This is a genomic window from Burkholderia sp. Bp9012 (assembly GCF_003853825.1).
GTDB classification, from domain to species: Bacteria; Pseudomonadota; Gammaproteobacteria; order Burkholderiales; family Burkholderiaceae; genus Burkholderia; species Burkholderia diffusa.
Genome location: NZ_QTQA01000029.1, coordinates 1 through 55,819, shown reverse-complemented (window position 1 = coordinate 55,819; position 55,819 = coordinate 1). Strand labels below are relative to the sequence as shown.

Below are 55,819 nucleotides of genomic sequence, written 5' to 3'. Positions count from 1 at the left end.
ATGCCGCCCTCATTATTTCTTGTCCGGCAGCCCTGACTAGCTGCCGCGTCCCAGTTTAAAACCGGGTTTATGGTATTCCACGTGCCCGAGATCCATCATTTTCCATCGGCCTCCCCAGGTCAGGCCGACCTGTTCGGCAACCTGTCCGTACAACTGGTAGCCGCGCATCGCCCAGGGATCTTTCTCGGAAATGACCAGCTTGCCGTCGCGCAGAAACGCGTTGTCGCTCGCGAGCCCGAATTGGTGATAACTCTGGAAGGCCGCCGCATTGGTCACGTTGGTGCCCATTTGCGCGAGCCGGTTCTGTCGTTCCGGGCTCCGATAACCTTCCAGCAGCGCCATCTCGTAACCATATTGTTCGTGCATGATCTTGTAGACCAGCAGCAAACGCGTACGGAAATCGGGATCCAGCAGGTTCCAGTCGCGGCTCGCGTCCTTCAGTGCCGGCCGCACCTGTTCGACTTCCTTCGTGGCAAAGACTTCCGGCGGCAACGGCGGGGGCGGCACGAGCTGTTCGCCCTGCAGCAGCGCGGCGATCTTCTCGTCCGGCACGCGCGCCGTGTCGTCGTACTGAAACAATTGCCGACCGCGTAACGCAATGGCCACCAATGGCGGCGTCGCAAGAATACCTGCCGACACCATAATCATCAAGCGTCGCCGAATCAGTAAATTTTGCACATCGCTTAATGCGCCGCGCGTAACGGTTGCCGATTTAACAATCTGACTTCGCGTGCGTGCGGCGCGAGCGTTCGCGCGGCGCGTCAGGCGGCCGTGAAACTGGGCGACGGATTCGAAAACCGCCGTGCGGATACCCGGTAAAAGCAACAGTGCCGCGACCGCGACGGCAAGGGCGAAATAGGCGACGAGTGCGACGGCAATCAACGAAATCCCCGGAAATTGGAATTGATTGTGTTTTGCAATGCTTGCTCTTAGAATCAGGCTGCTTTGAGAGGCCGGGCTATATTATCGCGGTGAATTAAACCAGGATTCAATGAGACGCTGAATGAGTGCGCCGGAAAATTCAAATTCGAAAACCCCGCCGAGCCTGCTGTCCGATACCAAACCGGCAGGTGAGGGTGGACCGCAGCAGTCGCGCATTCTCGCGAATCTGGAAGGACGTGTCACGCCGCCGGCCGAAGCGCCGCGCCGCTCGCTGAAGGGGCCGATCGCGGCTGTCGTCGCGCTCGTGGTCGCCGTCGGCGGCTGGGGGGCATGGCGCTGGCAGCAGCAATCCGGCGAACAGGCTGTCGTGGCCGCCGCGCCCGCGCAGGCAGCGGCGAAGGCCGAGGCAGCCAGCGACGGCGCCGTGCAGGTCGCGCAGAATGCCGCGTCGGCCGCTCCTGCCGCGCAACCGGCCACGATCGTCAATGACGATGCGGCGTCCCAGACCGTTGCGTCCGCATCGGGCGCGTCGGGCGCGGACAACAGCCGCTTGTCGCGCGCGCTCGCGAACGGTGCCGACGATGCATCGGGCGCGGCCACGGCTGGCGCCGTCGCCGCGACGGCCGCCGCCGCGGCTGCGACGGCGAAAACCGCGAAGGCCGACGCCGCGCAGAGCGGCAAGGTCGCCGCACGCAGCAAGGCCGATGCGAAGGCCGACGCGAAGGCGGAGGCCCGCAAGCACCACAAGGAACAGCAGGCGGAGCTCGCGCAGGCGAAGAAGCGTCGCGACGCGACGACCCGTACCGCGAGCGCAAAGGCCGCCGGGAAGGACGACCCGGATGCGGACCTGCTCGCCGCGCTCGTCGCACGCACGAAGCCGGCGGACAAGAAGGTCGCCGCGCAGAAGGGGCAGGTCGTGCCGACCAAGACGGCCGCCACGACGGGCGGTTCGCTCGCAGCGCGCGTGAAGGAGTGCTCGGAGCGCGGCTTCTTCGAGGATCAGCTGTGCCGGTGGCGCGTCTGCGACGGCCATTGGGGCAAGGATCCCGCCTGCCCGACCGCCGCGCAGTCGGAGACGCGGCAGTAGCGAGGCGTCACGCCGGCCTGCTCATCGCACATGCGCCGCCCAATGGGCGGCGCATTGCTTTTTGGGGCTGTCCGACGCCGGACGTCCGTATGTGACCCCGTCACGAAAATGTCGCATACGTCGGGCATACGTTTCCTTTCATTTCCCGGCGTGGCGCCGCAATGCGCGATGCGCGGCGCGGCCGCGCCGCACGACCTTCGACACGATGGATCTGATCGTACAGACTTACGGCGCCGATACGTCCGGCATGGTGTGCGGATTCCGCTTCGTCCCGGGCGGATCGGGTGCGATGCTCGATGCCGACGCGGCCGCCGCATGGCTGCGCACGTGCCGCGCGCGCGAGGCAGCTACTTCGGACGATTTCGTCTGGCTGCACTTCAATCTCGCGCACGGCGCGAGCGAGCGCTGGATGCGCACGCACCTCGGATTGCCCGACAGCTTCTTCGAATTCCTTCACGAAGGATCGCGCTCGACGCGCATCGAGCAGGAGGACGGCGCGTTGCGCGCGATCGTGAACGACGTGATGTTCAACCTCGAGCTGACGCCGTCGGAAATCGCGACGCTGTTCGTCCACGTCGAGCGGCGCATCATGGTCACCGCGCGGCTCAAGCCGCTGCGCTCGGTCGACACGCTGCGCGCCTGCGTGCGCGACGGCGAACGGTTCCGGTCGCCGGCCGAACTGCTCGTGCACCTGCTGCGCGACCAGGCCGACCTGCTGATCCAGATCATGCGGCGCACGAGCATCGACGTCGACCGCATCGAGGATCGCTTCCTGTCGCAACGGCTCACGTCGAATCGCGTCGAACTCGGCGCGATGCGCCGTACGCTGACGCGGCTGCAGCGCATGCTCGCGCCCGAGCCGGGGTCGATCTTCCGGCTGCTCGCGAAACCGCCCGCGTGGCTGCATGCCGAAGACGTGCAGGAACTGCGCGAGTCGACCGAGGAGTTCTCGCTGGTGCTCGCCGACCTGTCGGGGCTCAACGAGCGGATCAAGCTGTTGCAGGAAGAGATCGGTTCGCGGCTCGACGAGCAGAACAACCGGACGCTGTTCACGCTGACGCTGGTGACCGTGATCGCACTGCCGATCAACATCGTCGCGGGCTTCTTCGGGATGAACGTCGGCGGCGTGCCGTTCTCGGAGAACAAGCACGGGTTCTGGCTGATGGTGCTGCTGGTCGCGGGCTTTACCGCGCTCGCCGCGTGGTGGGCGTTTCGCCGGCGCGATGATCGCTAGCGGCGGCCGCAAAAAAACAGGCCCCGCATCCGGAGCCTGTCGAAGGACGTGAAAGATTGAACGCCGGCCGGCGCCGCAAACTCCGCGGCACCGGCCGGCCGGACCACGACGTTACTGAACCAGCGTCTTGCGCGGCTTGAACATGCCCTGGTAGCGCAGCGACGGACGTTCCTTCACCGTCGGCGCGATGCCGCCGAAGCTCGGCGTCTGGCGCAGCTTCATCGCGGCCGGCGAGGCGACCGAGCCGATCGACGTCGAACGCGAAGCCGGCGCGAGGTTGTTCGCGACGAGCAGCGCGGCCTCGCTCTTCAGGTTCGCGAGCAGCACCGGATCGGTCGAGCCGTTGACCTGCGTGAGCAGGCCGCTCCACGCGGCGTCGCTGTAGTTCACGACGTAGTAGTCGAGACCACTCGGATCCGCGACCACGCCCGTGCAGCCGTCGATCCGCGTCTGCGTCTGCGTATCCTTCAGCGCGAGCGTCGTGTGTTTCGCGAGCCCCTGGCCGTACGCGAGCGTGATCGGTACCGTCCACTGCAGGCCCGGATACGCGTTCTTGTTCGGGAAGGGCTGCTGTTTCAGCGTGACGACCGTCTGGTTCTTCGTCATGTCGCACTGCGTGTCGAGCGAGATCAGCGGCACGCCCGTCTGGCGCACGTAGCTGTCGCCGATCGGGCCGACCGGCTGGCCGCTCGCCTTCGACAGCGCATCCCACAGGCGCTTCGGTGTGCCGTTGCCGAACGAGTAATCGACCAAGTATTGCTGCAAGCCCTTGCGCAAGGTTTGCTCGCCGAGATAGTTCTCGAGCGTCTTCAGCACGTGGCCGCCCTTGTCGTAGGTGAACGCGCTCGCGCTCAGCACGAAGTCGTTCGACGCCCAGTCATTGAAGTTCGGCGCGACCGGGAATGCGTTCGGGCCGATGTCGCGATTGATCACGCGATACTTGTTCTTTACCTGATCGAGCCAGCTGAACTCGTCGGGGAAGAACTGGATCGTCGTCTTCGTCTCGAAGAACGTCGCGAACGATTCATTGAGCCAGACGTTGTCCCACCAGTCGGTCGTGACGAGGTCGCCGAACCACTGGTGCGCGACTTCGTGCGTCAGCACCTCGTTACCGTAGTGCGACATCGGCTGGCCCGGTTGCGGCAGGATGTCGTCGGCGAACTCGAGGATCGACCCCCAGTTCTCCATCCCGCCGAAGTTCAGGTCCTTCTGCTCCTTGAACGCATCGTTCGCGGCGACCGTGTCGAACTTCGTCAGCGGCAGCGGGATGCCCGTATAGCGGTAGTAGAAGTCGAGCGCCTGCTTGGTGCGGTCCATCGCCGGCTTCGCCCAGTCGCTCATGCCCGGCGGCGTGAACACGCGCAGGTGCAGACCGCCCTTGCCGCCCGGCAGGGGGCTCGAGAAATCGTCCTCGTAGGTGTCGAACATGCCGCCGCCGAAGAACAGCAGGTACGACGGCATCGGCGGCGTCTTCTCGAACTGCACGAGCTTGTAGCCGCCGCCGACGTTGGTCGACGGTTTCTCGGCCGCGTTCGACACGACGCGCCAGTTCTGCGGCACTTCGGCCGTCACTTCATAAGTCGGCCGGAATGCCGGCTCGTCCCAACCCGGGAACCACTGGCGCGACAGGTTGGTTTCGCCCTGCGTGAGGATCGCGCCGCTCGTCGTGCCGTCGGTGCTCTTCAGGTCGACACGGAACACGCCTTCCGCGGCCGAGCAGCCCGGATACGGATCGTCGCCGCAACTGCCGCCCGTCTGCGTGGCCGGATCGTCGTACGACTTGAAGTTGATGATGCCCGACCACTCCATGTGGAGCGAATAGTTGCCCGGCGAGATCGTGCCGGCGACGGGACGCAGCTGGTAGAAGTCGCCCTTGTCCTGCGGCGTCGCGATCAGCTGGATGTTGCCCGGCTGCAGCGTGATGCGGCCGTTCGTGAACTTGATCCGGTGACCGGCGATGACGATGTTGTTGACCGGCTTCAGCACCTTGATCTCGACGTCGGCGCGCCCGTCGAACGCGTTCAGCGCATCGTTCGGTCGGAACCACAGCCGGTAGTTGACGGGTACCACGGTGTCCGGCAGTTCGACAGGCGACACGCTCTTGTCGACATTGGACGCGCTCGGCGGCGTGTTGGCGGCGGGCGACGAGCTCGAGTGCGGCGCGCCGGCGGAGCTGAGCGCGGAAGCCGAGCCGACACCGCTGTCGTCGCCGCCGCACCCGGCGAGCGCGAGTGCGGCGACCAGCGGCAGGTAACGCATCTTGTGAATGTTGATCGACATGACTGAAACCTCGATTGTTGAAAGAATCGTTCAGTGCTGCGAAAACGCCGGCAAAGGAAATCCCTCGCCGTTAATCAACAGCGACGAGAAATGCCAATGACGGATTATTCGAAAAGACGGCCGGCCGACTACGTGAAGGTAATCATGGTTTACTGCCCCCTCTGTGTTTCCGGATGTCGGTTAACTTGCCGGTTCAAAATGGCCGGGCGCGTGTTGTACTGAATTGATTTCGCGCGCACGACACGGGGCCGCCCGCCCTGCGCGGGCGTGCATTCCCTTTGAACCGACGACCCACGGGGCTGGCCGTGCAAGGCCGCAGGACGGAAGGACGGCGTGTCGCCGTTCCGTAAAATCGCCGTCATGCGGCTTGAAGGTTTGTCGGCCTGCTCGAAGGATGCGTAAATATACTTGATGGTTTTGGGTAAAGGAAACGAAAAAATTAGAAAGTGATTCGATTGAATCTTTTGCGCACCATTGAATGCTGGAAGGCATTAATTCGCTTTCCATTCGACTACTTGTTTTCGTAGTTTTAATCTATTAACGATCTCGGCGGTGCGCGGAAACTACGAATCAGGGTGGAGCGTGGCGCGCTCGGTACAATGCAGCGACGATCCGTCAAATCGATTGCCGCAAGGAGGCCAGCCCATGCCACGAGCCCTGTTCCATATCGCGCCGCTGCGCGCCATGCTGCTGCTGTTCGCCGCCGTCTTCGTGCTCGGCGGTTGCGCGGGTCTGACGCGCGAGCCGGTGAGCGTGACCGTCGCCGGGCTCGATCCGCTCGTCGGCCAGGGCCTCGAGATGCGCTTCAGCCTGAAACTGCGCGTGCAGAACCCGAATGACACGCCGATCGAATACGACGGCATTTCGGTCGCACTCGAACTGAACGGCACGCCGTTCGCGAGCGGCGTGAGCGATCGCGCGGGTGTCGTGCCGCGCTTCGGCGAGGCCGTGATCGACGTGCCCGTTTCGGTGTCGGCGTTCGCCGCCGCGCGGCAGGCGTGGAACCTGCCCGGCGCGGCGGCCAACGGCGAGTTGCCGTACGCGCTGCGCGGCCGGCTCGCGGGCGGCGTGCTCGGCAGCGTGCATTTCCGCGATGCGGGCACGTTGCGCATGCCGGCGATGCCGGGGTGGGGCGGGTAGGCTGCCTGCGCAATGCCAGGGCGGTCGCCCGCGCTTTGCCGCGCGGGCAAAGCGCGGTATGGTGTGGTCCGCGCGGCGCGCTCCTGTAGCGCCGCCTGTCTGAAGCCAACCGTAGCCGAGCTCGCGTGACCGATTTCTCCGTTTTCCACTGGACCGACGCCGACGGCGCCGAACATGCCGTGCGCTGGCGCTCCGAAGCCGGCGTGCAGCCGCCCAGGCGCGCCGTGCCCGCCGACGACCGCCTCACCGCCGACGCCGCGTACCGCCTCGCGTGCGAGGGCACCGCGCTCGTCTGGCAGGGCGACTTCCAGAACGCGCGCCAGCTCGTGCAGGCGATGGCGCGCCGCGTCGAACGCAAGCCGAAGAAGGCGAAGGCCGCGGTGGGCGTCGACGCATTCAACCTGCATCGCCTCGCGCAATCGCAGCGTGCCCGCACGCTCGGGATGCTGCTGATCCCGCTCGACGCCGACTATACGATCCCGCTGCGCCGCGCGCCCGACGTGCGTGCAGCGTGCGAGGAAGCATACGGCCCGGGCGGCGCGCCGTCGGTCGTGTCGCTGCGCGAGCTGCTCGGCCTCGTCGGCGCGCACGAATGGCGCAAGAAGGGCGTGCCGATTCCGGCGCTCGGCGGCGCGCTGATCCATCCGCATTACGGTGTGTTTTCGCCGGTGCGCGGCGAATACGTCGAACTCGTCGCGCGCACGCCGCTGCCCGCGACGTCGCTCGCGTTCGACATCGGCACGGGCACCGGCGTGCTCGCGGCCGTGCTGGCGTCGCGCGGTGTCGAGCGCATCGTCGCGACCGATCAGGATCCGCGCGCGCTCGCGTGCGCTCGCGAGAACGTCGCGCGGCTCGGTCATGCCGAGCGCGTCGAGGTCGTCGAAGCCGACCTGTTTCCGGCCGGCCGCGCGCCGCTCGTCGTCTGCAACCCGCCGTGGGTGCCGGCCCGTCCGAGCGCGCCGATCGAATACGCGGTCTACGATCCCGACAGCCGCATGCTGCGCGGTTTCCTCGCGGGGCTCGCCGACCATCTGGAACCGGGCGGCGAAGGCTGGCTGATCCTGTCCGATTTCGCCGAACATCTCGGCCTGCGGCCGCGGGACACGCTGCTGCAATGGATCGACGAAGCCGGGCTCGTCGTGCTCGGCCGTGAAGACATCCGCCCCGCGCACCCCAAGTCGGCCGACGCGGACGACCCGCTGCACGCGGCACGCCGCGCCGAGGTCACGTCGCTCTGGCGGCTCGGCGCGCGAGCCTGATCGCGTATTTTCGGTAAACTGTCGCCATTCCTCACGAATTCCCGCCGCCGGGCCGTGGTCGACCGACCGTGGCCCGGCGACGCTTCACGATGTCGAACAAGACCTACGAAATCCGTCCGGAGCAGTCCATCGAGCTGCTGAAGGAGCTGCACATCCTCACCCGCGACGGCAAGCTGAACCAGGACAGCCGCCGCAAGCTGAAGCAGGTCTATCACCTGTTCCAGTTCATCGAGCCGCTACTCGCGAGCGTGCAGGCCGACAAGGGCAGCGTGACGCTCGTCGATCACGGCGCCGGCAAGTCGTATCTCGGCTTCATCCTGTACGACCTGTTCTTCAAGCAGCAGCCGGGGCACGGCACACCGGCGTTCGCGTCGCACGTGTACGGGATCGAGACGCGCGAGGAGCTCGTCGCGCGTTCCACCGAACTCGCCGCGCGACTCGGATTCGGCGGCATGTCGTTCCTGAACCTGTCGGTCGCCGATTCGATCACGTCGCCGAAGCTGCCCGAAACGGTCGATGTCGTCACCGCGCTGCATGCATGCGACACGGCAACCGACGATGCGATCCGTTTCGCGCTCGCGAAGCGCGCGCAGCACATCGTGCTGGTGCCGTGCTGCCAGGCGGAAGTCGCGGGCGTGCTGCGCAGGAACAAGGGCAAGTCGCTCGCGAACGCGCTGACCGAAGTGTGGCGGCATCCGCTGCATACGCGCGAATTCGGCAGCCAGATCACCAACGTGCTGCGCTGCCTGCAGCTCGAGGCGCACGGCTATCAGGTCAGCGTGACCGAGCTGGTCGGCTGGGAACACTCGATGAAGAACGAGCTGATCATCGCGCAGTACAAGAACCTGCCGCGCCGCAAGCCCGGCGAGCGGCTGAACGAGATCCTCGGCATGTTCGGGCTCGCCGAACTGAACGAGCGCTTCTTCGCGCCGGCGCCCGCGGCGGCGGCGGGCGAGGCCGTCGAGCAGGCCCCGGACTGAGGCAGGCCGACTCGCGGCCCGTTTGCCGCGCGGCGGACGGCCGTTGCGCGACGCGTCAGACGTCGTCGCCCGGCCGGCGCATCCATTCACGCCAGCCGTCGTGGCCGAGGCGGCGCAGCGTTTCCTGGTTTTTCTCGTAGATCGCGGACGCGTCCGGGAACGCGTCGACCGCGCGTGCGATGCTGTCCTCGCGCAGCAGGTGCAGGATCGGATACGGCGCGCGGTTCGTGTAGTTCTCGATGTCGTCGGCTTCGCTGCCTTCGAACCGGTACTCGGGATGGAAGCTCGCGATCTGCAGCACGCCGTCGAGCCGCAGTTGCCGCACGAGCCGGTCGGCGAAGAACAGCGCGTCGTTGTAGTCGACGAAATCAGCGAACGCGCGCGGATAGATCACGAGCGTCGTGTCGACCTGCTGCGGATCCGCCGCTTCGAGCGCGCGCAACTCGGTTTCGAGGTCGGCGAGCGCGTCCTCGAGCGTCGTCGCTTCGCTGATCGCATAGCGCACCTGCTCCTTCACATAGACGCTCTTCGCGAACGGGCACAGATTGAGCCCGATCACCGCGCGCGCGAGCCAGTGCCGCGTGGCGGCGAGGATGTCGTCGTGCGAATCGGGGCGGGTATCGGTCATGGCGAGGGCAGTCGGGCAAGGCGGAAGCGAGGGCCGCATTGTAGCGGGAGCGAGCACGCGGGGTTCGGGCGTGCGCCGCCTGTCACGCGCAGGCGGCTTCGATCAGTTGCGTGACCAGCGCGGGCGCGGTGCCGATCGGCGTTTCGCCGTGCCGGTAGGTCTGGCTGGCCGCGTAGATGCCCTCGACCACGAGCGCGAGCGCATCGGCCAGCGCTTTCGGCTGCCGGGCGCCTGCGCCTTCGCATAGCTCGACGAATCGCTTCATCAGCCGCTCCTTGTTTTGCGCGACGCGTTCGCGCGCCGGATGCGACGCATCGGGGAATTCGGCCGCGACGTTGACGAACGGGCAGCCGCGATAGTCCTTCTGCGTCGCGCGCTCCGCGAGATCGACGAAATACTGGATCAACTGCGCCTTCGGCTGGCCGGGATGCTTCGCGACGCTCGAATCGAGGCGCTCGAAGAAGCACGCATCCATCCGTTCGAGATACGCGAGGATCAGCTCGTCCTTCGACGAGAACTGGCGGTACAGGCTCATCTTGTTGACGCCCGCGCGTTCCACGACCGCTTCGACGCCGACCGCGCGCACCCCTTCCTTGTAAAACAGCTCCTCGGCGGCGCGCAGCAGGTGTTCCTGCGCGGCGGCCGCGGCGATCGGCTGGCGCGTGCGACGTGCCGGCGGCTTGTTGGCGGCCTCGATGCCCGACATGATGACCCTCGACTGCGTGATGAATTGCTTGACATGTTACCGACTGGTCACTACGATCGCAACACACTTGTGACCGAGCGGTAACAATGCCGGCCGGATCGACAGACAGATGCCAGGTATCGGCCCCGGTCAGCCGATGCAGCATGCGGCGGAGGTGGCCTGGTGGTGACGCGGGGCCGGCGCGCGGGTGCCGGCCCGCCAATTGGAGAGCGACGACATGAACTGGGCAGTGACACGAATCGGCGGGCGTTTCCACTATGGATGGCTCGCGGCGGCGGTGGTTTTCCTGATCCTGCTGGCCGCGGCCGGGACGCGTGCGACACCGAGCGTGCTGATGGTGCCGCTCGAGCGCGAACTCGGCTGGAGCCGCGCGGCGATTTCGCTGGCGATTTCGGTGAACATTGCGCTGTACGGCCTGACGGGCCCGTTCGCGGCCGCCGCGATGCAGCGCTTCGGGCTGCGGCCGACGATCCTGACCGCGCTGGTGACCATGAGCGCGGGCGTCGCGCTGTCGTCGATGATGACGCAGAGCTGGCAGATGGTCGTGATCTGGGGCCTGATGGTCGGCTGCTCGACCGGCGTCGTCGCGCTGACGCTGTCGGCGACCTTCGTCACGCGCTGGTTCCATGCGCGGCGCGGCCTGGTGATGGGCATCCTCACGGCGAGCACGGCCACCGGTCAGCTCGTGTTCCTGCCGATGCTCGCGGCGATCGCGCAGCGTCATGGCTGGCGGCCGGTCGTGCTGGTCGTCGCGGTGGCGGCCGCGATCGTGATTCCGCTGGTCGCGTTCCTGCTGCCCGAGCGGCCGGCCGACGTGAAGCTGCGCCCCTACGGCGAGCCGGCCGACGCGCCGGCCGCGCCCGACGCGACGAAGGAGAACCCGCTCGCGGTCGCGTTCCGCACGCTGCTGACGGCGAGCCGCTCGCGCGACTTCTGGCTCCTGTTCTTCAGCTTCTTCATTTGCGGCGCGAGCACCAACGGCTATGTCGGCACGCACCTGATCGCGATGTGCAGCGACTACGGGATGACCGAAGTGCAGGGTGCATCGCTGCTCGCCGCGATGGGCGTATTCGACCTGTTCGGCACGACGCTGTCGGGCTGGCTGTCCGACCGCTACGACAACCGCGTGCTGCTGTTCTGGTACTACGGGCTGCGCGGGCTGTCGCTGATCTACCTGCCGCATGCGTTCGGCATCGATTTCTTCGGGCTGCCGCTGTTCGCGATGTTCTACGGGCTCGACTGGATCGCGACCGTGCCGCCGACGGTGCGGCTCGCCACCGACGTGTTCGGCAAGGCCGCGGCGCCGGTCGTGTTCGGCTGGATCGTCGCCGGCCACCAGCTCGGCGCGGCATTCGCGGCGCTCGGCGCGGGGCTGCTGCGTGCGAGCCTCGGCACCTATACGATCGCGTCGATGATCTCGGGCGGGCTCTGCATCATCGGCGCGCTGATCGTGCTGCGGATCAACCGCGGCCCGTCCCGCGCGGCCGCGCAGGCCGCCTGAGCGCGGCGCTTCGGCCGGCCCATGCACGGGTGCGGCCGGTCAATGCGGGATCCGTGATTTGCATTGCGCGGGATGATCGGGCGCGTGACGCCTCGAGCGGTTATGCTTTCGGTTCGCCGGGCGTTCGCGCCCCTTCATCGATGTCAGCGAGGAACCGCATGTCCGTCAAACCTGCTCCCACCACTGTTTCGATTCACGACCTGATCGCCGGCCGCTGGAGCCCGCGCGCGTACTCGGACGAGCCGATCAGCGCCGCCGATCTGCACGCGGTGCTCGAAGCCGCTCGCTGGGCGCCGTCCGCGTACAACGCCCAACCGTGGCGCTTCATCGTGTTCGATCGCACGCAGGACGAAGCGGCGTTCAAGCGCGCATTCGCGACGCTGGTGCCGTTCAACCAGGGCTGGAACGCGCCGGCGCCGGTGCTCATCGCCGTGACCGCGCACACGCTCACGCCGAAGGGCGAGCCGGCGCCGACCGCGCTGTACGACGCGGGCGCGGCCGCGATGTCGCTGGTGCTGCAGGCGCACGCGCTGGGTCTTGCTGCACACCAGATGAGCGGCTTCGACGCGAAGGCGTTCCGCGACGCATTCGAGATTCCGGCCGACGTCGCGATTCCGGCGATCATCTCGCTCGGCCACTACGGCAACGTAGACAAACTCGATCCGGTTCTGCGCGATCGCGAAAAGGCGCCGCGCACGCGTCATGCGATCGGCGAAGTCGTCTATGCGGGCGCCTGGAAGAAGGGTTTCGACGCCGCAGCCTGATCCGCAATCGGGCAGGCGCTCGTCGAGCACGCTGTCCGCGGCAGTTGCGCGCGCGCAGCACGCGGGCGGCGTGGTGGCGCTGGATGACCCGTCCGCACCCGTCGCCGGTGCGCCGCGGGTGCGCCTGATCGCGACCCCGGGCCGGTTGCGCCGGCATCGGTGGGCGATCCGGTTGTGATCCGGCGGGCTTCATGATAAAAAGCCCGTCCTTTCCGTTTTCGCGCCGGCCCTGCTGCGGCACCTTCCCATGACTTACTGCGCGATCGATTTCGGCACGTCCAATTCCGCCGTGGCGCTGCCCGACGGCGATGGCATGCGCCTCGCGCCCGTCGAGGGCGACCACCTGACGCTGCCCACCGCGATCTTCTTCAACAACGACGAGCAGACGGTCGAGTACGGCCGCGCGGCGCTGGCCTCCTATATCGACGGTTTCGACGGCCGCCTGATGCGCTCGATGAAGAGCATCCTCGGCTCGCCGCTCGCGGAAACCACGACCGATCTCGGCGACGGCAGCGCGATGGCGTACACGGAGATCATCGCGCGTTTCCTGACGCACCTGAAGCGCAAGGCCGAAGCGCGCGCCGGCGCGCCGATCGGGCGCGCGGTGCTCGGCCGGCCGGTGTTCTTCGTTGACGACGATGCGCGCGCCGACCGCCTCGCGCAGGACCAGCTCGAAGCGGCCGCGCAGTCGGTCGGTTTCACGGACGTGCATTTCCAGTACGAGCCGATCGCGGCCGCGTTCGACTACGAGTCGCGCCAGCAGGCCGAGCGGCTCGTGCTGGTCGCCGACATCGGCGGCGGCACGTCCGACTTCTCGCTGGTGCGCGTCGGGCCGGAGCGGATGGCGCGCCTCGAGCGCAAGGACGACGTGCTTGCTCACCACGGCGTGCACGTCGCGGGCACCGATTACGACCGCCGCGTCGAGCTGGCGGCGATCCTGCCCGCGTTCGGCTACCGCGCGCTCGATCCCGAGGGGCGCGAGCTGCCGAACCGGATCTACTTCGACCTTGCGACCTGGCACCTGATCAACACGGTCTACACGCCGAAGCGGCTGGGCGAGCTGAAGCTGATGAAGCATCTGTACCAGGACGTACGGCAGTACGACCGGCTCACGCGCGTGGTCGAGCAACGGCTCGGGCATGCGCTGATGGCGCGCGCGGAAGAAGCGAAGATCGGCGTGGCGGCGGGCGGGGAGACGATGATCGACCTGAACGACGTGGAAGAGGATCTGCAGATCGCGTTCGACGCCGAACGCCTCGTCGATGCGAGCGTCGACGACACCGCGCGCATCGTCGACGCCGCGCGCGAAACGGTACGGCTTGCGGGCGTCGCGCCGCGCGATGTCGGCGCGCTGTATTTCACCGGCGGCTCGACCGGGCTCGCGTTCCTGTCGGGTGCGCTCGCCGGCGCATTCCCGGACGCGCAGCCGGTATTCGGCGATCGCCTCGCGAGCGTCGCGACCGGGCTCGGCATTCACGCGCAGCGGCTGTTCGGCTGAGCGAAGGCCATGCGGGTCGGCGGTGGCCGCAAGGCGGCCCGCGCCGGAAAACAAAAAGCCCCGCCGAAGCGGGGCTTTTTTACACGAAATATCGCGCCGAACTTAGACCGGACGGATGTTCGCAGCTTGCAGACCCTTCGGGCCCGTCTTCACTTCGAATTCAACCTTCTGGTTTTCTTGCAGCGTCTTGAAGCCTTCGACGCGGATTTCCGAGAAGTGCGCGAACAGATCGTCGCCGCCGCCTTCCGGGGTGATGAAGCCGAAGCCCTTTGCGTCATTGAACCACTTGACGGTACCGGTTGCCATGTTACTTGTTCCTAAAAAGATAAAACGGGGCCGAGGCCCATGGGTGCGGAAAATCAAGGAAGGGGGTAATAGGACCAACCGGAGTACCGTTGATGGGCGAACTACGAAAGAACCAATTCACTCGCCGCTTGAAATCCTGCAACGTCGTTTATACGGCTATTCGGTCGCGCGGTCAACCGTATTTCCATGCACTCAGGGTTATTGCGGGGTTCAGGTTTACAAACCTTGCAAACGATGCGAATTTTTTGTAGGGGCCGAACGATTTTGGCGCCAACTTGCAGGTGCAACCGTTAAACTACGCGCCGCGCGGAAGGGTTGCCCCGATCGGGTGATCCTTCCCCCCAAAATTGCATGCGCGGTGCTATCCGAGCCGATCCCGGACAGCAGGCCGACCATGCTTTTTGAGACATAGGAGAGGATGTGAAGAGTTCTATTCAACGGAACATCGGCCCGTTTGCACTGATGCTGACGGGGCTGGGTTCGATTATCGGCTCGGGCTGGCTGTTCGGCGCCTGGAAGGCTGCGAAGATTGCCGGCCCGGCAGCGATTTGCGCATGGATCATCGGCGCGGTCGTGATTCTCGCGATTGCACTGACGTATGCCGAACTGGGCGCGATGTTCCCCGAGTCGGGCGGCATGGTGCGCTACGCGCGCTACTCGCACGGTTCGCTGGTGGGCTTCATCAGCGCGTGGGCGAACTGGATCGCGATCGTATCGGTGATTCCGATCGAAGCGGAAGCATCGATCCAGTACATGAGCACGTGGCCGTATCCGTGGGCGCACGCGTTGTTCGTGAACGGCGAGCTGACGACACCCGGCCTGCTGCTATCCGCCGTGCTGGTCGTCATCTACTTCATGTTGAACTACTGGGGCGTCAAGGCGTTCGCGCGTGCGAACACCGCGATCACGATCTTCAAGTTCCTGATCCCCGGCCTCACGATCCTTGGCCTGATGCTGTCGAGCTTCCACCCGGAAAACCTCGGCACCGCGTCGAATGCGAGCTTCGCGCCGTATGGCTGGTCGGCCGTGCTGACCGCGGTCGCGACGAGCGGCATCGTGTTCGCGTTCAACGGCTTCCAGAGCCCGGTGAACCTGGCCGGTGAAGCGCGCAATCCGTCGCGCAGCGTGCCGTTCGCGGTGATCTCCTCGATCCTGATCGCACTCGTGATCTACGTGCTGCTGCAGATGGCGTACATCGGCTCGGTGAATCCGGCCGACGTCGCAAAGGGCTGGTCGCACTTCAACTTCTCGTCGCCGTTCGCGGAACTCGCGATCGCGCTGAACCTGAACTGGCTCGCGATCCTGCTGTATGTCGACGCGTTCATCAGCCCGAGCGGCACCGGTACGACCTATATGGCGACGACCACCCGCATGATCTACGCGATGGAGCGCAACAACACGATGCCGAAGATGTTCGGCAACGTGCATCCGATCTACGGTGTGCCGCGCCAGGCGATGTGGTTCAACCTGCTCGTGTCGTTCATCTTCCTGTTCTTCTTCCGCGGTTGGAGCTCGCTCGCGGCGGTGATCTCGGTCGCGACGGTGATCTCGTACCTGACCGGCCCGATCAGCCTGATGGCGCTGCGCCGCGCGGCGACCGACATCGAGCGTCCGCTGTCGATCCCGCTGATGAAGCTGATTGCACCGTTCGCGTTCGTCTGCGCGTCGCTGATCCTGTACTGGGCGAAGTGGCCGCTGACGGGCGAAATCATCCTGCTGATGATCGTCGCGCTGCCGGTGTATTTCTACTTCCAGGCGAAGTCGGGCTGGACCGGCTGGGGCGCCGACCTGAAGGCCGCGTGGTGGCTGGTCGCGTACCTGCCGACGATGGCCGTGCTGTCGCTGATCGGCAGCAAGGAGTTCGGCGGTCACGGCGTGCTGCCGTACGGCTGGGACATGCTGATCGTCGCGGCCATCTCGCTGGTGTTCTACTTCTGGGGCGTGAATACGGGCTACCGGACGCAGTATCTCGACGAGCGCGAGTCGCATGACGAGATCCTCGAAGGGGTCGGTGCCTGACGCGTGACTCGCCACCGGAATCGGCGGTGGCGGAAAGCGTAAAAAAGCCCGTCCGAGCGCTGCTCGGGCGGGCTTTTTGTTTGCGGCCGCCGGCTATGTCGCCGGATTCAGGCGGCTGCGCTCGCGAACACGTAGTTCGTCATCGCGAGCACGCGTTGATACGTGCCGAGCGACTGGATGCCGAGCTGATAGTCGTCGTCGGCCGCGCCGAGCGCGGTGAACACCGGCAGCAGGTGTTCGTCGGTCGGATGCATCAGCGCCGCGTGCGGCGCCTGCCGGCGATAGTCGAGCAGCGCGTCGACATCGCGCGCGGCGAGCTTCGCCTCGAACCAGTCGGTGAATTCCGCGACGCGCGGGTCCGCATCCTCGGGCGCCGCGCTGAAATCGGCCGCGCGCAGGTTGTGCGTGATCTGGCCCGAGCCGATCACCATCACGCCTTCGTCGCGCAGCGGCCGCAGCGCGCGGCCGAGCGCGAAGTGATGGGCTGCGTCCGCGCGGGGCTGGATCGACAACTGCGCGACGGGCACGTCAGCCTCCGGGAACATCAGCAGCATCGGCACCCACGCGCCGTGGTCGAGGCCGTGCTCGGTCGTCGCGGTCGCGATGCCGGCCGCGTTCAGCAGCGCGGCCGCCCGTTCGGCGACCTCGGGCGCGCCGGGTGCCGGGTACCGGATTTCGTACAGCGCGCGCGGGAAGCCGTAGAAGTCGTGGATCGTTTCAGGATGCGCGGCCACGCTCGCGACCGGCTGTTGCGTGCCCCAGTGCGCGGACAACATCAGCACCGCGCGCGGGCGAGGCAATTCGGCGCCGAGGTGCGTGAACGCACCGGACGGCAGTGTCGGGTCGATCGGCAGGGTAGGGGCGCCGTGGGACAGGTAAAGCGAGGGCAAGCGGTTCATGGTGGGGAGCCTGCAAAAGGGATTTGCCTGTGACTATAGACGCACACCAATTATTGATAAATCGGCTTAGCGGAATTTGATTGAATCGTGTGAGTTGATAATTCGGCCGGCTTCGGGCGTTCGACGGCAGGCGCGGGCTCGAGGTTGCCGGATCGAGCGGGAAGACGGTCGAATCAGCGAAGATGCGTGAAGAACGACGCCGGAGCGCCGTGTCGAGCGGCTTACCCTGCCGGCCTGATGCCGGCCCACGGCGCCGTCATCGGTGCACTGAGTGCGAACAGGTCGAGCACGCGGGTGACGGTCTGGTCGACGAGTTCCTCGATCGTCTTCGGCATCGCGTAGAACGCGGGTAGCGGCGGAAACACGATGCCGCCCATTTCGGTCACGGCGGTCATGTTGCGCAGATGCGCGAGGTTGAACGGCGTTTCGCGCACCATCAGCACGAGACGGCGGCGTTCCTTCAGCGTGACGTCGGCCGCACGCGTGATCAGGTTGTCCGACAGGCCGTGCGCGACGCTCGCGAGCGTCTTCATCGAGCAGGGCGCGATCACCATGCCATCGGTCGCGAACGAACCGGATGCGATCGTCGCGCCGACATCGCGCACCGAATGCACGACATCCGCCCGGCTTTCGACCTCGGCCTTGGGCAGCTTCAGTTCATGCTGGATATTGAGCCAGCCGGCGTTCGAAACGAGCAGATGCGTTTCGACGCCGCCGGCGGCGCGCAGCAATTCGAGCAGCCGCACGCCATAGACTGCACCGGTGGCGCCGGTGATCGCGACGATCAGCCGGCGTGGCGGCGCACTGGGAGATGCCATCGGGAAGGGAGTGTTACGCGGCGGCGAACAGTTGCTGCAGTTCGCCGGACTGGTACATCTCCATCATGATGTCCGACCCGCCGATGAATTCGCCCTTCACGTACAGCTGCGGGATGGTCGGCCAGTTCGAGAATTCCTTGATGCCCTGGCGGATTTCGTCGTCCTCCAGCACGTTGACCGTCTTGAACTGGTCGACGCCGCAGGCCTTCAGCACCTGCACGGCGCGGCCCGAGAAGCCGCACATCGGGAATTGCGCGTTGCCCTTCATGAAGAGCACGACCTGGTTTTCGTCGACGATTTGCTTGATACGTTGTTGGGTGTCCATGACTGACCTTGCGTTTGCGGGGCGTTAGAACGAAATGATAGCGGATTTCAACCGGGCGGGCCGGCCATCAGCCGGGCAGGCGGCCACCCGTCGTGCGTTCGATCGCGGCCAGATCGGCGAGCGACTGGACCGAAATGAAGCCGCGTGACACGAGCAAGGTGCGCACGGCTTCGGCCTGGTCGTAGCCGTGCTCGATCCATAGCGTGCCGCCGGGTCTCAGGTAGGCGCCGGCGCCCGCGACGATCGTGCGGATCGCGCTGAGACCGTCGGCATCGTCGGTGAGCGCGCCGCGCGGCTCGAACCGCAGGTCGCCCTGCGCGAGGTGCGGATCGTGCTGCGCGATGTACGGCGGGTTGCTGACGATCGTGTCGAACGCGAGTGCCGGATCGAGCGCGGCGTACCAGTCGCTCTGCAGCCAGTGCAGCGGGCCGCCGGGGCGGCGCGCGTCGAGCAGCTTGTTCGCGTTGCGTTGCGCGACTGCGAGCGCGGCCGGCGAACGGTCGAGCGCCCACACGCGCGCATCGGGCCGTTCGGCCGCGATCGACACGGCGATCGCGCCGCTGCCGGTGCCCAGATCGAGCACCGTCGGATGCGGTCGTCCGTCGATCGCGTCGAGCGCGGCTTCGACGAGCAGTTCGGTTTCGGGGCGCGGGATCAGCACGTCGGGCGTCACGTCGAACGGCCGGCCGAAGAACTCGCGCATCCCGACGAGCTGCGCGACCGGCTCGCCGGCCACGCGGCGCGCTTCGAGCGCGCGATAGCGTTTGACCGCGGCAGCGTCGAGCGGCACGTCGCCGCGCGTGATCAGTTGCGTGCGGGTCCAGCCGAGCGCGTGCGCGAGCAGCACGCGCGCATCGACCGCGTCGAGCGGCGACGCGCGCAGCAGATCGTCGGCGGTGGTGTCGGGCATCGCGATCTCAGTCGGCGTCGCCGAGCGACGCGAGCAGTTCGGCCTGATGCTCGCTGACGAGCGCGCTGATCAGTTCGTCGAGATCGCCGTCCATCAGCGCCTCGAGCCGGTACAGCGTCAGGTTGATCCGGTGGTCGGTCATCCGGCCCTGCGGGAAGTTGTAAGTGCGGATCCGCTCCGAGCGGTCGCCGGAGCCGATCAGGCTCTTGCGCGTCGCGGCTTCCTTCGCGTGCTGCTCGTGATACTGCTTGTCCTTGATGCGTGCGGCAAGCACCTTCAGCGCGCGATCCTTGTTCTTGTGCTGCGAACGGTCGTCCTGGCATTCGACGACGATTCCGGTCGGGATGTGCGTGACGCGCACCGCCGAATCGGTCTTGTTGATGTGCTGGCCGCCCGCGCCGGATGCGCGGAACGTGTCGATCCGCAGGTCGGCCGGATTGATCTCGACCTCGCCGATCTCGTCGGCTTCCGGCATCACCGCGACCGTGCACGCGGACGTATGGATGCGCCCCTGCGTCTCGGTCGCCGGCACGCGCTGCACGCGATGGCCGCCCGACTCGAACTTCAGGCGCGAATACGCGCCCTGGCCCGCGATCCGCACGATCACTTCCTTGTAGCCGCCAAGATCCGACGCGCTCTCCGACATCATCTCGACCTGCCAGCGCTGGCGTTCCGCGAAGCGCAGGTACATGCGCAGCAGGTCGCCCGCGAACAGCGCCGATTCGTCGCCGCCCGTGCCCGCGCGGATTTCGAGGAAGATGTTGCGGTCATCGTTCGGATCCTTCGGCAGCAGCATTTTCTGCAGCTCGACCTCGAGGCGGGCCATGCTCTCTCGCGCGCTGCGGATCTCGTCTTCGGCGAAATCGCGCATCGACGGATCGGCGAGCAGCTCCTGCGCGGCGGTTTCGTCGTTGCGCGACTGGCGCCACAGCGCGTACTGCTCGACGACCGGGCCGAGTTCCGCATGTTCGCGTGTCAGCTTGCGGTACTGGTCGAGATCGGCCGTGACGTTTTCGCGGCTCAGCAGGTCGTTCAGTTCGGCCAGCCGTGTGGACAGCTGGTCGAGCTTGCGTTGCATGCTCGTCTTCATGGTGTGGAGCGGCGCTCCCGGGGCAAGGGTATTCGGAAAGGATAGGCCGGCGGCAGGACAACGACCGGCCGGCGGCAGAGCAACCGGCCGGCGCTAGTGGCCAGACTGGTCGTTCGAGCGCGGCGCGTGCTGGTAGAAGCCGCGCATCAGGTCGATCAGCGAATCGCGGTCGGCGCCGTTCACGCGGTTGAGCGCGCTCGTCGGGCCGTGGATCAGCTTGTTGGTGAGCGCCTGCGACAGCGCTTCGAGGACTGCCGCCGGATCGTCGCCGCGCGCGAGCAGCTTTTGCGCCTTCTCGACTTCCGCGCGGCGCAGCGCGTCGGCCTGCGTATGCATGTGACGAATCACCGGCACGACGCTACGCGTGTCGAGCCACTGCATGAAATTCTGCACACGCGTCTCGATGATCGTCTCGGCTTGCGCAACCGCGGCCTGGCGCGATGCGTTGCCTTCGCGCACGATCGCGCCGAGATCGTCGACGGTGTAGAGGAACACGTCCTTCAGCTTGCCGACTTCCGGCTCGATGTCGCGCGGCACCGCGAGGTCGACCATGAAGATCGGCCGATGGCGGCGTGCCTTCACCGCGCGTTCGACCGCGCCGAGGCCGATGATCGGCAGCGTCGACGCGGTGCACGACACGATGATGTCGAATTCGTGCATGCGGGCGGGCAGATCCGACAGCGGCATCGCGCGGCCGTTGAAGCGTTCGGCGAGCCGCTGGCCGCGTTCGGCCGTGCGGTTCGCGACGACGAGCTCGCGCGGGCTCTGCGCGGCGAAGTGCGTCGCGCACAGCTCGATCATCTCGCCGGCGCCGATGAACAGCACGCGCTGATCCGATACCTTTTCGAAGATGCGCTGCGCGAGGCGGACGGCCGCGGCGGCCATCGACACCGATTGCGCGCCGATCTCGGTCGTGCCGCGCACTTCCTTCGCGACGGCGAACGTCCGCTGGAACAGCTGGTTCAGGTAGGTGCCGAGCGCGCCGGCTTCGGTCGCCGTGCGCACCGCGTCCTTCATCTGGCCCAGAATCTGCGTTTCGCCGAGCACCATCGAGTCGAGGCCCGACGCGACGCGGAATGCGTGCCGGACGGCTTCCGACTGTGGCAGCGCGTAGACGTGCGGTGCGAGCTCGTCGACCGGAATCCGGTGGTACTCCGACAGCCAGCGAATCGCCCCCTCGCGTGCGGCCCGATCATCGGTCGCGCAATAGAGTTCGGTGCGGTTGCAGGTGGAAAGAATCGCCGCTTCGGGCGAATTGGGCGCCTGGGGGCCGAGGAACACGTTCTTGAACGTGACGAGAGCCGGCTTGATTTGCTCGAGCGGAAACGCCACGCGTTCGCGCAGGGCGACAGGCGCAGTGTGGTGATTGATTCCGATCGTGAGGAGTTGCATATCGAGGGCTATCGTTTAGCGCCATATTATAGCGTTTCGGTGATTTCCTCACTCGCGGCATACCGGGCATCAGCGTGGCGCGGCCTCGAATTTGGGGGCTCGATCGGCACGCGGTCGAGCTGATAGCCGTAGCCGTAGAGCGGCAGAAGCCGGTAGCCATGCTCGGGAAGCAACTGCAGCTTGCTGCGCAGCCGGGACGCGTGCGTGTCGAGCGTGCGCGACTTCATGTCGCGGCGGCGGGCCCACACGGTTTCGAGGATATGGGCGCGCGACACGGGCCGGGACAGGTTCGCGAACAGCAGTTGCGCGAAGCGGAACTCCTTCGGCGTCAGCGAGACGACCACGTCGCCGAAGCGCACGAGGCCGTGGGTCGCATCGAATGCGTATTCCCCATACATTTCGCGGGAGCGATTCGGCGGCCGCCGGACGCCAGCGCGCCGGCTCAGCGCATTCACCCGTGCGAGCAGCTCGGGCCCGCTCACCGGGCGCACGAGGCAGTCGTCGGCGCCCGCGTGCAGGCATGACACGACTTCGCTTTCGCGCGGCAGCTGCATCACGGCGATGGCCGGCAGGCCGGGCAGGATCGCTTGCGCACGCGGAATGACCTCCTCGGCCGGCTGATCGCCGGCCCAATTGCAGGTGATCAGCATGTCGCAGGTGTCGGTAGCGAGCCACTCGAAGAACGCGGTGCTGGACGGAAACGTGTGGCACACGTGACCGCCGGCGAAGAGGAGGCGGTTCAGGAGCGCAGCATGACGTGCTTCCGGATCGATCAGGGCAATTCGCATGAGGATTTCTTCAATACGGCTGCCGGAGCGCGCTTGCCATAACGTCGGGTCGGCCCCTACACTCGAATGTTCGCGGCGCCCGGCTGGTCTCGGGTTCGATGGATGAATCGATGCTAGTCGCTGGCAACGTTCACGCCTATGGGACGAATCTGAATTTATAGAAGGCGTCGAATGAACTGGTTTGGAATCCTTGTCCTGGGAGCGGCCGTCGGGCTGTTCGGCCGGTGGCTGCATCCGATGCGGCGCACGGGCCGGCCGGCATGGTGGATCGCGGTGCTGGTCGGCATCGCAGGCGCCGCCGCCGCGCGCATGGCCGGCAATCTCTCTGGACTGTTTTACGATGGCGAAACGCTCGAATGGCCGGTCTGCACCGGTGTCGCGTTCCTCGCCGTAGCCGTGACGGTCGCGGTGTCTGCCCGTCGCTGAAAGCTCTCAGGTGAAATCATGAATGCCCGTCTCCCCGAAGTCTCGTCGGTGCCGGCCCGCCTCGCGCTGCTGCGCGGTGCGATGGTCCGCGAGGACCTGGCCGCCTATCTCGTGCCGTCCGCCGATCCTCACCTGTCCGAGTACCTGCCCGAACGCTGGCAGGCGCGCCGCTGGCTGTCCGGTTTCACGGGCTCGGTCGGCACGCTGGTCGTGACCGCGGATTTCGCGGGCTTGTGGGTCGACAGCCGTTACTGGGTGCAGGCCGAAGCGGAACTCGCCGGCACGGGCGTCCAGCTGATGAAGATGACGGGCGGCCAGCAAAGCGCGCCGCATGTCGACTGGCTCGCTCAGAACGTGCCGGCCGGGGCGACGGTCGGTGTCGACGGTGCCGTGCTCGGCGTCGCGGCGGCACGCGCGCTGACGGCCGCGCTGAACGCGCGCGGCATCGCGCTGCGCACCGATCTCGACCTGCTCGACGCGATCTGGCCGGAGCGCCCGGGGCTGCCGGGCGACGCGGTGTTCGAGCACGTGGCGCCGCAGGCCGACACGACGCGCGCAAGCAAGCTCGCCGAAGTGCGCCGCGCGATGCACGCGCAGGGCGCGCAATGGCATTTCGTGTCGACGCTCGACGATCTCGCGTGGCTGTTCAACCTGCGCGGCGCCGACGTCAACTTCAACCCGGTGTTCGTCGCGCACGCGATGATCGGCGCCGATCGCGCGACGCTGTTCGTCGCCGACGGCAAGGTGTCGCCGGCGCTGGCCGCGTCGCTCGCGCGGGACGGCGTCGAGGTTCGCGCGTATGACGCCGCGCGCGCGGCGCTCGCGGCGCTGCCCGACGGCGCGACGCTGCTGATCGACCCGCGCCGCGTGACGTTCGGCACGCTCGAGGCCGTGCCGGCCGGCGTGAAGCTGGTCGAGGCCGTGAACCCGTCGACGTTCGCGAAGTCGCGCAAGACGTCCGCCGAGATCGAGCACGTGCGCGTGACGATGGAGCACGACGGCGCCGCGCTCGCCGAATTCTTCGCGTGGTTCGAGCAGGCGGTGAGCCGCGAGACGATCACCGAGCTGACGATCGACGAGCAGCTCACTGCCGCGCGCGCACGGCGCCCCGGCTACGTGTCGCCGAGCTTCGCGACGATCGCCGGCTTCAACGCGAACGGTGCGATGCCGCACTATCGCGCGACGCCCGAGTCGCACGCGACGATCGCGGGCGACGGCCTGCTGCTCGTCGATTCGGGCGGCCAGTACGTGACCGGCACGACCGACATCACGCGCGTCGTGCCGGTCGGCACCGTCAGCGATCTGCAGCGCCGCGATTTCACGATCGTGCTGAAGTCGATGATGGCGCTGTCGCGTGCGCGCTTCCCGCGCGGCATCCGCTCGCCGATGCTCGACGCGATCGCGCGCGCGCCGATGTGGGCGGCCGGGCTCGACTACGGTCACGGCACCGGCCACGGCGTCGGCTACTTCCTGAACGTGCACGAGGGCCCGCAGGTCATCTCGCACTACGCGCCGGCCGAGCCGTACACCGCGATGGAAGAGGGGATGATCACGTCGATCGAGCCGGGCGTGTACCGGCCCGGCAAATGGGGCATCCGGATCGAGAACCTGGTCGTGAACCGCGCGGGCGGGCAGACCGAGTTCGGCGACTTCCTCGCGTTCGAGACGCTGACGCTCTGTCCGATCGACACGCGCTGCGTGCTGGTCGAGATGCTGCATGAAGAGGAGCGCGCGTGGCTGAACACATATCACGCGACCGTGCGTGAGCGCGTCGGCCGGCACGTGAGCGGCGATGCGAAGGCGTGGCTCGACGCGCGCACGCAGCCGATCTGACGCCAGGCGCAACGAGCGACAACGGCCGCGCGACGGCCGGACCATGATCGAGAGGGCAACCGATGGCAGACACCGCAGTGATCGTGATCGACATGCAGCGCGGGCTGGTGCAGCGGGCGCGGCCCGCGTACCGGCTCGACGACGTCGTGTCGGGCATCAACCGGCTGACGGCGGCGGCGCGCGCGGCGAACGCGCCCGTGTGCTTCGTGCAGCACGACGGCGACGCGGACGACGATATCGTTCCCGGCACGCCCGGCTGGGAAATGCACGAGGAACTGATCGTCGGTCGTGCCGACTGGCGCATCCGCAAGCAGATGAGCGATTCGTTCCACGACACGCCGCTCGCCGCGCAGCTCGACGGCCACGGCATCCGCTCGGTGCTGATCTGCGGCTATGCGACCGAGTTCTGTGTCGATTCGGCTGCACGCCGCGCGGCACTGCTCGGCTATCGGACGACCGTCGTGTCCGACCTGCACACGACGAACGAGCGCACGCACCTGTCGGCCGCACAGATCGTCGCGCATCACCACTTCGTGTGGGAAAACAATACGCTGTCGGGCAATTCGGTGACGCCGCGTCCGCTTGCCGACGTGCTCGCCGCGGAGTTCGCATGACGATCAAGGCGGTGGTGTTCGATTTCGGCGGCGTGCTGATCGACTGGAGCCCCGAGTATCTGTACCGGCAACTGATTCCGGACGAAGCCGAGCGCCGGTGGTTCCTCACGCATGTGTGCGCGATGGAGTGGGTGATCCGCCAGGACGGCGGGCAGACGATCGACGAAGGGACGAGCGAGCTCGTCGCGAAGTTTCCGGCGCACGAGGCGCTGATCCGCGCGTTCTACGCGCGCTGGCACGAGATGATCGGCGGCGTGCTCGACGAAGGCGCCGCGCTCGTCGACCGGCTCGACGCGCAGGGAATGCCGCTCTTCGGGCTGACCAACTGGTCCGCGCAGACGTTTCCGTATGCGTGGGACAACTTCCCGGTGCTGCGGCGCTTCAAGGACATCGTCGTGTCGGGCCGCGTGAAACTCGTGAAACCCGATCCGGCGATCTACCGCGAAATGCATGCGCGGATCGATCCGCTCCTGCCGGGCATCGCGCCGCACGAACTCGTGTTCATCGACGACAATGCGAAGAACGCGGCGGCCGCGACGGCGCTCGGCTGGCACGGCATTCATCACACGAGCGCGGCCGCGACCGAGGCGCGTTTGCGCGAGCTGGGCGCGCTCGCGTAGTCTTCCGGCAGACGACGGCAGACGAATGCAAAAAAGCGGGCCACGAGCCCGCTTTTTCGTTTTGCGGAGCCGGCAGCGGCCGCTTTCTGCATCCGGCTCCGCGTGGCCGGGTGCACGGGCCGCTCCGTTTAGCGGCTGATCGGCTTGTAGCGCAGACGCTTCGGCTTCGCGGCTTCCTCGCCGAGACGCGCACGCTTGTCGGCTTCGTATTCCTGGTAGTTGCCGTCGAAGAACGTGACCTGCGAATCGCCTTCGAACGCAAGGATGTGCGTCGCGATCCGGTCGAGGAACCAGCGATCGTGCGAGATCACCATCACGGAGCCCGCGAATTCGAGCAGCGCGTCTTCCAGCGCGCGCAGCGTTTCGACGTCGAGGTCGTTCGACGGTTCGTCGAGCAGCAGCACGTTGCCGCCGGAGATCAGCGTCTTCGCCAGGTGCAGGCGGCCGCGTTCGCCGCCGGACAGGTTGCCGACGATCTTCTGCTGGTCGCCACCCTTGAAGTTGAAGCGGCCGATGTACGCCCGCGACGGCGTTTCGTACTTGCCGACCGTCAGCACGTCGGCGCCGCCCGAGATTTCTTCGAACACCGTCTTCGAGCCGTCGAGCGCGTCGCGGCTCTGGTCGACATACGCGAGCTTCACGGTCGGGCCAAGCACGACTTCGCCCGAATCCGGTTGTTCCTTGCCGGTCAGCATCTTGAACAGCGTCGACTTGCCGGCGCCGTTCGGGCCGATGATGCCGACGATCGCGCCGGCCGGAATCTTGAAGTTCAGGTTGTCGATCAGCAGGCGGTCGCCGAACGACTTGCTGACGTTCTTGAACTCGATCACTTCATTGCCGAGGCGGTCGCCGACCGGAATGAAGATTTCCTGCGTTTCGTTGCGCTTCTGGTATTCCTGGCTGTTCAGCTCCTCGAAGCGCGCGATACGCGCCTTCGATTTCGCCTGGCGACCCTTCGGGTTCTGGCGCACCCACTCCAGTTCCTTCTTGATCGCCTTCTGGCGCGCCGATTCCGACGCTTCTTCCTGCTTCAGGCGCTCTTCCTTCTGGTCGAGCCAGCTGCTGTAGTTGCCCTTCCACGGAATGCCGTGGCCGCGGTCGAGTTCGAGAATCCACTCGGCCGCGTTGTCGAGGAAGTAGCGATCGTGGGTGACGGCGACGACCGTGCCCGGGAAACGCACCAGGAACTGCTCGAGCCAGTCGACCGATTCGGCGTCGAGGTGGTTGGTCGGTTCGTCGAGCAGCAGCATGTCCGGCTTCTCGAGCAGCAGCTTGCACAGCGCGACGCGGCGCCTTTCGCCGCCCGACAGGTGCTCGATCTTCGCGTCCCACGCCGGCAGGCGCAGCGCGTCGGCGGCCACTTCGAGCTGCTGCTCGGGGCTGCCGCCGTCGCTCGACGCGAGGATCGCTTCGTACTTCGCCTGCTCGGCCGCGAGTGCGTCGAAGTCGGCGTCCGGTTCCGCATACGCGGCGTAGATTTCCTCGAGCTTCTTGTTCGCCTGGAACAGGTCGCCAAGGCCTTCCTCGACGGCTTCGCGCACCGTCTTCGTCGGGTCGAGCTGCGGTTCCTGCGGCAGGTAGCCGATGTTCAGGTTCGGCATCGGCGTCGCTTCGCCTTCGATGTCCTTGTCGACGCCCGCCATGATGCGGATCAGCGTCGACTTGCCCGAGCCGTTCAGGCCGAGCACGCCGATCTTCGCGCCGGGAAAGAACGACAGCGAGATGTCCTTCAGGATCTGGCGCTTGGGCGGCACGATCTTGCCGACCCGGTTCATCGTGAAAACGTATTGGGCCATTCGGGTGTGAAAGTCAGAAAAGGTTAAGACGGCCGCGCAGCTCGCGGGCGTGCGTGGCGTCGGGAAATTCGGTACGGAGCGTGCCGCGCGGGGCGCGGCGGTGTCGCCGCGGGTTGGCGGCGCGAGCGCGTATTGTACTTCGCCGCCGGCTGCCGCTGGCACCGCGCAGGCCATCCGGCCGACCCGCGTTCACAGCCACGCGGCGACGCCGCCGTGCCCCGAGCAGGTGCCGCGCCGATGGCGGCTGAAACTGTACGTGCCGTCGCGACAGCGCGCGCTCGCGCCCTCGGGCACGCGGCCCGATTTCGAGTGGGCCGGCGCATGGACGGTGTCGCCGTCGCGATTGCGGTACGTGTCGTGCCGGTCGAGGTCGGCTTCGTTAGCGTAGCCGGGCGACGCGCGATACGCGTGCGCCGCGGGCGGCAGGGCGGCACACGCGACGAACAGCGCGGCCGACAGGGTCGCGATGCGCGTCATGCGGCGGAGCAGGGCAGGCATGGTCGCTCTCCGGATGTCGTTGTCGGGTGCGGGCCGCATGTTAGCCGATCGGCCGAAGATCGTTGCCGCAGCCTTGAGGGGCAGCGACGCTACGCCGCGCCGGTCATCGATGCCGCGCCGTCGGCCTGTGCGGCCTCGAGAATCCATCGGCGGAACGCGGCGACTTTCGTGCGTTCCGCATGATGCGGCGGATAGACGAGGTAGTACGCGAAATCGTCGAGCCAGGCGACGTCGGCAAGCTGCACGAGCCGGCCGCTCGCGAGCTCGTCGCGCACCATCGCCGCCGGCAGCAGGCCGGCGCCCTGGCCGGCGAGGATCGCCTGCAGCAACAGGCCGGAATCGTCGAACGCGGGGCCGCGCGGCGGGCCGAAATCAGCGATTCGCTGCGCGTCGAACCAGATGTGCCAGCCCTTGCGCTCGGCGTCGTGCAGATGCGGCCATCCGGCCAGGTCGGCGGGTGTGGCCGGAAGGCCCAGCCGCGCGACGAGTGGCGGCGCCGCCAGCGCGACGATCTCCACGGTGAGCAACCGTTCGCTGCATAGCCCGATGTAGCGGCCGAGACCGTGGCGGATCGCGACGTCGACGCCGTCGCGCGAGAAATCGGCGAGCGCGTGGCTCGTGACGATCTGCAGGTCGACGTCCGGGCACGCGTCGCGGAACTGCGCGAGGCGCGGCACGAGCCACGCGGACGCAAAAAAGGGTGTGACGCTCACCGTCAGCACGCCGCTGTCGGCGGCCCCCGACACACGCTGCGACGCGTCGGCGATCTGCCTGAACGCGTTGCGCACGGGCGGCAGGTAGTCGCGGCCCGCGGCGGTCAGCAGGATGCCGCGATTCACGCGCTCGAACAGCTGTACGCCGAGATGCGTCTCGAGCGTGCGGATCATCTGGCTCACCGCCCCCGGCGTGACCGACAACTCCTCGGCCGCCGATTTCACCGACAGGTGGCGGGCGGCCGCCTCGAACGCACGCAACGCGTTGAGCGGTGGAAGGCGTGAACGGATCATTGAGTTTTTCTAAAGCGAAAGACCGATGAAATATCGTTTGAGGCAACGAGCGTGCACGAGTACCGTTGTTGCATTGGATCGTATCCGTGGTGAGCGGGTTTTGCGCTGTCGATGCGATCAACATAGTTCAACTATATCCATGAGGCAATCCGGATGCCGTGCGGCGTCCGGCGGAACCTGAAAGGAGGATCGTCATGGGCAGCCTGCGCGCATCGCGCGTCTTCTACGGCTGGTATGTGGTGGCGGCCGCGTTCGCCGTCACGTTCGTCGGCTTCGGCAGTGCGTACACGTTCAGCGCGTTCGTCGAATCGCTGCAGCGTGATTTCGCGGCATCGCGCGGGCAGATCTCGCTCGTGTTCTCGCTGGCCGGCTTCCTGTATTTCGGCTTCGGCATCGTCAGCGGCCCGCTTGCCGATCGCTTCGGCTCGCGGCGGCTCGCCGTCGCCGGCATGTTGCTGACGGCAGCGGGTCTCGCGGCGGCCGGTGCCGCGCATACGCTGCTGCAGGTCTATGTCGCGTACGGGCTCGGTGTCGGCCTCGGCGTCGGCTGCGCGTACGTGCCGGCCGTCGGCGCCGTGCAACGCTGGTTCGTGCGGCGGCGCGGCTTCGCGTCGGGGCTCGCGGTCGCGGGGATCGGCGTCGGCACGCTCGTGATGCCGCCGCTCGCATCCGCGCTGATCGCGCACGTCGGCTGGCGCGGCGCGTACGTCACCCTCGCGGCGATCGCGGTAGTGGTGGGCGCGGGCATGTCGCTGCTGATCGAGAACGATCCGCGCGGGCGCGGATTGCTGCCCGACGGCGATGCGGCGCGTGCGCAATCGCGCGACGGGCAGCCCGGTGCCACTTCATCGGTGCCCGCCGGCGCGACCGTGCGCGAAGCCGTCACGTCGCGACCGTTCGCGAGCCTGTATGCGGCATGCCTCGTCTGCTCGTTCGGCGTGTTCGTGCCGTTCGTGCATCTCGTGCCGTACGCGCTCGATCACGGCGTCGCGCAGTCGACGGCCGTGCTGCTGCTCGGCGCGATCGGCGTCGGCAGCACGGCAGGGCGCTTCTTCCTCGGCGGCGTCGCCGACCGCTTCGGCCGCCGCGCGTCGCTGCTCGCGATGTTCGCAGGCATGGCGGCCGCGCTCTTGGCGTGGGCCGGTGCCGGAAGCGTCGCGACGCTGGCCGCGTTCGCACTCGTGTTCGGCGTGTTCTACGGCGGCTGGGTCGCCGTGCTGCCGGCCGTCGTGATGGACTACTTCGGCGGCCGCAACGTGAGCGCGATCATCGGCATGCTGTACACGAGCGTCGCGTTCGGCACGCTGATCGGGCCTGCCGCCGCCGGTTTCATCTACGACGCGGGCGGCGGCTATCTCGTGCCGATCCTGGCCAGCGCGGCCGCGAATGCGATCGCGTTTGCGATCGTTGCCGCCACGGGGCGCGCGCCGGTGGCGGCGTGCGCGGCGGGCCGCTAGACGCGTGTCGCCGGGCGCGCGGCCAGACGCTGCTCGGCTAGGCGCCACCCTCGATTTCCGCTACGGTGTCCGGGACGTCGATCACCAACGGGCGGAGGCGCATCGTGACATTCGACGAAGTTCGGCAGGTCGTGCTGGCATGGCGGGGTGTCGAGGAAGGCAAGTCGTACGGCACGCCCGCACTCAGGGTGAAGGGCAAGATGCTCGCGCGCCTGCGCGAGGACGGCGACACGCTCGTCGTGCGGGGCGTCGGCCCCGACGAGCGCGCGTGGCTGATCGAATCGGAGCCCGACGTGTATTACGTGACCGATCACTATGCGGGCTGGCCGATCGTGCTGGTGCGCTTGTCGGCCGCGCATCCTGACGCCGTGAAAAACCTGCTTCTGCGAGAATGGCGCGCGATCGTGCCGGCCAAATGGCGGGACGCAGGGCCGGGCGGCGCGACCTGAGCATCCGGCGCAGCGCCTGCGCGGCACACAAACCACCTTGACGGAATGCGTCCGTTGCGATGTCGGGCGGCATGTCTCACCGCGCGTTTCCCGATCCGGCGGCTCATGAGCGGACGCCGAACCGGACCAAGCGTTGCATCGGTTCGCATCGATGCAACAAGTGGTTCCATCGAAATTCTTCAATTGGTTCTTAGTCAAGAACCGTTTGATGCTTACACTCCTTCGCTTCGAAGGCGGCTGACCAACAGCCGACGGAAAGGGCGCACGCGATGCGCCGGCGCCCCGTGTGCCGCATCGCACCCGCAGCTTCGCAGACCGCGGCGCGCACCGACCGGAACAGGCTCGATCATGCTCCCTGCCCGCGTGCCGCGCATGCGCGGCGGGCTGCCGGATCAACAACGACAAATCCCGCGCCGCCTTCATGCGATACCCGGTCATATCGGAACCGTTTTTTGGAGAGAGACACATGAGTGGAAGCAAGACAGGCCTCGGCACGGGTCTGAAGCAGCGTCACGTGACGATGATGTCGATTGCCGGCGTCATCGGCGCCGGCTTGTTCGTTGGCTCCGGCCACGCGATCGCGGAAGCCGGCCCGGCTTCGATCCTCGCGTATGCGATCGCGGGCGTCCTGGTCGTGCTGGTGATGCGCATGCTCGGCGAGATGGCCGTCGCGCATCCGGACAGCGGTTCGTTCTCGACCTATGCCGATCGCGCGATCGGCCACTGGGCCGGTTTCACCATCGGCTGGCTGTACTGGTGGTTCTGGGTGCTCGTGATCCCGATCGAGGCGACGGCCGCCGCGACCATTCTCAATGCATGGTTCCCCGGCGTCGCGACCTGGATCTTCGCGCTCGGCATCACGTTGCTGCTGACGATCACCAACCTCTTCTCGGTCAAGAACTACGGCGAATTCGAATTCTGGTTCGCGCTGATCAAGGTCATCGCGATCGTCGTGTTCCTATGCATCGGCGGCGCGGCGATCGTCGGTATCGTGCCCGCGCCGGCCGTATCGGGCGTGTCGAACCTCTTCGCGCACCAGGGCTTCATGCCGAACGGCGCCGGCGCGGTGCTCGCGGCGATGCTGACGACGATGTTCTCGTTTCTCGGCACCGAGATCGTGACGATCGCGGCCGCCGAGTCGGACAACCCGCAACGCCAGATCGTGCGTGCGACGAACTCCGTCATCTGGCGTATCACGCTGTTCTATCTCGGCTCGATCCTCGTCGTCGCGGCCATCGTGCCGTGGAACGATCCGCTGCTGCCGAAGCACGGCTCGTATCAGCGCGCGATGGAACTGATCGGGGTTCCGAACGCGAAGGCGATCATCGACGTGATCGTGCTCGTGTCCGTCGCGAGCTGCCTGAATTCCGCGCTCTACACCGCATCGCGGATGCTGTTCTCGCTGTCCAAGCGCAAGGACGCGCCCGCGTTCCTGCATAGCACCGATTCGACCGGCACGCCGCGTGCGGCCGTGCTCGCATCGACCGCATTCGGTTTCCTGACCGTGATCGCGAACTACCTGATGCCGGAGCAGGTATTCGGCTTCCTGCTGGCGACGTCGGGCGCGATCGCGCTGCTCGTGTATCTCGTGATCGCGATTTCGCAGCTGCGGATGCGCAAGACGCTCGAATCGAGCGGCGCCGACCTGACGCTGCGGATGTGGCTGTTCCCGTGGCTCACGTGGGCGGTGATCGTGTTCATCTGCGGCACGCTGACCGTGATGTTCGTCAGCGAGGAACACCGGATGGAAGTGGGGGCGACGGCCGTGCTCGCGCTGCTCGTGTTGTTTGCTTCGTGGTTGAACAAGCGCGGTCGTGATGCGCGAGCAGGTGCTGGGCGGCGGGTGTCGGCGACGTGATGACGTGACGATCCGAAGGCGGGCAGCGGTGCTCGTCTTTGGCCGACGGGCAAGTCCGTGGATGAAAAATGGGCCGATTGGCATTTGCCAATCGGCCCATTTGCTTTTCGTTCCGGATGCGCATCAGGCGATGCCGAGCGTATCGCACGGCATCGGCATTGCACGTATCAGACGTTGAACAGGAAGTTCATCACATCGCCGTCGTGCACGACGTATTCCTTCCCTTCCGCGCGCATCTTGCCGGCTTCCTTCGCACCCTGTTCGCCCTTGTACGCGACGAAATCGTCGAATGCGATCGTCTGTGCGCGAATGAAGCCGCGCTCGAAATCGGTGTGGATCACGCCGGCCGCTTGCGGTGCCGTGTCGCCAATATGGATCGTCCACGCGCGCACTTCCTTCACGCCCGCGGTGAAGTAGGTCTGCAGGCCGAGCAGCTTGAAGCCCGCGCGGATCACGCGGTCGAGGCCCGGCTCTTCCATGCCCATGTCGGCGAGGAACGCTTCCTTGTCCGCATCGTCGAGATCGGCGATTTCCGCTTCGATCGCTGCGCACACCGCGACGACCGGCGAGTTCTCGCTTTCCGCGTACTTGCGCACTGCGTCGAGATGAGGGTTGTTCTCGAAGCCGTCGTCCTTCACGTTCGCGACGTACATCGCCGGCTTCGCCGTGATCAGGCAGAACGGCTTGAGCAGCGCCTGCTCGTCGTCCGACAGATCCAGGCCGCGCACGGCCTTGCCCTGGTCGAGATGCGCGCGAACCTTTTCGAGCACCGCAGCGAGCTTCACCGCTTCCTTGTCGTTGCCCGACTTCGCGGCCTTCGAGTAGCGGGTGAGCGCCTTCTCGACGGTGCCGAGGTCGGCGAGCGCGAGTTCGGTGTTGATCACTTCGATGTCGTCGATCGGGCTGACCTTGCCCGCGACGTGGATGACGTTGTCGTCCTCGAAGCAGCGCACGACGTGCGTGATCGCATCGGTTTCGCGGATGTTCGCGAGGAACTGGTTGCCGAGGCCTTCACCCTTGCTCGCGCCCGCGACGAGGCCTGCGATGTCGACGAATTCGACGACGGCCGGCACGATGCGCTCCGGGTTGATGATCTCGGCGAGCGCCTTCAGGCGCGCGTCCGGCACCTCGACGATGCCGACGTTCGGTTCGATCGTGCAGAACGGGTAGTTCTCGGCGGCGATGCCGGCCTTGGTCAGTGCATTGAACAGGGTGGACTTGCCGACGTTGGGCAAGCCGACGATGCCGCATTTGAGACTCATGGAATCCTTCGGACGGGTAAGGCGGCGCGGCCGGACAGGGCACGGCGGCGCGGGAAAATAGGGACGGCCGGCGCGTGGGGCGCGGCGGGCCGACGTTCAAAGGCGCTATTGTACCGTGCCGACGCCCCGGTTTCCGGCCTTCCCCCGAATGCCCGATGCGGCGGGCCGTCGCGCTGCCGGGCCGGCCCGCGATTATGCTGATTTCCCGCAAAGTCCGGCCGCGTAAGGGATTGGCCCCGCGGCTATAATGCCCGCCATGACTGCCCACCACACCTTCGACGTCGCCGTGGTCGGCGGCGGGCTCGTCGGCAAGACGGCCGCGCTCGCGCTGACCCAGTCCGGCTACAAGACCGCCTTGCTCGCCCAGCCGGCCACGCCGCGCCCGGCCGATCTCGCGTTCGACACGCGCATCTACGCGCTGTCGTCCAGCTCGCAGGCCTTGCTGGAGCGGCTGCGAGTCTGGCAGGCGCTCGACCATGGCCGGCTCGCGCCGGTCTACGACATGCGCGTGTACGGCGATGCGCACGCGGAACTGCATTTCTCCGCGTACCAGGCCTCCGTGCCGCAACTGGCCTGGATCGCCGAATCGTCGCTGATCGAGACGTCGCTCGATGCCGCGCTGCGGTTCCAGCCGAACCTCACGTGGTTCGATGCGCGCGCGCAGGGCTTCGACGTGCACGACGACGCGGCCGTGCTCACGCTGTCGTCGGGGCAGGTGCTGGAAGCCGATCTCGTCGTCGGCGCCGACGGCGCGCATTCGTGGGTGCGCTCGCAAATGGGGGCCAAGGTCGAACGGCGCGACTACCGGCAAACCGGCGTCGTCGCGAACTTCAAGGCATCGCTGCCGCACCGCGAGACGGCCTGCCAGTGGTTTCACGAAGGCGAGATCATCGCGTTGCTGCCGCTGCCGGACGGTCACGTATCGCTCGTGTGGTCCGCGCACACCGCGCACGCGGACGAATTGCTCGCACTCGATCCGGCGCAGCTCGCGGCCGAAGTCGAGCGCGTGTCGCACGGTCAGGTCGGGGCACTCGAATGCGTGACGCCCGCGGCCGGCTTCCCGCTCGCGCTGCAGACCGTCGACAAGCTGATCGCCCCGCGTGTCGCACTCGTCGGCGATGCCGCGCATCTGATCCACCCGCTCGCGGGGCAAGGGATGAACCTCGGGCTGCGCGACGTCGCGGCGCTCGCCGATGCGATCGCGAACAAGGAGAGCTTCCGCAACCTCGGCGATACGGTGCTGCTGCGCCGCTACGAGCGTTCGCGCCGCGAGGACATCCGCGCGTTGATGGTCGCGACCGACGGGCTGCAGCGGCTGTTCGCGGTGCCTGGCTCCTTTGCGAAGGCGGTGCGCAACGCGGGCATGGCGTTCGTCGGTGCGCAACCGCTCGTGAAGCGCTGGCTCGTGTCGGCCGCGCTCGGCTGATCGAACCTTCGCGCCTTCGGCCTGTCGGACAGGGTTCCGTTACGGCGTACACTGTGACGTGCACTCCGATTGAGCTGAAGGAACTACAGGATGAAAAAAACGATCCGCATCGCATCGCTGGCGATGGCCGTCACGATGGCGACGCTCGGCTGCACCGCGCAGGCCGACCAGACCACCGACAAGCTGAAAGCCACGCTGCAAGCGCGTCTCGGCAACGACGCGCCGATCAAGAGCGTGTCGAAATCTCCGGTCGCGGGCCTGTACGAAGTGAACCTCGGTACGCAGATCATCTATAGCGATGCAGCCGGCGACTACGTGCTGCTCGGCGATCTCGTCGACACCAAGACGCACAAGAACCTGACCGACGCGCGCCTTTCCGACCTCAACAAGATCGATTTCGCGAGCCTGCCGCTCGCGAACGCGATCAAGGTCGTCAAGGGCAACGGCGCACGCAAGATCGCTGTGTTCTCCGATCCGAACTGCCCGTACTGCAAGCGCCTCGAGACGACGTTGCAGTCGATCGACAACGTGACCGTCTACACGTTCCTGTATCCGGTACTGTCGCCCGATTCGACCGCGAAGTCGAAGGCGATCTGGTGCGCGACCGACCGCGCGAAAACCTGGCAGAGCTGGATGCTCGACCATCGCGTGCCGACCGGCGCCGGCACCTGCGATACGACCGCGCTCGACAAGAACCTCGCGCTCGGCCGGGGGATGAACGTCACCGGCACGCCGACGATCTTCCTGCCCGACGGCCGCCGCCTGCCGGGCGCGGTGTCGGCCGACCAGCTGAACCAGGCGCTCGCGTCGAGCAAGTAAACTGACCGACACCCCGGGCTGCATGGCCCGGCCAGCGAGGGGCGCCCGCGATATCAGCCGGCGCCTCTCTTCGTTTCCGCTGCCGTATTCCGTCCGATTTTCGTCCGATTCCCACGATGACCCAGCCGATCCGTTATTCGATTGCCCCGAAAGATCTTGCCGCGCACCTGTTCGAAGTGTCGGTGACGGTCGCCGATCCCGATCCCGAAGGCCAGCGCTTCTCGCTGCCGGTGTGGATTCCCGGCAGCTACCTCGTGCGCGAGTTCGCGCGCAACATCGTGACGCTCGCCGCGTTCAACGACGCGGGCCGCAAGGTGCGGATCGCGAAAACCGACAAGAACACGTGGCAGGCCGCACCGGTGAACGGCGCGCTGACGCTGCGCTACGACGTGTACGCGTGGGACCTGTCGGTCCGCTCCGCGTATCTCGACGAATCGGGCGGCTTCTTCAATGCCACGGCCGTGTTCCTGAGCGTCGCCGGCCACGAGGCTGCGCCGTGCGAGGTCGACATCGCGAAACCGGCGGGCCCGGCATTCCGCACGTGGCGCGTCGGTACGTCGCTGCCCGAGGCACGCGGCACCCGGCGCTATGGGTTCGGCGGGTACCGCGCATCGAACTACGACGAACTCACCGACCATCCGGTGACGATCGGCGAATTCGCGCTGGCGACGTTCGACGCGCACGGCGTGCCGCACGACATCGTGATCGCCGGGCGCGTGACGCAGCTCGACATGGAGCGGCTGCGCGCCGACCTGAAGCGCGTGTGCGAGGCGCAGATCGCGCTGTTCGAGCCGAAGTCGAAGAAGGCGCCGATGGACCGCTACGTGTTCATGACGCTCGCGGTCAGCGACGGCTACGGCGGCCTCGAGCACCGTGCGTCGACCGCGCTGATCTGCAACCGCACCGATCTGCCGGTGAAGGGCCGGCCGGAGACGACGGAGGGCTATCGCACGTACCTCGGCCTGTGCAGCCACGAGTATTTCCATACGTGGAACGTGAAGCGTATCAAGCCGGCCGCGTTCGTGCCGTATGACCTCGCGCGCGAAAATTACACGTCGCTGTTGTGGCTGTTCGAGGGCTTCACCTCGTATTACGACGATCTGATGCTCGTGCGCAGCGGGCTGATGTCGCAGGACGAATATTTCGCGGCGCTCGGGCGCACCATCGGCGGCGTGCTGCGCGGCACGGGGCGGCTGAAGCAGAGCGTCGCGGAAAGTTCGTTCGACGCGTGGATCAAGTACTACCGCCAGGACGAGAACGCGACCAATGCGATCGTCAGCTACTACACGAAGGGTTCGCTTGTCGCGCTCGCGTTCGATCTCGCGATCCGCGCGCAGACGCGCAATCGCAAGTCGCTCGACGACGTGATGCGCTTGCTGTGGCAACGCTACGGACGCGAGTTCTATCGCGGCAAGCAGGCGGGCGTCGAGGAAAACGAGGTCGAGACGCTGATCGAGGAAGCGACGGGCGTCGCGCTCGGCAGGCTGTTCTCCGACGCCGTGCACGGCACGCGCGACCTGCCGCTCGCCGAATTGCTCGCGCCGTTCGGCGTGACGCTCGCGCCCGAAGTCGCGCCTGGCGCGGCCGCGAAGCCGACGATCGGCGCGCGCCTGCGCGGCGGCGCGGACTGCACGCTGGCGGCGGTATACGAAGGCGGCGGCGCGCATCGCGCGGGCCTGTCGGCCGGCGACACGCTGATCGCGCTCGACGGGCTGCGCGTCACCGGCACGAACCTCGACACGCTGCTCGCGCGCTACCGCCCGGGCGACAAGGTCGAGGTGCATGCATTCCGCCGTGACGAGCTGCGGACCGCGAAACTGAAGCTCGACGGGCCGGAAGTCGCGCGCTACCGGCTCACGGCCGCCGCAAAGCCGGCTGCCGCGCACAAGGCCCGGGAAGCCTGGCTGAAGGGCTGAGCATGCACGAGCGGGTTTCGGGGTGCGATCAACGATTGTTCTGCTGTTGCAACAATCCGTCGCCTTGAACCCGCTTTTTCGCGACCATGCGGCCACGCACAATGGCGTCACTCGCGCTACCGAAGCGCAACCAAACCGGAGCCTGACATGACGACCATTCTGCAAATCAATTCCGCGGCGCGCTCGCAAGGTGCGCAATCCACGCTGCTGGCCAACGAACTGACGGCAAAGCTGCAACAATCGAACCCCGGCGCGAAGGTCGTGGTTCGCGACCTGCTGGCCGACGCGCTGCCGCACCTCGATGAATCGGTGCTCGGCGCATTCTTCACGCCGGCCGACCAGCGCAACGCGGAACAGAATGCGATCGTCGCGAAGAGCGATGCACTGATCGCTGAACTGCAGGCCGCCGACATCATCGTGATCGGCGCACCGATGTACAACTTCGGTGTCTCGTCGCAACTGAAGACGTATTTCGACTGGATCGCCCGTGCAGGCGTCACGTTCCGCTACACCGAGAACGGTCCGGAAGGCCTGATCAAGGGCAAGAAGGTTCACGTAGTGACGGCGCGCGGCGGCAAGTACCTCGGCACGCCGAACGACAGCCAGACGCCGTTCCTGCGCACGTTCCTCGGCTTCATCGGCTTGACCGACGTGAGCTTCATCCACGCGGAAGGCCTGAACCTCGGGCCGGATGCACAGAGCGCCGCGCTCGCCGGCGCCCGCGAAGCGATCGCTGCCGCGTAAGGCCGATGCGGGTGCGTTGCACCCGCTGCGTCGCCAGATAAAAAAACGCCGCGTCCCGAAAGGGGCGCGGCGTTTTCACGTGATGCGGACGAAAGCTGGAAGTTGAACGCGGAACGGTTACGCGAGCGTTTCGGCCACCTCCGGCAGGCGCCAGTCGATCGGCTCGCGACCCGCTTCGACCAGATAGTCGTTCGCGAGCGCGAAGTGGCGGCAACCGAGGAAGCCGCGGTGTGCGGACAGCGGCGACGGATGCGGCGCCTCGAGCACGCAGTGCGCGCTCGCATCGAATAGCGCGCGCTTCGCCTGCGCATGCGCGCCCCACAGCATGAACACGAGGCCGCGATGGCGGCTGGCGAGTTCGCGGATCAGCGTGTCCGTGCATTGTTCCCAGCCGCGCCTCGCGTGGCTCGCGGCCGCGCCGCGCTCGACCGTCAGCACGGTGTTGAGCAGCAGCACGCCCTGGCGCGCCCAGGTATCGAGGCAGCCGTGACGCGGCGTGTCGTGGCCGAAATTCGCGGCGATTTCCTTGAAGATGTTGCGCAGCGACGGCGGCGTGCGCACGGCCGGCGGCACCGAGAACGCCAGGCCATGCGCCTGCGGCGTACCGCGGTCGTCGCCGTGGTACGGGTCCTGGCCGAGGATCACGATCTTCACGTCGTCCGGGCTTGTCAGGCGCAACGCCCGAAACACGTCGGTCGGGTAGACCGTCTTGCCGGCCGCGCGTTCGTCGTCGACGAAGCGGCACAGCGGTGCATACGCATCGCTGTCGATGAAGGGTTTCAGCACGTCGCGCCAGACGGCCGGCAGCGCGTCGAACTGCGCGGCGAGGTGTGGGACGTGCGCGGCGGCAGCGGGCTGCGGCGCGGCGGAGGCCGGGGCGGCTGCCGCGGGCTTCTTTGCGGGCCTGCGCCCAGCCGCGGCCGGCGCGGGCGCCGAGGCGGAAACATCGTCCAGCGCCGTTTCCGGCACGGGATCGTCGAACAGCGACGCCTGTTGCGGCGTGCGGAGAGTCTTGCGGGTTGCCATGCGTGATGCGGGTTTATTGCGCGCGCAGCCGGTAGCCGCGCTGCGCCTTGCTGATGTTTTCGGGGGCGAGGCCCGGCAGCGCTTGCTGCAGTTCGGCGGCGAGTGTCGCGAGCGCAGCTTCCGGGCCGTCGATCAGTTCGAGTTCGATTTCGCTGATCGGTTCGCGGCGCGTATCGTTTTCCGCCTGGACGACGATCTCGCCGATGTCCACTGCGGCCTCGACGGTTGCGCCGCCGATTGCGATGCGCCACAGCGTACGCGAAAAATCCGTCCGGAACAGCGCGTGCAGCGCCGGCGCCGCGTCGCGCAGCGCGGTGGCCGCGTTCGGCACGTCGCACGCGGAGACGAGCGCATCGATTTCGAGCGCATCGCCGGCGACGGGCAACTCCCATTCATGGCGGCGATGCAGGCCGGCTTCCGCGCTGCCGACCGTCTTGAACGTCTGCAGCCAGCCGTGCGGCGTGCGGCGCACGCGCACCGCGCTTTTCGAACGGGCCAGCGCGAGATCGGGCGTGTCGTAGTAGACGTTCGCGAGCGCGATGACATCGCCGGCTTCGCCGGTCAGCGTCTCGAAAAAGCGCCGCGCGGCATCGGCCTCGCCGGCCGGCAGCGCAAGCTTGATTTCCTTTTCGATCGCCATCAGAAGAACATCCGCGCGAGTTCCTCGCCCGGCTGCTCGGCGCGCATGAACGCCTCGCCGACGAGGAACGCGTTCACGTTCGCCGCGCGCATCGTGTCGACGTCGGTGCGCGACAGGATGCCCGACTCGGTCACGACCATGCGGTCCGGCGGAATCATGTCGAGCATGTCGAGCGTGGTCTGGATCGACGTCTCGAACGTGCGCAGGTTGCGGTTGTTGATGCCGAGCAGCGGTGTCTTCAGCGTCAGCGCCTGTTCCATCTCGTCGCGGTCGTGAACTTCGACCAGCACCGCAAGGCCGAGCGAGTGCGCATACGCCTCGAGGTCCTGCATCAGCGGCGTGTCGAGCGCGGCCGCGATCAGCAGGATCGCGTCGGCGCCCATCGCGCGCGCTTCGAGAATCTGGTACGCATCGACGATGAAGTCCTTGCGCAGCACCGGCAGCGTGCAGGCCGCGCGCGCTTCCTCGAGATAGCGGACACTGCCCTGGAAGAATTGCTCGTCGGTCAGCACCGACAGGCACGCGGCGCCGTGCGCCGCATACGAGCGTGCGATGTCGGCCGGCACGAAATGCTCGCGCAGCACGCCCTTCGACGGGCTCGCCTTCTTGATTTCGGCGATCACCGCCGCGTTGCCGGCCGCCTGCTTCGCACGCAGCGCGCCGACGAAGTCGCGCAGGTCGCGCGCGGATGCGTCCAGCTTCAGTGCCTCGAGCGGCGTGCTGCGCATGGCCGCCGCGACTTCGTCGCGCTTGACGGCGATGATTCGGTCGAGAATGTCGCTCATGTGGGTTCCTGCTTGATTCGTAAAGGGAGTCAGCGCTTGAACTGCTGCGTGAAACGCACGAGTTCGTCGACCTTCGCGCGCGCCTTGCCGCTCGCGACCGCTTCGCGGGCGAGCTGGATGCCGTCCGCGATCGATTCGGCGATATTGGCCGCATAGAGCGCGGTGCCCGCGTTCAGCGTGACGATCTCGCGTGCGACGCCCGGCTTGTTGTCCAGCGCGCCGAGCAGCATCGTGCGCGATTCTTCGGCATTTTCCACCTTCAGCGTGCGGTTCGACACCATCTGCAGGCCGAAGTCCTCCGGATGGATCTCGTATTCGTGCACCTCGCCGTCGCGCAATTCGCCGACGAGCGTCGCGGCGCCGAGCGACACTTCGTCCATCCCGTCCTTGCCGTATACGACGAGCACGTGCTGCGCGCCGAGGCGCTGCATCACGCGCACCTGGATGCCGACGAGGTCGGGATGGAACACGCCCATCAGCTGGTTCGGCGCGCCGGCCGGATTGGTCAGCGGGCCGAGGATGTTGAAGATCGTCCGCACGCCGAGCTCGCGGCGCACGGCCGCGATGTTCTTCATCGCCGGATGATGGTTCGGCGCGAACATGAAGCCCATGCCGGTTTCGGCGATCGACGCGGCAACCTGGTCGGGCTGCAGATCGATGTTCACGCCGAGCGCCTCGAGCACGTCGGCGCTGCCGGACTTGCTCGACACGCCGCGGTTGCCGTGCTTCGCGACCTTCGCGCCGGCCGCGGCCGTGATGAACATCGACGCGGTCGAGATGTTGAACGTGTGCGAGCCGTCGCCGCCCGTGCCGACGATGTCGACGAAGTTCGAGTTGTCCTGCACTACGACGTGGTTCGCGAATTCGCGCATCACGGTCGCGGCGGCGGCGATCTCGCCGATCGTCTCCTTCTTCACGCGCAGCCCGGTGATGATCGCGGCCGCCATCACGGGAGACATGTCGCCGCGCATGATGAGCCGCATCAGGTGCAGCATCTCGTCGTGGAAGATCTCGCGGTGTTCGATCGTGCGTTGCAGCGCTTCCTGCGGGGTAATCGTCATCGTGCGTCTCCCGTCAGGCCGCCGGCGCGGCTGCCCGGGCCGTCGCGCGATTCTGCTTCAGGAAATTCTCGAGCAGCGCGTGGCCGTGCTCGGAGAGGATCGATTCCGGGTGGAACTGCACGCCTTCGATCGGCAGCGTCTTGTGACGCACGCCCATGATCTCGCCGTCGTCGGTCCACGCGGACACCTCGAGGCAGTCGGGCAGCGATTCGCGTTCGATCGCGAGCGAATGGTAGCGGGTGACGTCGAAATGCTTCGGCAGGTCGGCGAACACGCCGCGGCAGTCGGTTTCGATCCGGCTCACCTTGCCGTGCATGATGGTCTTCGCGCGCACGACGCGGCCGCCGAATGCTTCGCCGATCGCCTGATGGCCGAGGCAGACGCCGAGGATCGGTTTCTTGCCCGCGAATTCGCGCAGCACGTCCAGCGTAATGCCCGCGTGCTGCGGGTTGCTCGGGCCGGGCGACAGGCAGATCGCGTCGGGGTTCAGGCGCGCGATCTCGTCGAGCGTGATTTCGTCATTGCGGTACGTGCGCACGTCCTCGCCCAGTTCGCCGAAGTACTGGACCAGGTTGTAGGTGAACGAGTCGTAGTTGTCGATCATGAGCAGCATGGTCAGTCTCCGGTCAGAAGTCGCTATCGAGGCCGTCCTGGACCTGTTCGGCCGCACGCAGCACCGCGCGCGCCTTGTTCTCGGTCTCTTGCCATTCGGATTCGGGCACCGAGTCCGCGACGACGCCGGCCGCCGCTTGCACGTACAGGTTGCCGTTGTGGATCAGGCCCGTGCGGATCGCGATCGCGAGATCCATCTCGCCCGAGAACGACAGGTAGCCGACGGCGCCGCCGTACAGCCCGCGCTTGATCGGCTCGAGCTCGTCGATCAGTTCCATCGCGCGCACCTTCGGCGCGCCGGACAGCGTGCCGGCCGGGAACGTCGCGCGCAGCACGTCGTAGTTCGTCATGCCGGGCTTCAGCTTGCCTTCGACCGAGCTGACGATGTGCTGCACGTGCGAGTACTTCTCGATCACCATTTTGTCGGTCACCTGCACCGAGCCGATCTCCGCGATGCGGCCGACGTCGTTGCGCGCGAGGTCGATCAGCATCACGTGCTCGGCGATTTCCTTCGGATCGTTCAGCAGTTCGGTCGCGAGTTCCGCGTCGCGCTCGGGCGTGTTGCCGCGCGGACGCGTGCCGGCCAGCGGACGGATCGTGACGATCTGGTCATCGCCGCGCTTTTCCTGGCGCACGAGGATTTCCGGCGATGCGCCGACCACGTGGAAATCGCCGAAGTTGTAGTAATACATGTACGGCGACGGATTCAGCGAACGCAGCGCGCGATACAGCGACAGCGGATTGTCGCGGTACGGCTTCGTCAGCCGCTGGCCGACCTGGATCTGCATCAGTTCGCCGGCCGCGATGTATTCCTTCGCCTGGCGCACGGCGGCCAGATAGTCTTCCTTCTTGAACTCGCGGAACGTCTCGGTGCGCACGCTCGCCGACGTCACGGGCGGCTGCACGGTCGTGCGCAGGCGCTGCTTCAGTTCGCGCAGGCGTTGCTTTGCCTTCGTATAGGCCTCTGGCTGGGCCGGGTCCGCATAGATGATCAGGTAGAGCTTGCCGGCGAGATTGTCGATCACCGCGACTTCCTCGGTGAGCAGCAGCTGGATGTCGGGCAGGCCGAGATCGTCGCGCGGCGCGGTGTTCGCGAGCTTCTTCTCGATGTAGCGCACCGCGTCGTAGCCGAAATAACCGGCGAGGCCGCCGCAGAAGCGCGGCAGGCCCGGGCGCTGCGCGACCTTGAAGCGCGCCTGGAACGACTCGATGAATTCGAACGGGTCACCGTTGTGCGTCTCGACGACCTGGCCGTCGCGCACCACCTCGGACACGCCGTTGCGGGTGCGCACCAGCGTGCGTGCGGGCAGGCCGATGAACGAATAGCGGCCGAAGCGTTCGCCGCCGACCACCGACTCGAGCAGGAAGGAGTTGGCGCCCGCGCGTTCAGGCTGGGCCAGCTTCAGGTAGAGGGACAGCGGCGTTTCGAGGTCGGCGAGCGCTTCCGCGATCAGCGGGATGCGGTTGTAGCCTTCGTTCGCCAGCGATTGGAATTCGAGTTCGGTCATGTTCCGGTCCTGTTCGGGACGAGCGGCGGAGTGCGCCAGGGATCACTTGACGCTGCGCGGGCTGCCGTCGGCGAAAGGGCGGTCGATCGAGAAGTGCCTGTTGCCGGCCGGCACTCCGGGCGTGAACGTCGCGAGCCTGCGGCCGATCCTGAACGCAAGCGTTCGGACACGGTAGAACTCGAGGTGGTGCGACGATCGGCGCGCGGATGCGCAGCGAGATAAAAAACGGCGCTGAAGACGTGCCTCAGCGTACCTCATCGAAGAGGTTAGCGCGACCAGCGACGCCAGGGCCAGGCTCCCCGGTCGATGCTGCTCAGACTCCGTTTTTTATTCAGAAACATGCGGATGGAAGAAATAATCAGATGGTTGGCCGGCCGGCGTTGTGCGCGGTAATCGCGCGGGCCGCGACCAGCAACGAATCGACTATACCATCCGAATTTATCGTTTGTATAGCTTTGCCGTGGTTGTAGCCGTACGGCACCGTCAGCGTCGCCATTCCCGCCGCGCGGCCCGCCAGCGCGTCGTTTTCCGAGTCGCCGATCGCGACCGCCGCGTCCGGCGCGACGCCGAGCGCGTCGCAGGCCGTCAGCATCGGCAGCGGATCGGGCTTCTTGCGCGCGACGCTGTCGCCGCCGAGCACGATGCCGAAGCGATCGATCAGCCCGTATTGCTCAAGCAGCTCTACGGCGAAACGGTGCGGCTTGTTCGTCACGCACGCGAGCCGGATGCCGGCCGCGCGCAGCGCGTCGAGGCCGGTTGCGACGTCCGGATAGAGGCGCGTGTGGCGGCCGTTGATCTTCGCGTATTCGGTCTGATAGATCGCGAGCGCGTCGTCGAAGCGCGCGTGCGCCTCGTCGGGCGCGAAGCGCGGCTTCAGCACGCTGTGGATCAGGTGCTCGGAGCCCTTGCCGACGTAGCCGATCACCTCGTCGCGCGACGTGGCCGGCGCGCCGAGCTGCGCGAGCATCCCGTTCAGCCCGGCCGTGAAATCGTCGGCCGTGTCGACCATCGTGCCGTCGAGGTCGATCAGCGCCGCGTCGATGCGCGGCGTCGCGAAACGGATCGTGCCGTCGGCTGCGGCCGGTGCCTGACGGGCCTGCGAGGAATTGGCCACGGCGTCAGCTCCGCTCGACGGTGGCGAGCGCGGCGCGCATCTCGTCGATCACCTTGCGGTAGTCGGGCTTGCCGAAGATCGCCGAACCCGCGACGAAGGTATCCGCGCCGGCTGCCGCGATTTCCGCGATGTTGTCGGCCTTCACGCCGCCGTCCACCTCGAGCAGGATCTCGCGGCCGGTGCGCTCGGTGTATGCGTCGATGCGCGCGCGTGCTTCGCGCAGCTTGTTCAGCGTTTCCGGAATGAACGACTGGCCGCCGAAACCCGGGTTCACCGACATCAGCAGCACGAAGTCGAGGCGGTCCATCACGTGGTCGAGATAGTTCAGCGGCGTCGCCGGGTTGAACACGAGGCCGGCCTTGCAGCCGTGATCGCGGATCAGCGACAGCGTACGATCGATGTGGTCCGAACCTTCCGGGTGGAAGCTGATCAGGTTCGCGCCGGCTTTCGCGAAATCGGGCACGATCCGGTCGACCGGGCGCACCATCAGATGCACGTCGATCGGCACCTGCACGTGCGGGCGGATCGCCTCGCAGACGAGCGGGCCGATAGTGAGGTTCGGCACATAATGGTTGTCCATCACGTCGAAGTGAATCCAGTCGGCGCCGGCGGCGACCACGTTGCGGACTTCTTCGCCGAGCCGTGCGAAGTCGGCCGACAGGATGCTGGGAGCGATGCGGAATTGAGTCATGACAGGGGAGCGGGGACGCTGCGGCGCAAAACCGCCATTCTACCGTCCGGCGACCCGGTGCGCGGCGACGGGCCGTGCGGTTGCGGCCCGATTCCGAATAGAATGCCGAACCAGTGCGGCGCGCCCGCGGCCCTGCCGCTCCAGTTGGCGCGGGCGGTTACCTACAGCGGAAACATCATGAGTCAGTATCAGTTCACCGTTTCGGTGAAAACCAGCTACTTGCCGGAACAATCCGACCCCGATCGACGTCAATACGCATTCGCGTACACGCTGACCATCCGCAATACCGGGCAGGTCGCGGCGCAGCTGATCGCGCGTCACTGGATCATCACGGACAGCGAAAACCACGTGCAGGAAGTGAAGGGGCTCGGCGTCGTCGGGCACCAGCCGCTGCTGCAGCCGGGCGAACAGTTCGAATACACGAGCTGGGCCGTGATCGCGACGCCGGTCGGCACGATGCGCGGTGCGTACTTCTGCGTGGCGGAGGACGGCGAGCGGTTCGACGCGCCGGTCGACGAGTTCGCGCTGCACATGCCGCGCACGCTGCATTGAGCGTGCGGGGCCGGTCAGCGCGGCTGGCGGTCGTTGCCGCGGGCGTGCTTCTTCCTGCCCGACGACGTCCACACGACGATGAAGATCAGCAGGGCAAGCGCTACGAAAGCCTCGAGCGCGAAGATGAGCATCGGATATTGGTCGAGAAAATCTGACATGGCGGTTTCCATCAAGAACGAACATTGTATGTGGTTTGGGCCCCGGGCGGCCGGCTGGGTTGTGGCGGCCGCGACGGCAGCGCTGCTTGCCGCATGCGGCGGCGCGCCGACGCGGACGTCGGCGCTCAAGCCGCCGACCGGCGCGGCGATCGTGCCAGGGCAGGTTGCCGCGAAGCGGCTCACGCCGGTCGCGTGGCAGCAGGTGCCGGGGTGGCAGGACGATTCGCTGATCGGCGCGACGGCCGCGCTGCGGCAGAACTGCGTGCGGCTCGCGCGCCAGCCCGCATGGCAGCGCGCCTGCGCGGCCGCCGACCGACTCGACGAGCTCGACGTCGGCAGCGCACGTGCATTCTTCGAAACGTATTTCACGCCGTTTCAGCTGGCGAACACCGACGGCACGCTCGACGGGCTCGTGACCGGCTATTACGAGCCGCTGCTGCACGGCTCCCGCGTGCGTCGCGGCCCTTACCAGTACGCGCTGTACCGCTGGCCGGCTGGCTATCGCGCCGGTGCCGCGCTGCCCGCTCGCGCGCAGCTCGAGCGGGCCGGCATCCTCAACGGCAACGAACTCGTGTGGGTCGATGATCCGATCGAGGCGTTCTTCCTGCAGGTGCAGGGTTCGGGGCGCGTGCTGCTCGACGACGGTTCGGTGATGCGGGTCGGCTTCGGCGGCACCAATAACCAGCCGTATCGCTCGATCGGCAAGTGGCTGCTTGATCGCGGCGAGCTGACGCCCGCGCAGGCGACGATGCAGGGCATCAAGGCTTGGGCGAAGGCAAACCCGACTCGCGTGGATGCGTTGCTCGATACGAATCCACGATTCGTGTTCTTCCGCGACATGCCGACGAAGGAAGATGCGCCGCACGGCGGCGCGGACGGCCCGATCGGCGCACTCGGCGTGCCGCTCACGGCGGAGCGTTCGATCGCGGTCGATCCGTCGTCGATCCCGCTCGGCACACCGGTGTTCCTGCAGACCACGCGTCCGCTGACGAATACGCCGATGAACCGGCTCGTGTTCGCGCAGGACACGGGTTCCGCGATCAAGGGCGGCGTGCGGGCGGACTATTTCTGGGGGCTGGGCGACGACGCCGGCGACCAGGCCGGACGGATGAAGCAGATCGGCCGGATGTGGCTGCTGTTCCCGAATTCATGATGCGCGGTGGTGCCGGCGTATACGTGTAGCCTGGCATCAAAGCGAAACAGCCCGATCGGTGTTGGCCGGTCGGGCTGTTTTTTTGCCTCGCGATTGCTGTTGCGCGCGGCGGTCGGGGGGCGGGGGGCTGGGGGTATCAGCCCTTGCGCTTGTCGATCACGCGGCGTGCCTTGCCGACCGAACGCTCGATCCCGTTCACGGGCAGCACATTGATCACGGCCGTCACGCCAATCAGCGACTTGATGTCGTGCGCGAGCGCTTGTTTCGCCGCATGGATCGCCGCCGTGTCGGGGGCAGTTTCGGGGCACGGCTCGACATTGAGCGTCAGCACGTCGAGCGGACCTTCCTTCGTCAGCACGATCTGATAGTGCGGTGCAAGCGCACGCTGTTTCAGCAGCTGCTCCTCGATCTGCGTCGGGAAGACGTTGACGCCCCGCACGATCATCATGTCGTCCGAGCGCCCGGTGATCTTTTCCATCCGGCGCATCGTGCGGGCGGTGCCGGGCAGCAGACGCGTGAGGTCGCGCGTCCGGTAGCGGATGATCGGCAGCGCTTCCTTCGTCAGCGACGTGAAGACCAGTTCGCCAAGTTCGCCGTCCGGCAATACCTCGCCGGTGTCGGGGTCGATAATTTCCGGATAGAAGTGATCTTCCCAGATGGTCGGGCCGTCCTTGGTCTCGACGCATTCCGATGCGACGCCGGGACCCATCACTTCGGACAGCCCATAGATGTCGACCGCGTCGATGCCCATCCGATGCTCGATGGCCACGCGCATGTCGTTGGTCCAGGGCTCCGCGCCGAAGATGCCGATGCGCAGCGAGCTTTGTGCGGGGTCGAGGCCCTGGCGCTCGATCTCGTCGGCGATCGACAGCATATAGCTCGGCGTCACCATGATGATGTCGGGCCGGAAATCCTGGATCAGCTGCACCTGCTTTTCGGTCTGGCCGCCGCCGAACGGAATCACGGTCAGTCCCGCGCGTTCGGCGCCGTAGTGTGCGCCGAGCCCGCCGGTGAACAGCCCGTATCCATAACTGACATGAACCTTGTCGCCACGCCGCGCACCGGCCGCGCGGATCGAGCGCGCGACGAGATTGGCCCAAGTGTCGATGTCGCGCGCCGTATAGCCGACGACGGTCGGCTTGCCGGTCGTGCCCGACGACGCGTGAATGCGCGAGATCTGGTCCTGCGGCACCGCGAACATCCCGAACGGGTAGCTGTCGCGCAGGTCGCTCTTGGTCGTGAACGGGAAGCGCGACAGATCCGCGAGCGTCTTCAGGTCGTCGGGATGCACGCCCGCTTCGTCGAATTTGCGGCGATAGACGGGAGAGTGGTCATACGCATGCCGGAGCGACCACTTCAGGCGTTCAAGCTGCAGTGCGGTAAGCTCGTCGCGTGAGGCGGTCTCGATCGGCTCGAGCGGTAGCGGGGTAGTCATGCCTGTCTCCAGTGATTGTTATGAGCGAGCGGTGGACGTCAACGCTCTTCCGGCAGCACCGTGCCCTTGATCTGGGCCGATTTGCCCCGAAACATCGCGACCGTTTCGCCTGTCTGGTTCGTGACGCGGATGTCATAGATGCCGTGCCGGCCGCTGCGCGTCTGCTCGATCGCTTCGGCCGTCAGCAGGTCGTTACCGTATACGGGACGCAGGTATTCGATCGAGCAGCCGGCCGCAACGGTATTCAGGTTGTACGAGTTGCATGCGAACGCGAAGGTCGAATCGGCGAGCGTGAAGATGATGCCGCCGTGACAGGTCTGATGTCCGTTCAGGAATTCCGGCCGTACGCGCATCTGCAGGCGTGCGTAGCCGGCCCGCACTTCGGCGATTTCCATGCCGAACGCGCGGCTGCAGGCGTCTGCGTCGTACATGGCCCGTGCCGTCGCACGGGCGAGCGCATCGGGGGTGAGCGTGTCGTTGGAGGTGGTCATGTCAACGCCCCTCGAAGCGCGGCGCACGCTTCTCGATGAACGCCTTCACGCCTTCCGCGTAGTCGTATGACTGGCCGAGCTTACGCTGCAGGTCGCGTTCGAGGTCGAGCTGCTGATCGAGCGTATTCGTGACGCTGTCGCGCATCGACTGCTTGATCGACGCGATTGCGAGCGTCGGTTGCTGCGCGAGCTGATTGGCGAGCTGACGCGCCAGCGCGGCGAGCGCATCGTCGTCGACCGCGCGCCAGATCAAGCCCCATTGTTCGGCCTGTTCGGCGCCGAGCTTGTCGCCGGTCAGGGCCAGCCCCAGCGCGCGTGCCATGCCGACGCGTTGCGGCAGGAACCACGTACCGCCCGAATCGGGCACGAGCCCGATCTTGACGAAGGCCTGGATAAAGCTGCTCGAGCGTGCCGCGAACACGATGTCGCAGGCGAGTGCGAGATTCGCGCCGGCGCCCGCCGCCGTCCCGTTGACGGCGGCGATCACCGGAATCGGCATGCGTTGCAGGCGGCGGATCAGCGGATTGAAATGCTCGTCGATCAGCGTGCCGAGGTCGGTGGACGCGCCCGGCGTGAAGTCGAGATCGGCCAGGTCCTGGCCTGCGCAAAAGCCGCGCCCCGCACCCGTCAGGATCAGCGCACGTGCGCCGGCCGTCTCGACTTCATCGAGCGCAGACTGCAGTTCGCGGTGCATCGCCCGCGTGAAGCTGTTCAGCTTGTCCGGGCGGTTGAGGGTGATCGTGGCCACGCGGGCAGTCTGATCGATATCCAGCTGAATCGCCTGATATGACATGCAGTGTCTCCTTCATGACTTCGTTATAGGCGCGCGTCGCGTCGGTTACATGCGCTCGATGGCGATCGCGATGCCCTGGCCGACGCCGATGCACATCGTACAGAGTGCAAAGCGGCCGCCCGTACGCTCGAGTTGGTGAAGCGCCGTGGTCACGAGCCGAGCGCCCGATGCGCCGAGCGGGTGACCGAGCGCGATCGCACCGCCGTTCGGGTTCACGCGCGGATCGTCGTCGGCGACACCGAGCATGCGCAACACCGCGAGACCTTGCGAGGCGAACGCTTCGTTCAGCTCGATCACGTCGAACTGGTCGATCGTCATCCCGAGCTGGCGCAACAGTTTCTGCGTGGCCGGCGCCGGGCCGATCCCCATCACGCGCGGTTCGACGCCTGCGGTCGCCATACCGACGACGCGTGCGCGGCGGCGCAGCCCATACTGATCGGCGGCTTCCGCGTTGGCGAGCAGCAGTGCGCATGCGCCGTCGTTGACGCCCGACGCGTTGCCGGCCGTCACCGAGCCGTCCGGGCGCACGACGCCCTTCAGCTTCGCGAGCGCTTCGAGCGACGTTTCTCGCGGATGCTCGTCACGCGATACGACGAGCGGGTCGCCTTTCTTCTGCGGAATCGTCACCGGGACGATTTCCTCGGCGAGCGTGCCGTCCTGCTGCGCACGCGCGGCCTTCTGCTGGCTGCGCAGCGCGAACAGGTCCTGATCGGCACGGCTGATGCCGTAGTCGACCGCGACGTTCTCGGCCGTCTCCGGCATCGAATCGACGCCGTATTGCTGTTTCATCAGCGGATTGACGAAACGCCAGCCGATCGTCGTGTCGAAAATGGCGGTCTGGCGTGCGAATGCGCTGGTGGCCTTGCCCATCACGAACGGCGCGCGCGTCATGCTTTCGACGCCGCCCGCGATCATCAAGCGTGCCTCGCCCGCCTTGATCGCGCGCGCGGCGGTGCCGACGGCGTCCATGCCCGAACCGCACAGCCGGTTCAGCGTCGTACCCGGCACGGCGATCGGCAGGCCCGCGAGCAGTGCGGACATGCGCGCGACGTTGCGGTTGTCTTCGCCGGCCTGGTTTGCGCAGCCGTAGATCACGTCGTCGATGGCCGACCAGTCGACATTGCGGTTGCGTTCGATCAGCGCCGTGAGCGGCACCGCACCGAGATCGTCGGCACGAACGTCTTTCAGGGAGCCGCCGTAGCGGCCGATGGGGGTGCGAATCGCGTCGCAGATGTAGGCGTCGGTCATGGGGGTGTCGATGTGCAACGAACCTGCCGGTTGGCAGATTCGTTCATGGTAGAGAACGTGACGGCGTTTGCACGTCGGCCATTCGGGTTATGCCGTTTGGCCGGCTTCCGCAGGTACAGCCTTCGGCGCAACATGGACGCGGCTTTGCACCACGCGGAACCGGTTGGCGACGAACGCCGGATCGGCGAGCGCCGCGTTGGCGGCCGGGTTCGCGCCGGTGCCGTGGAAGTCGGAGAACGCAGCCGACTGGTTGACGAATACGCCGCCCGTCAGGTTGATCGACAGCGCGACGCCGCCACGCACCGCTGCATCGTGCGCAGCGTCGAGGACCTTGTCGTCGGTGCTGTAGACGGAGAGCGTCAGCGCACCATGTTCCGCGGCGATTTTGCCGGCGAGATCGAGCGATTGCGCGGTCGAGTCGGTCGCGATCACGAACGAGATCGGGCCGAACCACTCCTGCGTGAATTTCGCTTGGTCGGCCACGTCGAGTTGCAGCACGAGCGGCGTGCGCACCCGAGCGTCGGCGAATGTCGGATGCTGGAGCGTCTGGCTGTCAGCGAGCACACGACCGAGCTTGCGGGCGTCGTCGATACGCGCGACCACGCCGTCGTTCTGGATCGCGCCGATCAGTTCGACCGAGCGAGCCGGGTCGCCGGTCAGTTTCTGCACGGAGACAGCGATCGCCTGGGCGACTTCGTCGAAGCTTGCATGGCCGTCTGCCGTCCGGATGCCGTCGCGCGGCACGTAAATGTTCTGCGGTGCCGTGCACATCTGGCCGGAGTACAGCGCTAACGAGAACGCGATGTTCTTGGCCGCGGCCTTCAGGTCGTCGGTCGAGTCGATCACGATCTGGTTGACACCGGCCTTCTCGGTATACACCTGTGCTTGATGGGCATGGTGTTCGAGCCACGTGCCGTTTTGCGTGCTGCCCGTGAAGTCGATCAGCTTGATTTCAGGACGCAGCGCGAGGTCCTGCACGAGGGCGCCGTCGTTCGGCTCGGTCGCGAGGAGCGTGACGACGTTCGGATCGAAGCCGGCTTCGCGCAGCACGTCGCGGGCGATGCGGACCGTGATCGCGAGCGGCAGGATCGCGCCCGGATGAGGTTTGACGATCACCGTGTTGCCGGTCGCCAGGTCGGCGAACAGGCCGGGGTAGCCGTTCCAGGTCGGGAACGTGCAGCAGCCGAGCACGAGGCCGGTGCCGCGCGGGACGATCGTGTAGCGCTTGTGCATCGCGAGCGGCGGGTTCTTGCCTTGCGGCTTTTCCCAGTGTGCATCGGCCGGGATGCGGCGCAACTCGTCCCAGGCGTAGGCGACCGCTTCGAGCGCACGATCCTGCGCGTGTGGGCCCCCGGCCTGGAATGCCATCATGAACGCTTGGCCCGTCGTGTGCATCACGCTGTAGGCAATTTCGAAGCTCGCGCGATTCAGCCGTGCGAGGATTTCGAGACTGACGCCGATCCAGGCGCTCGGGCCGGCTTCGCGCCATGCGCGCTGGGCCGCGGCGGCCGCGGCAATCAGTTCGTCGGGTGTCGATTTCGGATAGCGGATGCCCAGCGCGATCCCGTACGGCGACTGCTCCGCGCCGACGGTTCCGCCGGACACCGGCTGGTCGAGCACGAACGTGTTGCCGAGGTGTGCCTTGAACGCCGCTTCGCCGTCGGCGTTGGCGCTTTCCCCGTACACTTTGGGACTCGGCATTTCCGCGAACGGGCTCCAGTACCCGCGGCTCTCGATGGCGGCGAGGGCGTGTTTCAGCGTGTCTTCGTGCTTCGTGAACAGTGCATGGGTCATGGCGGCAGCCTGATGGACATAGGGAAGGGTTGGATCGATTAATTAACCGACCGGTTGGTCGGAGAATGGTAGCATCAAACTATTCGCATGTGCGAGGCGTTTCTCATTTCATTGATCGAGGAGAAATAGATGTCTTACGAGAACATCCTGGTGGAGACCCGGGGGCGAGTCGGGCTGATCACACTGAACCGTCCGAAGGCGCTGAATGCGCTGAACGATGCGCTGATGGATGAGTTGGGCGCTGCGCTGAAGGCGTTCGACGCAGACGACGCGATTGGCGCGATCGTCGTGACGGGGAGCGAGAAGGCGTTCGCGGCCGGGGCCGACATCGGCATGATGGCGACCTATTCCTATATGGATGTTTATCGCGGCGACTACATCACCCGTAACTGGGAGACCGTCCGCGAGATCCGCAAGCCGATCATTGCTGCCGTGGCGGGCTTTGCGCTTGGCGGTGGTTGCGAGCTCGCGATGATGTGCGACATCATCTTCGCAGCGGATACGGCCAAGTTCGGCCAGCCCGAAATCAAGCTGGGCGTGATGCCGGGCGCAGGCGGCACGCAGCGTCTGCCGCGCGCGGTGTCCAAGGCGAAGGCAATGGACATGTGCCTGACGGCGCGCTTCATGGACGCGGCCGAGGCGGAACGGGCGGGGCTCGTGTCGCGCGTGCTGCCGGCTGACAAACTTCTCGACGAAGCGATTGCCGCTGCAACGACGATTGCCGAGTTCTCACTGCCGGCGGTCATGATGGTCAAGGAGTCGGTGAATCGCGCGTACGAGACGACACTGGCTGAGGGTGTCCATTTCGAGCGTCGACTGTTCCATTCGCTGTTCGCGACCGAAGATCAGAAGGAAGGGATGGCGGCATTCGTCGAAAAGCGGAAGCCGGTATTCAAGAACCGCTGATTTGGCGGTAGCTGGGCGGCGCCTGGCGAGCGGCGGGTGTCGGTCGTCGGTAAGATCACCCGGGGCAGTGAGCCCGAAGCCCCCGTGCGCGTTAGCGCACGGGGGCTTTTTCAAAATATTTTCACAAAAGGGGTTGCGCAGACCGGGGCAGGTGCTTAGAATCACGCCTCTTTCGCGCTAACGGAAACGCGGCGCGGGGGGAGAAGGGAAGCGGTGCGATGTAGGGTGGGTTGTCGAGCCCCGGCGCACATGAAGTTGAACCCAGTCGTCGCAACGAAGCAGTTCAAAAAGTTGTTGACTGACTGAAAAAGACGGTTCATAATCTCGCTTCTCTGCTGCTGAAAACGCAGCGCTGCTGAGAAACTTCAGGTTTCTCGCAGAAATGCTCTTTAAAAATTAACAGCCGATAAGTGTGGGCGCTTGATGGAAGCGAGCTGATCTTCGGATCAGATAGCGAAAGTATCAAGAGTCTCACACTAAAGTAAGTCAGGTTTATGAAGTGATTCATATTCCTGTCAGCTTTGAGTGAGCGACCGGTTCGAAAGAACCGAAAACAGTAACAGGTTTAAACTGAAGAGTTTGATCCTGGCTCAGATTGAACGCTGGCGGCATGCCTTACAC

General features: G+C 66.4%; 53 protein-coding genes. 23 read left to right on the top strand and 30 right to left on the bottom strand.

What is annotated here, in order from left to right:
• Positions 1-36 precede the first annotated feature (36 nt).
• The gene (locus tag DIE11_RS30330) at positions 37-882 is read right to left on the bottom strand and encodes a M15 family metallopeptidase (RefSeq protein WP_059607874.1); all 846 of its coding nucleotides are present in this window, start codon (positions 880-882) and stop codon (positions 37-39) included.
• 121 nt (positions 883-1,003) lie between these two features.
• Here DIE11_RS30330 and DIE11_RS30325 point away from each other — a divergent pair, with 121 nt between their 5' ends.
• Together DIE11_RS30325 and DIE11_RS30320 are read left to right on the top strand one after the other, a co-directional pair.
• A complete protein-coding gene (locus tag DIE11_RS30325; protein ID WP_124629106.1) occupies positions 1,004-1,969 on the top strand; it encodes a phage tail protein in 966 nt (321 codons plus the stop codon).
• A 205-nt stretch (positions 1,970-2,174) separates the two neighbouring features.
• Positions 2,175-3,203 carry a transporter gene (locus DIE11_RS30320; RefSeq protein ID WP_124629104.1) on the top strand — a complete coding sequence of 343 codons (1,029 nt, stop codon included), beginning with the start codon at positions 2,175-2,177 and terminating at the stop codon, positions 3,201-3,203.
• Between the two features lie 111 nt (positions 3,204-3,314).
• On the opposite strand, the gene DIE11_RS30315 is transcribed toward DIE11_RS30320, so the two are convergent.
• On the bottom strand, positions 3,315-5,483 hold the full coding sequence (locus tag DIE11_RS30315) for a M1 family metallopeptidase (protein ID WP_124629103.1): 2,169 nt from the start codon (positions 5,481-5,483) through the stop codon (positions 3,315-3,317).
• Between the two features lie 645 nt (positions 5,484-6,128).
• On the opposite strand from DIE11_RS30315, the gene DIE11_RS30305 reads away from it, so the two are divergent.
• The 3 genes from DIE11_RS30305 to DIE11_RS30295 all read left to right on the top strand — a co-directional run bounded on the left by DIE11_RS30305 (position 6,129) and on the right by DIE11_RS30295 (position 8,862).
• Complete coding sequence (locus DIE11_RS30305; protein ID WP_124629101.1) at positions 6,129-6,623, top strand: LEA type 2 family protein; 495 nt, start codon at positions 6,129-6,131, stop codon at positions 6,621-6,623.
• 125 nt (positions 6,624-6,748) lie between these two features.
• Positions 6,749-7,882 (top strand): class I SAM-dependent methyltransferase, encoded by a 1,134-nt coding sequence (locus tag DIE11_RS30300; protein ID WP_124629099.1) that lies wholly within the window; start codon positions 6,749-6,751, stop codon positions 7,880-7,882.
• A gap of 89 nt (positions 7,883-7,971) precedes the next feature.
• Entirely contained in the window at positions 7,972-8,862 is an 891-nt protein-coding gene (locus DIE11_RS30295; protein ID WP_059607880.1) for an SAM-dependent methyltransferase, read from the top strand.
• 55 nt (positions 8,863-8,917) lie between these two features.
• Here the strand turns inward: DIE11_RS30295 and DIE11_RS30290 are convergent, their stop codons facing one another.
• Together DIE11_RS30290 and DIE11_RS30285 are read right to left on the bottom strand one after the other, a co-directional pair.
• A complete protein-coding gene (locus tag DIE11_RS30290) occupies positions 8,918-9,490 on the bottom strand; it encodes a DUF1415 domain-containing protein (protein ID WP_059692336.1) in 573 nt (190 codons plus the stop codon).
• 82 nt (positions 9,491-9,572) lie between these two features.
• Positions 9,573-10,196, bottom strand: coding sequence for a TetR/AcrR family transcriptional regulator (locus DIE11_RS30285; protein WP_059607882.1), 624 nt, complete (start codon positions 10,194-10,196; stop codon positions 9,573-9,575).
• 217 nt (positions 10,197-10,413) lie between these two features.
• Here DIE11_RS30285 and DIE11_RS30280 point away from each other — a divergent pair, with 217 nt between their 5' ends.
• From DIE11_RS30280 to DIE11_RS30270, 3 genes are all read left to right on the top strand, one after another.
• Positions 10,414-11,697, top strand: a complete 1,284-nt coding sequence (locus tag DIE11_RS30280; protein WP_059607883.1) for an MFS transporter — start codon at positions 10,414-10,416, stop codon at positions 11,695-11,697.
• 158 nt (positions 11,698-11,855) lie between these two features.
• Positions 11,856-12,461, top strand: coding sequence for a nitroreductase family protein (locus DIE11_RS30275; RefSeq protein WP_124629097.1), 606 nt, complete (start codon positions 11,856-11,858; stop codon positions 12,459-12,461).
• Positions 12,462-12,708: 247 nt separating this feature from the next.
• Positions 12,709-13,959: an Hsp70 family protein gene (locus DIE11_RS30270; protein ID WP_124629096.1), complete on the top strand. Its 1,251-nt coding sequence runs from the start codon at positions 12,709-12,711 to the stop codon at positions 13,957-13,959.
• 102 nt (positions 13,960-14,061) lie between these two features.
• Here DIE11_RS30270 and DIE11_RS30265 read toward each other — a convergent pair whose 3' ends face one another.
• Positions 14,062-14,265, bottom strand: coding sequence for a cold-shock protein (locus tag DIE11_RS30265; protein WP_006477070.1), 204 nt, complete (start codon positions 14,263-14,265; stop codon positions 14,062-14,064).
• Between the two features lie 420 nt (positions 14,266-14,685).
• Here DIE11_RS30265 and DIE11_RS30255 point away from each other — a divergent pair, with 420 nt between their 5' ends.
• Positions 14,686-16,284 carry an APC family permease gene (locus DIE11_RS30255; protein WP_124629094.1) on the top strand — a complete coding sequence of 533 codons (1,599 nt, stop codon included), beginning with the start codon at positions 14,686-14,688 and terminating at the stop codon, positions 16,282-16,284.
• A 107-nt stretch (positions 16,285-16,391) separates the two neighbouring features.
• Here the strand turns inward: DIE11_RS30255 and DIE11_RS30250 are convergent, their stop codons facing one another.
• The 7 genes from DIE11_RS30250 to DIE11_RS30220 form a co-directional block, all read right to left on the bottom strand.
• Positions 16,392-17,183: a class III extradiol ring-cleavage dioxygenase gene (locus tag DIE11_RS30250; RefSeq protein WP_059607887.1), complete on the bottom strand. Its 792-nt coding sequence runs from the start codon at positions 17,181-17,183 to the stop codon at positions 16,392-16,394.
• Positions 17,184-17,404: 221 nt separating this feature from the next.
• Positions 17,405-18,001 carry a UbiX family flavin prenyltransferase gene (locus DIE11_RS30245; protein WP_124629092.1) on the bottom strand — a complete coding sequence of 199 codons (597 nt, stop codon included), beginning with the start codon at positions 17,999-18,001 and terminating at the stop codon, positions 17,405-17,407.
• Between the two features lie 13 nt (positions 18,002-18,014).
• Complete coding sequence (gene grxD / locus DIE11_RS30240) at positions 18,015-18,326, bottom strand: Grx4 family monothiol glutaredoxin (protein WP_011883132.1); 312 nt, start codon at positions 18,324-18,326, stop codon at positions 18,015-18,017.
• Positions 18,327-18,393: 67 nt separating this feature from the next.
• Positions 18,394-19,236, bottom strand: a complete 843-nt coding sequence (prmC, locus tag DIE11_RS30235) for a peptide chain release factor N(5)-glutamine methyltransferase (protein ID WP_124629089.1) — start codon at positions 19,234-19,236, stop codon at positions 18,394-18,396.
• Between the two features lie 7 nt (positions 19,237-19,243).
• Complete coding sequence (gene prfA / locus DIE11_RS30230; RefSeq protein WP_124629087.1) at positions 19,244-20,326, bottom strand: peptide chain release factor 1; 1,083 nt, start codon at positions 20,324-20,326, stop codon at positions 19,244-19,246.
• A gap of 93 nt (positions 20,327-20,419) precedes the next feature.
• Positions 20,420-21,718, bottom strand: a complete 1,299-nt coding sequence (gene hemA / locus DIE11_RS30225) for a glutamyl-tRNA reductase (protein WP_059607891.1) — start codon at positions 21,716-21,718, stop codon at positions 20,420-20,422.
• Positions 21,719-21,744: 26 nt separating this feature from the next.
• Positions 21,745-22,506 carry a response regulator transcription factor gene (locus tag DIE11_RS30220; protein WP_059607892.1) on the bottom strand — a complete coding sequence of 254 codons (762 nt, stop codon included), beginning with the start codon at positions 22,504-22,506 and terminating at the stop codon, positions 21,745-21,747.
• Between the two features lie 171 nt (positions 22,507-22,677).
• On the opposite strand from DIE11_RS30220, the gene DIE11_RS30215 reads away from it, so the two are divergent.
• The 4 genes from DIE11_RS30215 (at position 22,678) to DIE11_RS30200 (ending at position 25,999) form a co-directional block, all read left to right on the top strand.
• The gene (locus tag DIE11_RS30215; protein ID WP_059449757.1) at positions 22,678-22,932 is read left to right on the top strand and encodes a hypothetical protein; all 255 of its coding nucleotides are present in this window, start codon (positions 22,678-22,680) and stop codon (positions 22,930-22,932) included.
• 18 nt (positions 22,933-22,950) lie between these two features.
• On the top strand, positions 22,951-24,765 hold the full coding sequence (locus tag DIE11_RS30210) for an aminopeptidase P family protein (protein ID WP_124629085.1): 1,815 nt from the start codon (positions 22,951-22,953) through the stop codon (positions 24,763-24,765).
• Positions 24,766-24,827: 62 nt separating this feature from the next.
• On the top strand, positions 24,828-25,379 hold the full coding sequence (locus DIE11_RS30205; protein WP_124629083.1) for a cysteine hydrolase family protein: 552 nt from the start codon (positions 24,828-24,830) through the stop codon (positions 25,377-25,379).
• Complete coding sequence (locus tag DIE11_RS30200) at positions 25,376-25,999, top strand: HAD family hydrolase (protein ID WP_124629081.1); 624 nt, start codon at positions 25,376-25,378, stop codon at positions 25,997-25,999. Before DIE11_RS30205 ends, DIE11_RS30200 begins: the two co-directional genes overlap by 4 nt.
• 128 nt (positions 26,000-26,127) lie before the next feature.
• Here DIE11_RS30200 and ettA read toward each other — a convergent pair whose 3' ends face one another.
• The 3 genes from ettA to gcvA form a co-directional block, all read right to left on the bottom strand.
• Positions 26,128-27,795 (bottom strand): energy-dependent translational throttle protein EttA, encoded by a 1,668-nt coding sequence (gene ettA / locus DIE11_RS30195; RefSeq protein ID WP_124629078.1) that lies wholly within the window; start codon positions 27,793-27,795, stop codon positions 26,128-26,130.
• Between the two features lie 189 nt (positions 27,796-27,984).
• The gene (locus tag DIE11_RS30190; RefSeq protein WP_059532727.1) at positions 27,985-28,293 is read right to left on the bottom strand and encodes a DUF3761 domain-containing protein; all 309 of its coding nucleotides are present in this window, start codon (positions 28,291-28,293) and stop codon (positions 27,985-27,987) included.
• A gap of 89 nt (positions 28,294-28,382) precedes the next feature.
• Positions 28,383-29,300 carry a transcriptional regulator GcvA gene (gcvA, locus tag DIE11_RS30185; RefSeq protein ID WP_124629076.1) on the bottom strand — a complete coding sequence of 306 codons (918 nt, stop codon included), beginning with the start codon at positions 29,298-29,300 and terminating at the stop codon, positions 28,383-28,385.
• A gap of 194 nt (positions 29,301-29,494) precedes the next feature.
• On the opposite strand from gcvA, the gene DIE11_RS30180 reads away from it, so the two are divergent.
• The 3 genes from DIE11_RS30180 to gabP all read left to right on the top strand — a co-directional run bounded on the left by DIE11_RS30180 (position 29,495) and on the right by gabP (position 33,064).
• Positions 29,495-30,757, top strand: a complete 1,263-nt coding sequence (locus DIE11_RS30180; RefSeq protein ID WP_124629074.1) for an MFS transporter — start codon at positions 29,495-29,497, stop codon at positions 30,755-30,757.
• Between the two features lie 104 nt (positions 30,758-30,861).
• Positions 30,862-31,206 (top strand): MmcQ/YjbR family DNA-binding protein, encoded by a 345-nt coding sequence (locus DIE11_RS30175; protein WP_059600634.1) that lies wholly within the window; start codon positions 30,862-30,864, stop codon positions 31,204-31,206.
• Between the two features lie 466 nt (positions 31,207-31,672).
• A complete protein-coding gene (gene gabP, locus DIE11_RS30170; RefSeq protein ID WP_059600629.1) occupies positions 31,673-33,064 on the top strand; it encodes a GABA permease in 1,392 nt (463 codons plus the stop codon).
• A gap of 167 nt (positions 33,065-33,231) precedes the next feature.
• Here the strand turns inward: gabP and ychF are convergent, their stop codons facing one another.
• The gene (gene ychF, locus DIE11_RS30165) at positions 33,232-34,326 is read right to left on the bottom strand and encodes a redox-regulated ATPase YchF (protein ID WP_059608048.1); all 1,095 of its coding nucleotides are present in this window, start codon (positions 34,324-34,326) and stop codon (positions 33,232-33,234) included.
• A 247-nt stretch (positions 34,327-34,573) separates the two neighbouring features.
• On the opposite strand from ychF, the gene DIE11_RS30160 reads away from it, so the two are divergent.
• The 4 genes from DIE11_RS30160 (at position 34,574) to DIE11_RS30145 (ending at position 39,231) form a co-directional block, all read left to right on the top strand.
• Positions 34,574-35,752, top strand: a complete 1,179-nt coding sequence (locus DIE11_RS30160) for a UbiH/UbiF family hydroxylase (RefSeq protein WP_059608049.1) — start codon at positions 34,574-34,576, stop codon at positions 35,750-35,752.
• A 90-nt stretch (positions 35,753-35,842) separates the two neighbouring features.
• Positions 35,843-36,571 carry a DsbC family protein gene (locus tag DIE11_RS30155; RefSeq protein WP_124629072.1) on the top strand — a complete coding sequence of 243 codons (729 nt, stop codon included), beginning with the start codon at positions 35,843-35,845 and terminating at the stop codon, positions 36,569-36,571.
• Between the two features lie 116 nt (positions 36,572-36,687).
• Positions 36,688-38,487: a M61 family metallopeptidase gene (locus DIE11_RS30150; RefSeq protein WP_124629071.1), complete on the top strand. Its 1,800-nt coding sequence runs from the start codon at positions 36,688-36,690 to the stop codon at positions 38,485-38,487.
• A gap of 147 nt (positions 38,488-38,634) precedes the next feature.
• Positions 38,635-39,231: an FMN-dependent NADH-azoreductase gene (locus tag DIE11_RS30145; protein ID WP_059608052.1), complete on the top strand. Its 597-nt coding sequence runs from the start codon at positions 38,635-38,637 to the stop codon at positions 39,229-39,231.
• Positions 39,232-39,348: 117 nt separating this feature from the next.
• Here DIE11_RS30145 and DIE11_RS30140 read toward each other — a convergent pair whose 3' ends face one another.
• The 8 genes from DIE11_RS30140 to rpe form a co-directional block, all read right to left on the bottom strand.
• Positions 39,349-40,257 carry a uracil-DNA glycosylase gene (locus tag DIE11_RS30140; RefSeq protein WP_124629069.1) on the bottom strand — a complete coding sequence of 303 codons (909 nt, stop codon included), beginning with the start codon at positions 40,255-40,257 and terminating at the stop codon, positions 39,349-39,351.
• A 13-nt stretch (positions 40,258-40,270) separates the two neighbouring features.
• Positions 40,271-40,897, bottom strand: a complete 627-nt coding sequence (locus DIE11_RS30135) for a CYTH domain-containing protein (protein WP_124629067.1) — start codon at positions 40,895-40,897, stop codon at positions 40,271-40,273.
• Positions 40,897-41,682: an indole-3-glycerol phosphate synthase TrpC gene (gene trpC / locus DIE11_RS30130; protein WP_059608055.1), complete on the bottom strand. Its 786-nt coding sequence runs from the start codon at positions 41,680-41,682 to the stop codon at positions 40,897-40,899. Before trpC ends, DIE11_RS30135 begins: the two co-directional genes overlap by 1 nt.
• Positions 41,683-41,711: 29 nt before the next feature.
• Complete coding sequence (trpD, locus tag DIE11_RS30125; protein WP_059608056.1) at positions 41,712-42,743, bottom strand: anthranilate phosphoribosyltransferase; 1,032 nt, start codon at positions 42,741-42,743, stop codon at positions 41,712-41,714.
• Positions 42,744-42,756: 13 nt separating this feature from the next.
• The gene (locus DIE11_RS30120) at positions 42,757-43,356 is read right to left on the bottom strand and encodes an aminodeoxychorismate/anthranilate synthase component II (protein ID WP_059608057.1); all 600 of its coding nucleotides are present in this window, start codon (positions 43,354-43,356) and stop codon (positions 42,757-42,759) included.
• 13 nt (positions 43,357-43,369) lie between these two features.
• Complete coding sequence (gene trpE / locus DIE11_RS30115) at positions 43,370-44,863, bottom strand: anthranilate synthase component I (protein ID WP_124629065.1); 1,494 nt, start codon at positions 44,861-44,863, stop codon at positions 43,370-43,372.
• A gap of 358 nt (positions 44,864-45,221) precedes the next feature.
• Entirely contained in the window at positions 45,222-45,977 is a 756-nt protein-coding gene (locus DIE11_RS30110) for a phosphoglycolate phosphatase (protein ID WP_124629063.1), read from the bottom strand.
• A gap of 4 nt (positions 45,978-45,981) precedes the next feature.
• On the bottom strand, positions 45,982-46,668 hold the full coding sequence (rpe, locus tag DIE11_RS30105) for a ribulose-phosphate 3-epimerase (RefSeq protein ID WP_006482066.1): 687 nt from the start codon (positions 46,666-46,668) through the stop codon (positions 45,982-45,984).
• A gap of 177 nt (positions 46,669-46,845) precedes the next feature.
• Here rpe and apaG point away from each other — a divergent pair, with 177 nt between their 5' ends.
• Positions 46,846-47,220 (top strand): Co2+/Mg2+ efflux protein ApaG, encoded by a 375-nt coding sequence (gene apaG, locus DIE11_RS30100; protein WP_057924835.1) that lies wholly within the window; start codon positions 46,846-46,848, stop codon positions 47,218-47,220.
• A gap of 14 nt (positions 47,221-47,234) precedes the next feature.
• Here the strand turns inward: apaG and DIE11_RS37190 are convergent, their stop codons facing one another.
• Positions 47,235-47,378 carry a hypothetical protein gene (locus DIE11_RS37190; protein ID WP_006758475.1) on the bottom strand — a complete coding sequence of 48 codons (144 nt, stop codon included), beginning with the start codon at positions 47,376-47,378 and terminating at the stop codon, positions 47,235-47,237.
• 28 nt (positions 47,379-47,406) lie between these two features.
• Between DIE11_RS37190 and DIE11_RS30095 the strand changes: the two genes are divergently transcribed.
• A complete protein-coding gene (locus DIE11_RS30095; protein ID WP_226118160.1) occupies positions 47,407-48,531 on the top strand; it encodes a murein transglycosylase A in 1,125 nt (374 codons plus the stop codon).
• 136 nt (positions 48,532-48,667) lie between these two features.
• Here DIE11_RS30095 and paaK read toward each other — a convergent pair whose 3' ends face one another.
• The 5 genes from paaK to paaN form a co-directional block, all read right to left on the bottom strand.
• The gene (paaK, locus tag DIE11_RS30090) at positions 48,668-49,966 is read right to left on the bottom strand and encodes a phenylacetate--CoA ligase PaaK (RefSeq protein WP_124629059.1); all 1,299 of its coding nucleotides are present in this window, start codon (positions 49,964-49,966) and stop codon (positions 48,668-48,670) included.
• A 38-nt stretch (positions 49,967-50,004) separates the two neighbouring features.
• Complete coding sequence (gene paaI / locus DIE11_RS30085; protein ID WP_059608061.1) at positions 50,005-50,457, bottom strand: hydroxyphenylacetyl-CoA thioesterase PaaI; 453 nt, start codon at positions 50,455-50,457, stop codon at positions 50,005-50,007.
• Position 50,458: 1 nt separating this feature from the next.
• Positions 50,459-51,250 carry a 2-(1,2-epoxy-1,2-dihydrophenyl)acetyl-CoA isomerase PaaG gene (paaG, locus tag DIE11_RS30080; RefSeq protein ID WP_124629057.1) on the bottom strand — a complete coding sequence of 264 codons (792 nt, stop codon included), beginning with the start codon at positions 51,248-51,250 and terminating at the stop codon, positions 50,459-50,461.
• 45 nt (positions 51,251-51,295) lie between these two features.
• A complete protein-coding gene (gene pcaF, locus DIE11_RS30075; protein ID WP_124629055.1) occupies positions 51,296-52,498 on the bottom strand; it encodes a 3-oxoadipyl-CoA thiolase in 1,203 nt (400 codons plus the stop codon).
• 87 nt (positions 52,499-52,585) lie between these two features.
• Entirely contained in the window at positions 52,586-54,292 is a 1,707-nt protein-coding gene (paaN, locus tag DIE11_RS30070) for a phenylacetic acid degradation protein PaaN (protein ID WP_124629053.1), read from the bottom strand.
• 129 nt (positions 54,293-54,421) lie between these two features.
• Between paaN and DIE11_RS30065 the strand changes: the two genes are divergently transcribed.
• Positions 54,422-55,198, top strand: coding sequence for an enoyl-CoA hydratase (locus tag DIE11_RS30065; protein ID WP_059532675.1), 777 nt, complete (start codon positions 54,422-54,424; stop codon positions 55,196-55,198).
• Positions 55,199-55,819 lie beyond the last annotated feature (621 nt).

Bases quoted from the DNA above. Each gene is read 5' to 3' on its own strand.
- DIE11_RS30285 (WP_059607882.1), bottom strand. From the start codon at position 10,196: ATGTCGGGCATCGAGGCCGCCAACAAGCCGCCGGCACGTCGCACGCGC.
- DIE11_RS30270 (WP_124629096.1), top strand. From the start codon at position 12,709: ATGACTTACTGCGCGATCGATTTCGGCACGTCCAATTCCGCCGTGGCG.
- trpC (WP_059608055.1), bottom strand. From the start codon at position 41,682: ATGAGCGACATTCTCGACCGAATCATCGCCGTCAAGCGCGACGAAGTC.
- ychF (WP_059608048.1), bottom strand. From the start codon at position 34,326: ATGAGTCTCAAATGCGGCATCGTCGGCTTGCCCAACGTCGGCAAGTCC.
- DIE11_RS30280 (WP_059607883.1), top strand. From the start codon at position 10,414: ATGAACTGGGCAGTGACACGAATCGGCGGGCGTTTCCACTATGGATGG.
- DIE11_RS30245 (WP_124629092.1), bottom strand. From the start codon at position 18,001: ATGGCATCTCCCAGTGCGCCGCCACGCCGGCTGATCGTCGCGATCACC.
- DIE11_RS30250 (WP_059607887.1), bottom strand. From the start codon at position 17,183: ATGAACCGCTTGCCCTCGCTTTACCTGTCCCACGGCGCCCCTACCCTG.
- DIE11_RS30095 (WP_226118160.1), top strand. From the start codon at position 47,407: ATGTGGTTTGGGCCCCGGGCGGCCGGCTGGGTTGTGGCGGCCGCGACG.
- DIE11_RS30210 (WP_124629085.1), top strand. From the start codon at position 22,951: ATGAATGCCCGTCTCCCCGAAGTCTCGTCGGTGCCGGCCCGCCTCGCG.
- DIE11_RS30155 (WP_124629072.1), top strand. From the start codon at position 35,843: ATGAAAAAAACGATCCGCATCGCATCGCTGGCGATGGCCGTCACGATG.
- paaN (WP_124629053.1), bottom strand. From the start codon at position 54,292: ATGACCCATGCACTGTTCACGAAGCACGAAGACACGCTGAAACACGCC.
- paaG (WP_124629057.1), bottom strand. From the start codon at position 51,250: ATGTCATATCAGGCGATTCAGCTGGATATCGATCAGACTGCCCGCGTG.
- DIE11_RS30160 (WP_059608049.1), top strand. From the start codon at position 34,574: ATGCCCGCCATGACTGCCCACCACACCTTCGACGTCGCCGTGGTCGGC.
- DIE11_RS30215 (WP_059449757.1), top strand. From the start codon at position 22,678: ATGAACTGGTTTGGAATCCTTGTCCTGGGAGCGGCCGTCGGGCTGTTC.
- ettA (WP_124629078.1), bottom strand. From the start codon at position 27,795: ATGGCCCAATACGTTTTCACGATGAACCGGGTCGGCAAGATCGTGCCG.
- DIE11_RS30325 (WP_124629106.1), top strand. From the start codon at position 1,004: ATGAGTGCGCCGGAAAATTCAAATTCGAAAACCCCGCCGAGCCTGCTG.
- paaI (WP_059608061.1), bottom strand. From the start codon at position 50,457: ATGACCACCTCCAACGACACGCTCACCCCCGATGCGCTCGCCCGTGCG.
- DIE11_RS30200 (WP_124629081.1), top strand. From the start codon at position 25,376: ATGACGATCAAGGCGGTGGTGTTCGATTTCGGCGGCGTGCTGATCGAC.
- DIE11_RS30275 (WP_124629097.1), top strand. From the start codon at position 11,856: ATGTCCGTCAAACCTGCTCCCACCACTGTTTCGATTCACGACCTGATC.
- DIE11_RS37190 (WP_006758475.1), bottom strand. From the start codon at position 47,378: ATGTCAGATTTTCTCGACCAATATCCGATGCTCATCTTCGCGCTCGAG.
- prfA (WP_124629087.1), bottom strand. From the start codon at position 20,326: ATGAAGACGAGCATGCAACGCAAGCTCGACCAGCTGTCCACACGGCTG.
- gabP (WP_059600629.1), top strand. From the start codon at position 31,673: ATGAGTGGAAGCAAGACAGGCCTCGGCACGGGTCTGAAGCAGCGTCAC.
- DIE11_RS30220 (WP_059607892.1), bottom strand. From the start codon at position 22,506: ATGCGAATTGCCCTGATCGATCCGGAAGCACGTCATGCTGCGCTCCTG.
- hemA (WP_059607891.1), bottom strand. From the start codon at position 21,718: ATGCAACTCCTCACGATCGGAATCAATCACCACACTGCGCCTGTCGCC.
- rpe (WP_006482066.1), bottom strand. From the start codon at position 46,668: ATGACTCAATTCCGCATCGCTCCCAGCATCCTGTCGGCCGACTTCGCA.
- trpE (WP_124629065.1), bottom strand. From the start codon at position 44,863: ATGACCGAACTCGAATTCCAATCGCTGGCGAACGAAGGCTACAACCGC.
- gcvA (WP_124629076.1), bottom strand. From the start codon at position 29,300: ATGATCCGTTCACGCCTTCCACCGCTCAACGCGTTGCGTGCGTTCGAG.
- DIE11_RS30265 (WP_006477070.1), bottom strand. From the start codon at position 14,265: ATGGCAACCGGTACCGTCAAGTGGTTCAATGACGCAAAGGGCTTCGGC.
- DIE11_RS30190 (WP_059532727.1), bottom strand. From the start codon at position 28,293: ATGCCTGCCCTGCTCCGCCGCATGACGCGCATCGCGACCCTGTCGGCC.
- paaK (WP_124629059.1), bottom strand. From the start codon at position 49,966: ATGACTACCCCGCTACCGCTCGAGCCGATCGAGACCGCCTCACGCGAC.
- DIE11_RS30180 (WP_124629074.1), top strand. From the start codon at position 29,495: ATGGGCAGCCTGCGCGCATCGCGCGTCTTCTACGGCTGGTATGTGGTG.
- DIE11_RS30295 (WP_059607880.1), top strand. From the start codon at position 7,972: ATGTCGAACAAGACCTACGAAATCCGTCCGGAGCAGTCCATCGAGCTG.
- DIE11_RS30120 (WP_059608057.1), bottom strand. From the start codon at position 43,356: ATGCTGCTCATGATCGACAACTACGACTCGTTCACCTACAACCTGGTC.
- prmC (WP_124629089.1), bottom strand. From the start codon at position 19,236: ATGCCCGACACCACCGCCGACGATCTGCTGCGCGCGTCGCCGCTCGAC.
- DIE11_RS30150 (WP_124629071.1), top strand. From the start codon at position 36,688: ATGACCCAGCCGATCCGTTATTCGATTGCCCCGAAAGATCTTGCCGCG.
- DIE11_RS30320 (WP_124629104.1), top strand. From the start codon at position 2,175: ATGGATCTGATCGTACAGACTTACGGCGCCGATACGTCCGGCATGGTG.
- DIE11_RS30145 (WP_059608052.1), top strand. From the start codon at position 38,635: ATGACGACCATTCTGCAAATCAATTCCGCGGCGCGCTCGCAAGGTGCG.
- DIE11_RS30290 (WP_059692336.1), bottom strand. From the start codon at position 9,490: ATGACCGATACCCGCCCCGATTCGCACGACGACATCCTCGCCGCCACG.
- trpD (WP_059608056.1), bottom strand. From the start codon at position 42,743: ATGACGATTACCCCGCAGGAAGCGCTGCAACGCACGATCGAACACCGC.
- DIE11_RS30315 (WP_124629103.1), bottom strand. From the start codon at position 5,483: ATGTCGATCAACATTCACAAGATGCGTTACCTGCCGCTGGTCGCCGCA.
- grxD (WP_011883132.1), bottom strand. From the start codon at position 18,326: ATGGACACCCAACAACGTATCAAGCAAATCGTCGACGAAAACCAGGTC.
- pcaF (WP_124629055.1), bottom strand. From the start codon at position 52,498: ATGACCGACGCCTACATCTGCGACGCGATTCGCACCCCCATCGGCCGC.
- DIE11_RS30205 (WP_124629083.1), top strand. From the start codon at position 24,828: ATGGCAGACACCGCAGTGATCGTGATCGACATGCAGCGCGGGCTGGTG.
- DIE11_RS30140 (WP_124629069.1), bottom strand. From the start codon at position 40,257: ATGGCAACCCGCAAGACTCTCCGCACGCCGCAACAGGCGTCGCTGTTC.
- DIE11_RS30305 (WP_124629101.1), top strand. From the start codon at position 6,129: ATGCCACGAGCCCTGTTCCATATCGCGCCGCTGCGCGCCATGCTGCTG.
- DIE11_RS30135 (WP_124629067.1), bottom strand. From the start codon at position 40,897: ATGGCGATCGAAAAGGAAATCAAGCTTGCGCTGCCGGCCGGCGAGGCC.
- apaG (WP_057924835.1), top strand. From the start codon at position 46,846: ATGAGTCAGTATCAGTTCACCGTTTCGGTGAAAACCAGCTACTTGCCG.
- DIE11_RS30065 (WP_059532675.1), top strand. From the start codon at position 54,422: ATGTCTTACGAGAACATCCTGGTGGAGACCCGGGGGCGAGTCGGGCTG.